The 51,860-nt window shown below is 36.4% G+C and carries 47 protein-coding genes; 21 read left to right on the top strand and 26 right to left on the bottom strand.

What is annotated here, in order from left to right:
- Positions 1–478 precede the first annotated feature (478 nt).
- Positions 479–1,369: a cyanophycinase gene (locus tag NK356_RS15755; RefSeq protein ID WP_253317425.1), complete on the bottom strand. Its 891-nt coding sequence runs from the start codon at positions 1,367–1,369 to the stop codon at positions 479–481.
- A 197-nt stretch (positions 1,370–1,566) separates the two neighbouring features.
- Here NK356_RS15755 and cphA point away from each other — a divergent pair, with 197 nt between their 5' ends.
- From cphA to NK356_RS15740, 3 genes are all read left to right on the top strand, one after another.
- Positions 1,567–4,197: a cyanophycin synthetase gene (gene cphA / locus NK356_RS15750; RefSeq protein WP_253317424.1), complete on the top strand. Its 2,631-nt coding sequence runs from the start codon at positions 1,567–1,569 to the stop codon at positions 4,195–4,197.
- Positions 4,198–4,595: 398 nt separating this feature from the next.
- A complete protein-coding gene (locus NK356_RS15745) occupies positions 4,596–4,745 on the top strand; it encodes a hypothetical protein (protein WP_156106441.1) in 150 nt (49 codons plus the stop codon).
- Between the two features lie 242 nt (positions 4,746–4,987).
- Positions 4,988–5,401: an N-acetylmuramoyl-L-alanine amidase gene (locus NK356_RS15740; RefSeq protein WP_253317423.1), complete on the top strand. Its 414-nt coding sequence runs from the start codon at positions 4,988–4,990 to the stop codon at positions 5,399–5,401.
- A gap of 61 nt (positions 5,402–5,462) precedes the next feature.
- Here NK356_RS15740 and NK356_RS15735 read toward each other — a convergent pair whose 3' ends face one another.
- From NK356_RS15735 to NK356_RS15680, 12 genes are all read right to left on the bottom strand, one after another.
- On the bottom strand, positions 5,463–5,726 hold the full coding sequence (locus tag NK356_RS15735) for a hypothetical protein (protein ID WP_253317422.1): 264 nt from the start codon (positions 5,724–5,726) through the stop codon (positions 5,463–5,465).
- Positions 5,727–5,828: 102 nt separating this feature from the next.
- Positions 5,829–6,038: a hypothetical protein gene (locus NK356_RS15730; RefSeq protein WP_253317421.1), complete on the bottom strand. Its 210-nt coding sequence runs from the start codon at positions 6,036–6,038 to the stop codon at positions 5,829–5,831.
- Positions 6,039–6,066: 28 nt separating this feature from the next.
- Positions 6,067–7,161: a hypothetical protein gene (locus tag NK356_RS15725; RefSeq protein WP_253317420.1), complete on the bottom strand. Its 1,095-nt coding sequence runs from the start codon at positions 7,159–7,161 to the stop codon at positions 6,067–6,069.
- A gap of 271 nt (positions 7,162–7,432) precedes the next feature.
- Positions 7,433–7,891 carry a hypothetical protein gene (locus NK356_RS15720; protein WP_253317419.1) on the bottom strand — a complete coding sequence of 153 codons (459 nt, stop codon included), beginning with the start codon at positions 7,889–7,891 and terminating at the stop codon, positions 7,433–7,435.
- A 23-nt stretch (positions 7,892–7,914) separates the two neighbouring features.
- Positions 7,915–9,093, bottom strand: a complete 1,179-nt coding sequence (locus tag NK356_RS15715) for a hypothetical protein (protein ID WP_253317418.1) — start codon at positions 9,091–9,093, stop codon at positions 7,915–7,917.
- A 180-nt stretch (positions 9,094–9,273) separates the two neighbouring features.
- Entirely contained in the window at positions 9,274–10,107 is an 834-nt protein-coding gene (locus tag NK356_RS15710) for a type 1 glutamine amidotransferase (protein ID WP_034695494.1), read from the bottom strand.
- 32 nt (positions 10,108–10,139) lie between these two features.
- Positions 10,140–11,261 carry a carboxylate-amine ligase gene (locus NK356_RS15705; protein ID WP_034695493.1) on the bottom strand — a complete coding sequence of 374 codons (1,122 nt, stop codon included), beginning with the start codon at positions 11,259–11,261 and terminating at the stop codon, positions 10,140–10,142.
- A 32-nt stretch (positions 11,262–11,293) separates the two neighbouring features.
- A complete protein-coding gene (locus NK356_RS15700; protein WP_034695492.1) occupies positions 11,294–12,247 on the bottom strand; it encodes a RimK family alpha-L-glutamate ligase in 954 nt (317 codons plus the stop codon).
- Between the two features lie 53 nt (positions 12,248–12,300).
- Positions 12,301–13,014, bottom strand: a complete 714-nt coding sequence (locus NK356_RS15695) for an alpha/beta hydrolase-fold protein (protein WP_253317417.1) — start codon at positions 13,012–13,014, stop codon at positions 12,301–12,303.
- 112 nt (positions 13,015–13,126) lie between these two features.
- The gene (locus NK356_RS15690; RefSeq protein WP_253317416.1) at positions 13,127–14,341 is read right to left on the bottom strand and encodes an acetyl-CoA carboxylase biotin carboxylase subunit family protein; all 1,215 of its coding nucleotides are present in this window, start codon (positions 14,339–14,341) and stop codon (positions 13,127–13,129) included.
- Between the two features lie 141 nt (positions 14,342–14,482).
- Complete coding sequence (locus NK356_RS15685; protein WP_253317415.1) at positions 14,483–15,898, bottom strand: leucyl aminopeptidase family protein; 1,416 nt, start codon at positions 15,896–15,898, stop codon at positions 14,483–14,485.
- A gap of 87 nt (positions 15,899–15,985) precedes the next feature.
- Positions 15,986–17,107 (bottom strand): alpha/beta hydrolase, encoded by a 1,122-nt coding sequence (locus tag NK356_RS15680; RefSeq protein WP_253317414.1) that lies wholly within the window; start codon positions 17,105–17,107, stop codon positions 15,986–15,988.
- A 199-nt stretch (positions 17,108–17,306) separates the two neighbouring features.
- On the opposite strand from NK356_RS15680, the gene glgB reads away from it, so the two are divergent.
- From glgB to apaG, 8 genes are all read left to right on the top strand, one after another.
- Positions 17,307–19,253 (top strand): 1,4-alpha-glucan branching protein GlgB, encoded by a 1,947-nt coding sequence (gene glgB / locus NK356_RS15675; RefSeq protein ID WP_253317413.1) that lies wholly within the window; start codon positions 17,307–17,309, stop codon positions 19,251–19,253.
- 3 nt (positions 19,254–19,256) lie between these two features.
- The gene (locus NK356_RS15670; RefSeq protein WP_253317412.1) at positions 19,257–20,663 is read left to right on the top strand and encodes a glycogen synthase; all 1,407 of its coding nucleotides are present in this window, start codon (positions 19,257–19,259) and stop codon (positions 20,661–20,663) included.
- A 34-nt stretch (positions 20,664–20,697) separates the two neighbouring features.
- Positions 20,698–21,201, top strand: a complete 504-nt coding sequence (locus NK356_RS15665) for a hypothetical protein (RefSeq protein WP_156106439.1) — start codon at positions 20,698–20,700, stop codon at positions 21,199–21,201.
- A gap of 16 nt (positions 21,202–21,217) precedes the next feature.
- Positions 21,218–22,486: a glucose-1-phosphate adenylyltransferase gene (locus NK356_RS15660; RefSeq protein ID WP_253317411.1), complete on the top strand. Its 1,269-nt coding sequence runs from the start codon at positions 21,218–21,220 to the stop codon at positions 22,484–22,486.
- A 255-nt stretch (positions 22,487–22,741) separates the two neighbouring features.
- Positions 22,742–23,782 carry a polyketide cyclase gene (locus NK356_RS15655; protein WP_253317410.1) on the top strand — a complete coding sequence of 347 codons (1,041 nt, stop codon included), beginning with the start codon at positions 22,742–22,744 and terminating at the stop codon, positions 23,780–23,782.
- A 125-nt stretch (positions 23,783–23,907) separates the two neighbouring features.
- On the top strand, positions 23,908–26,724 hold the full coding sequence (locus NK356_RS15650; protein ID WP_034695471.1) for a 2-oxoglutarate dehydrogenase E1 component: 2,817 nt from the start codon (positions 23,908–23,910) through the stop codon (positions 26,722–26,724).
- A 39-nt stretch (positions 26,725–26,763) separates the two neighbouring features.
- Positions 26,764–28,017 carry a 2-oxoglutarate dehydrogenase complex dihydrolipoyllysine-residue succinyltransferase gene (gene odhB, locus NK356_RS15645; RefSeq protein WP_034695469.1) on the top strand — a complete coding sequence of 418 codons (1,254 nt, stop codon included), beginning with the start codon at positions 26,764–26,766 and terminating at the stop codon, positions 28,015–28,017.
- A gap of 80 nt (positions 28,018–28,097) precedes the next feature.
- Complete coding sequence (gene apaG / locus NK356_RS15640; protein WP_034695467.1) at positions 28,098–28,487, top strand: Co2+/Mg2+ efflux protein ApaG; 390 nt, start codon at positions 28,098–28,100, stop codon at positions 28,485–28,487.
- A gap of 72 nt (positions 28,488–28,559) precedes the next feature.
- Here the strand turns inward: apaG and NK356_RS15635 are convergent, their stop codons facing one another.
- The 3 genes from NK356_RS15635 to NK356_RS15625 all read right to left on the bottom strand — a co-directional run bounded on the left by NK356_RS15635 (position 28,560) and on the right by NK356_RS15625 (position 31,127).
- The gene (locus tag NK356_RS15635; protein ID WP_034695465.1) at positions 28,560–29,114 is read right to left on the bottom strand and encodes a 3'-5' exonuclease; all 555 of its coding nucleotides are present in this window, start codon (positions 29,112–29,114) and stop codon (positions 28,560–28,562) included.
- Between the two features lie 144 nt (positions 29,115–29,258).
- The gene (locus NK356_RS15630) at positions 29,259–30,236 is read right to left on the bottom strand and encodes a glycosyltransferase family 2 protein (RefSeq protein WP_253317409.1); all 978 of its coding nucleotides are present in this window, start codon (positions 30,234–30,236) and stop codon (positions 29,259–29,261) included.
- A 6-nt stretch (positions 30,237–30,242) separates the two neighbouring features.
- Positions 30,243–31,127 carry a lysophospholipid acyltransferase family protein gene (locus NK356_RS15625; protein ID WP_034695463.1) on the bottom strand — a complete coding sequence of 295 codons (885 nt, stop codon included), beginning with the start codon at positions 31,125–31,127 and terminating at the stop codon, positions 30,243–30,245.
- 81 nt (positions 31,128–31,208) lie between these two features.
- On the opposite strand from NK356_RS15625, the gene NK356_RS15620 reads away from it, so the two are divergent.
- A complete protein-coding gene (locus NK356_RS15620) occupies positions 31,209–31,781 on the top strand; it encodes a thioredoxin family protein (RefSeq protein WP_034695460.1) in 573 nt (190 codons plus the stop codon).
- 156 nt (positions 31,782–31,937) lie between these two features.
- Here the strand turns inward: NK356_RS15620 and NK356_RS15615 are convergent, their stop codons facing one another.
- Complete coding sequence (locus NK356_RS15615) at positions 31,938–33,299, bottom strand: aldehyde dehydrogenase (protein WP_253317408.1); 1,362 nt, start codon at positions 33,297–33,299, stop codon at positions 31,938–31,940.
- A 191-nt stretch (positions 33,300–33,490) separates the two neighbouring features.
- Between NK356_RS15615 and NK356_RS15610 the strand changes: the two genes are divergently transcribed.
- Positions 33,491–35,170, top strand: a complete 1,680-nt coding sequence (locus NK356_RS15610; protein ID WP_253317407.1) for a hypothetical protein — start codon at positions 33,491–33,493, stop codon at positions 35,168–35,170.
- A gap of 17 nt (positions 35,171–35,187) precedes the next feature.
- Positions 35,188–35,697 (top strand): hypothetical protein, encoded by a 510-nt coding sequence (locus NK356_RS15605; RefSeq protein WP_034695454.1) that lies wholly within the window; start codon positions 35,188–35,190, stop codon positions 35,695–35,697.
- Between the two features lies 1 nt (position 35,698).
- On the opposite strand, the gene NK356_RS15600 is transcribed toward NK356_RS15605, so the two are convergent.
- From NK356_RS15600 to NK356_RS15590, 3 genes are all read right to left on the bottom strand, one after another.
- Entirely contained in the window at positions 35,699–37,261 is a 1,563-nt protein-coding gene (locus tag NK356_RS15600) for a hypothetical protein (RefSeq protein WP_253317406.1), read from the bottom strand.
- A gap of 279 nt (positions 37,262–37,540) precedes the next feature.
- Positions 37,541–38,587, bottom strand: coding sequence for an HlyD family secretion protein (locus tag NK356_RS15595; protein ID WP_253317405.1), 1,047 nt, complete (start codon positions 38,585–38,587; stop codon positions 37,541–37,543).
- A gap of 5 nt (positions 38,588–38,592) precedes the next feature.
- Entirely contained in the window at positions 38,593–39,849 is a 1,257-nt protein-coding gene (locus NK356_RS15590; protein ID WP_034695449.1) for a TolC family protein, read from the bottom strand.
- Positions 39,850–40,063: 214 nt separating this feature from the next.
- On the opposite strand from NK356_RS15590, the gene NK356_RS15585 reads away from it, so the two are divergent.
- The gene (locus NK356_RS15585; protein ID WP_034695447.1) at positions 40,064–40,867 is read left to right on the top strand and encodes an AraC family transcriptional regulator; all 804 of its coding nucleotides are present in this window, start codon (positions 40,064–40,066) and stop codon (positions 40,865–40,867) included.
- A gap of 287 nt (positions 40,868–41,154) precedes the next feature.
- Here the strand turns inward: NK356_RS15585 and rplI are convergent, their stop codons facing one another.
- The 6 genes from rplI to NK356_RS15555 form a co-directional block, all read right to left on the bottom strand.
- Positions 41,155–41,658, bottom strand: coding sequence for a 50S ribosomal protein L9 (rplI, locus tag NK356_RS15580; protein ID WP_034695445.1), 504 nt, complete (start codon positions 41,656–41,658; stop codon positions 41,155–41,157).
- Positions 41,659–41,768: 110 nt separating this feature from the next.
- Positions 41,769–42,071, bottom strand: coding sequence for a 30S ribosomal protein S18 (rpsR, locus tag NK356_RS15575; RefSeq protein ID WP_002979091.1), 303 nt, complete (start codon positions 42,069–42,071; stop codon positions 41,769–41,771).
- Positions 42,072–42,103: 32 nt separating this feature from the next.
- On the bottom strand, positions 42,104–42,445 hold the full coding sequence (gene rpsF, locus NK356_RS15570; protein WP_034695444.1) for a 30S ribosomal protein S6: 342 nt from the start codon (positions 42,443–42,445) through the stop codon (positions 42,104–42,106).
- 114 nt (positions 42,446–42,559) lie between these two features.
- Complete coding sequence (locus NK356_RS15565) at positions 42,560–43,933, bottom strand: chloride channel protein (protein WP_253317404.1); 1,374 nt, start codon at positions 43,931–43,933, stop codon at positions 42,560–42,562.
- Between the two features lie 472 nt (positions 43,934–44,405).
- Complete coding sequence (locus tag NK356_RS15560; RefSeq protein WP_034695441.1) at positions 44,406–45,713, bottom strand: dihydrolipoamide acetyltransferase family protein; 1,308 nt, start codon at positions 45,711–45,713, stop codon at positions 44,406–44,408.
- A gap of 63 nt (positions 45,714–45,776) precedes the next feature.
- Entirely contained in the window at positions 45,777–46,604 is an 828-nt protein-coding gene (locus NK356_RS15555) for an S-adenosyl-l-methionine hydroxide adenosyltransferase family protein (RefSeq protein WP_034695439.1), read from the bottom strand.
- 133 nt (positions 46,605–46,737) lie between these two features.
- On the opposite strand from NK356_RS15555, the gene NK356_RS15550 reads away from it, so the two are divergent.
- From NK356_RS15550 to NK356_RS15525, 6 genes are all read left to right on the top strand, one after another.
- Positions 46,738–47,697, top strand: coding sequence for a PhoH family protein (locus tag NK356_RS15550; protein ID WP_002979097.1), 960 nt, complete (start codon positions 46,738–46,740; stop codon positions 47,695–47,697).
- A 120-nt stretch (positions 47,698–47,817) separates the two neighbouring features.
- Positions 47,818–48,480, top strand: coding sequence for a porin family protein (locus NK356_RS15545; protein ID WP_034695437.1), 663 nt, complete (start codon positions 47,818–47,820; stop codon positions 48,478–48,480).
- A 133-nt stretch (positions 48,481–48,613) separates the two neighbouring features.
- On the top strand, positions 48,614–49,114 hold the full coding sequence (locus tag NK356_RS15540; protein WP_253317403.1) for a hypothetical protein: 501 nt from the start codon (positions 48,614–48,616) through the stop codon (positions 49,112–49,114).
- A 460-nt stretch (positions 49,115–49,574) separates the two neighbouring features.
- The gene (locus tag NK356_RS15535) at positions 49,575–50,231 is read left to right on the top strand and encodes an outer membrane beta-barrel protein (RefSeq protein ID WP_034695435.1); all 657 of its coding nucleotides are present in this window, start codon (positions 49,575–49,577) and stop codon (positions 50,229–50,231) included.
- A 75-nt stretch (positions 50,232–50,306) separates the two neighbouring features.
- Positions 50,307–50,969: an outer membrane beta-barrel protein gene (locus NK356_RS15530; RefSeq protein WP_253317402.1), complete on the top strand. Its 663-nt coding sequence runs from the start codon at positions 50,307–50,309 to the stop codon at positions 50,967–50,969.
- 75 nt (positions 50,970–51,044) lie between these two features.
- On the top strand, positions 51,045–51,707 hold the full coding sequence (locus NK356_RS15525; protein WP_253317401.1) for a porin family protein: 663 nt from the start codon (positions 51,045–51,047) through the stop codon (positions 51,705–51,707).
- Positions 51,708–51,860: the final 153 nt, after the last annotated feature.

Here is a 51,860-nt window from a genome sequence, read left to right as displayed (position 1 = left end):
TGTGGTATCGGATTAAACTGAGAGTTTTCAATTGTTAATGTCTTTGTTATAAGGTCATAATGATCATTCATCGACATTACACCGCTTTCAGAGAAAAAACCGCCATGGATAATTATTTTCATAAAATTATAGATGATGATTGATAAATGATATTCTTTTACGAAGTTAATTTATAAATTCTAATTAAACATTCAACCTTAAACTTTAAAAAAAAATGAAACCGAAGTTCCATTTTATACTAATAATGAAGTTGTTTCATGTTAAAACACTTTAGCCCACTTCAGTAAGTTTAAAATGTTTCCGGATAGAAGTTCACATAAGATGAAAATCAAAGATTTTCAGAATACTTAAGTGTACTTATTATACATGAAGCTTAACTAAACAAAACTTAAGTGTTTACAATATTATGAATTGTATGGTCAAAAAATAATCATTGCAAAAAGTTTATCCGCTTTTAATATTTTTTGATTATAGTCAGCTACTTATCCTGTGGTATCGGATTAAACTGAGAGTTTTCAATTGTTAATGTCTTTGTTATAAGGTCATAATGATCATTCATCGACATGACGTGTACCGTTAAATTATCAATAGAAATAGGTTCTCCAAGGTTGATATTGGTAAGGTTGGTATCTTTGATAAATCTTCCGTCAACTAAGATCACAAGACCTGAGCCCACAGCAGTCATGACATCGTTATGAATGAAAAGACCTGTATCTTCACCCAGACCGATTCCCAGAGTTCTTGGATTGTTGACTACTGCCTGGAAAAGACGTCCGATTCTTCCTCGCTGTACAAAATGCGTATCAATAATAACATTATCAATCAGACCTAATCCCTGAGTGGTTTTAATTTCTCCTTTTAATAGAGCTTCAGAACTGCTTCCCTGGTAGATCATATTTTCAGAAGCTGCAGCAGCTCCCGCAGAAGTTCCGGAATAAATAAAATCCTGCTCCTGATATTTTAATAAAACGGTATCATGAAATCTTGTGCCTCCAAGAATAGAAGTCAGTCTCAGCTGATCTCCTCCGGTGAACATCATGACATCAGCAGCATTTGCTCTGGCTACCATGGCGTCAGAATTGGCTTCCTCACGATTATGGATGTCAAGAACATTTACATTTTTAGCCCCAAGAAATTCAAATGCTTTTTTATATTCAGAACCTACGATCTGGGGAATTTGAGATGCAGTGGTAACGATTTCAATCACAGAATTTTCTTTCAGTTTTGATTCGTTAATGATCTTTCTTAAGATCCCACGTTCAAAAAAATTAAGATTCTTTTCGATATTCTGATCATAATCGGTTTCAGCAAAACTTCCTTTGTTTACAGCGCCTCCAATAACTATTAATTTTCCAACAGGTTTCGTCATGGTACAAAATTAAAAAATAATTAACATTCTTTGGCGAAATTCGTGCCATCTTTAGTTGATTTTTAATGTTTTAGGAATGTTAATTAAAATTAATTTTTTTTAACGAATCTTTAAATGTGGTATAGTTTCGTTTAGGGTTTTACATTATCTTTGGTTTTGAAAGGAGTTATTGTTAACTGTTAAAATGCCAATAGACTATGAAAATCGAAAAGATTCAGGCACTAAGAGGTCCTAACATCTGGAGCATCAGAAGAAAGAAGCTGATACAGATGAGGTTGGACTTAGAAGAAATGGAGAATTATCCTACCAATAAAATCGAAGGATTCCGGGAAAGGATTGAAAAATTAATCCCATCATTGATTACGCACCGATGCTCGGAAGGAGTGGAAGGAGGCTTTTTCCATAGAGTGGAAACGGGAACATGGATGGGACATGTCATTGAGCATATTGCTTTGGAAATACAGACCCTGGCAGGAATGGATGTAGGGTTTGGAAGAACCCGTGAAACAAAAACTCCGGGAGTATATAATGTGGTATTTAATTATATTGAAGAAAATGCCGGAATTTATGCTGCAGAAGAGTCTGTAAAGATTGCAGAAGCATTGATTGAAAGCAAAGACTATGATTTGAATGCATGTATTCACCGATTAAAAGAAATCAGGGAGCGTGTCCGTTTGGGTCCTTCTACCGGAAGTATTGTGGAAGAAGCTGCTTCCAGAAGAATCCCGTGGATCAGATTGGGAACGAACTCATTGGTACAGCTTGGTTATGGAGTGAATCAGCAAAGATTTCAAGCCACCATTACCGGAAAAACAAGTTCTATTGCGGTAGATATTGCCTGTAATAAAGAATTGACCAAAAGAATGCTTCATGATGCAGCTATTCCCGTACCTATTGGAGACTTGGTAGTAGATGAAGAAGATTTAACCGCAGTCATCAGAAAAATTGGGTATCCGATTGTTTTAAAACCTTTGGATGGAAACCATGGAAAAGGATCATCCATTAATGTCAATGATTGGGATGCTGCTAAGATAGGTCTTGAACATGCTCAGAAATATTCAAGAAAAGTAATTGTTGAGAAATATATTACTGGCTACGACTTCCGTATACTGGTGATCAATAATAAAATGGTAGCTGCAGCCAGAAGAGTTCCTGCCCATGTGGTGGGTGATGGAGAACTGAATCTTCAGCAGCTGATTGAAAAAGAAAATAAAGATCCAAGAAGAGGCTATGGCCATGAAAATGTCCTTACTGAAATTGAAGTTGATAAAGACACTTTAGAACTGCTTGATAAGCTTCAGTACACGCTGGAGACTATTCCTCAAAGAGGAGAAGTGGTTTATCTGAAATCAACGGCTAATCTTTCAACCGGAGGAACTTCCATTGATGTAACAGATATGGTGCATCCGGAAAATATCACGATGGCTGAAAGGATTTCCAAAATTATCGGTTTGGATGTCTGCGGAATTGATGTGATGGCAGAAAACCTTACCCAGCCTTTAAAAGAAAGTGGCGGAGCTATTATTGAAGTGAATGCAGCACCTGGTTTCAGAATGCATCTTGCACCAAGTGAAGGACTGCCAAGAAACGTTGCTGCGCCAGTGGTTGATATGCTTTATCCTCAGGGGAAACCTTTTACTATTCCAATTATTGCGGTAACAGGAACCAATGGAAAAACAACAACGACCAGACTTATTTCCCATATAGTAAAAAGCAATGGGTACCGGGTAGGGTTTACCACTTCGGATGGAATTTACATTCAAAATACCATGCTGTCAAAAGGAGATACTACAGGGCCGCTTTCTGCAGAATTTATCTTAAAAGATCCTACGGTAGAGTTTGCCGTTCTGGAAACAGCCAGAGGCGGAATTTTACGTTCCGGTCTTGGTTTTTCTCAATGCGATATCGGAGTTTTGACCAATATTGAAGAAGATCATCTGGGGATGAATGATATTCACAGTTTGAAAGATCTTACCAAAGTAAAGCGTGTTGTACTGGATAGCGTGAAAAAGAGTGGCTGGAGTGTTTTGAATGCCGACAACGAATATTCCATGAAGATTGTGAGTGATCTCGATTCTAATGTGGCTATTTTCAGTATGGATGAAAACAACCCTCATATTGTAAAATTTGCCAAAGAAGGAAAAATTACCTGCGTGTACGAAGAAGGTTTTGTAACCATCAAAAAAGGAGACTGGAAAATCAGAATAGGAAAAGCCAAAGACTTTCCGATTACGATGGAAGGAAAGGCCAGGTTTATGATTGAAAACGTATTGGCAGCCAGTTTGGCAAGTTATCTTTATGGATTCGGGATTGAGGATATTTCTAACTCTTTGAGAACGTTTATTCCGAGTGCTCAGCTTACTCCTGGAAGACTGAATGTTTTTAAATTCAAAAACTTTAAGGTGCTGATTGACTTTGCCCATAATCCTTCTGGATACGAAGCCATTGAAGATTATCTGAAAAACGTAGAGTCTACGAAGAAAATCGGTATTATTTCCGGTGTCGGAGACCGAAGAGATAATGATATCAGAGAATGCGGAAAAATTGCCGGAAGAATGTTCGATTATATTATCATCCGAAATGAGAAACATCTTCGCGGAAGAACGGAAGAGGAAATCAACGGATTGATTATTGACGGGATTAATTCTGCAGGCAGAGACGTTAGTTATGAGATCATTCCTAAAGAGATTGAAGCCTTGAAACATGCAATAGGAATGGCAGAAGAAGGAACGTTTATTACTGCTTTAAGTGATGTTATTTCCAATGCCATTGATCTGGTTCAGGAATATCAGGCCAAGGAATTGCTGGAAGACGATAAAAACGTGTAATACCTCTTTATAAAACTTATTAAAATTGCAATACGGAACAAAAAACGTATTGCAATTTTTATATCTATTGTGTTGTAGCAGATTGAAGTTTGTTTGATTAAAAACAGATGATATATCTGTGATGACTGTTGTACAAACAATTAAAAGTTAATCCTTACGGTTTCCCGTAGAGTATACCAACAACCTCTCCGTATATTTACAGCGTTTGTATAAACTAAAAGTACAAGTCAAGTTTTTTTAATGTCCTCCTTTTTTTGGGAGGATTTTTTATTGGGTGTATTCAATCATTATTTTTAAACCTTCTTTGTTTACGGAAACCCGTAACAATTAATTTTTTATGTTAAATCTCTAATTGGAGAATAGTTTTTATATTTGACTTCTAAACTAAAATCAAAACCATGAAAAATTTAAAGAAAATCTCTAAGGAGAAATTAAGAAGTATCAACGGAAAAGGAGGATGTCCTCCGGGCTGGCATGATTGCCCGGTGCCATGGAATGATAAGGTATGCATTCCGCATGATAATGAAATGGCATGTCCTGATTTATAAAAAACGATCCCTCGCTAAGAGGGATTTTTTGTTCTTATATTTCAAGTTTAAACATTTTCGCCCAGAGTTTATAAACTTCTTCCGGAGATATACTCTTTTCTAAATAGTTTTTATCAGGTTTTCCAGGTTTTCAGGCAGGAATATATATAGTTCTGCCTGTCAATTTAAAATAGGGTGTTTTTCCTTCACTATTTTGGGAGTTACAGGTTTAATTTTGCTCAACAATAAATAAAATTAAATCCATGAGAACAATCAATTACATCGTTATACATTGTACAGCAACACAACCAGATGTTAAAATAGAGAGCATTAAAAGGTATTGGAGGGAAAACCTGAAATGGAAAAATCCAGGGTATCATTATATGATAAAAGCTGATGGAAAAACAGTGAACACTTTGCCCATCGATCAGGTATCCAATGGAGTTGCAGGATGGAATTCTCAAATTATCAATATATCATATATTGGCGGTATTGATAAAAGCGGAAATCCAGAAGATACAAGAACGGAAGAGCAAAAAAAATCTATTGTAAAGCTGTTAAGAGAATTAAAATCAACATTTCCTAAAGCTAAAATTCAAGGACATAGAGATTTTCCCAATGTCTATAAAGCTTGTCCTAGTTTTGATGCTAAGACAGAGTATTCTGGTTTATCATAAGATGAAGTACTGCAAGATCGTTTTTAAATAAAAATTCCCCACTGTTAGGTGGGGATATTTGTTATTGAAAAGAATTAATTTGCTCTTTTACTTGCTCTAAAGTCAATTCATTTACCGCTCTACAAAAAGTTTCTAAATAAGATTTTTGTCCGTCATTTAAAGAAGATCCCTTGTGTGTTGGTAATACGAGTCCTGATCCATCAACATCAATAGTATAAGAATTTGTAAGGTCTATTTCTTCGTTGAATTGAGAGTTCATTTTTAATTGAAGCCATTCATTTACAGCATTCATATCATTAGATCTATTTTTAAAAAGATTATTCATTATTTCTATTTTGTATACTACAAAGATACGAAGAAAATCGGCTGGTCCATTTTGGTAAAATATGGATATGAAAAAACCCACTTTGTAGTGGGGTGGTATAATTTAATAAGGTTTATAAAAATCAAAAATACTAAGTAAAAGTACTGCAGAAAATAATATAAAGACTAGATCTTTATATTGCATTCCATTCCATTCCTTTTCGGAATGTAAAAATTTCAATTTGCCTATAGTAGCATCCATTATCCAATACAAAAGCCCTACACCAAAAATGAATGCACTTGCGACTGAGATTAAATTAAATACTGTTGACATTGAATTATTTATTTTACAAATTTACAAATTATTTTGGTTTGTCTTGATTGTCATCGACTTGTTTCATTATTTTTAACATATCATCAACTTCTTTAACATTAAGTTTGTCTTTATATTGATCAAAAATCGCTTTCTGCATCGCTCTGTCTTGTTCTCGATCTTTATATTCATTTATGGCTTCTGTAATTGCTTTAATTAGCCCAGGTAGACCATCAGATTTTAAAGTATAGCCTTTACTTTCATATCCGCCCCCGAAAACTGCTAATGTAAGAAATGCCAAAACAGTACCTTTCTTAATTCTAGATTTTAAATCAATTTTTCCAGGGCTATTAATGTTAACTTCTACTTCGAAATCATTTGATGATACATTTTTAATATCTAAAGCATAAATAACGTCCTCTAATATCTCTAAAAAATTATAACCCAAACCAAACAAACTACGTGCATTTATTCCATCTTCTTTTTGTACATTAATTATTAAGTGTGCTTCATTCTCTAAAACAAAAAAATCTTGTAGAGTTCGTTCAATAACATCTGCATATTTTCCTACTTCCGTTATTGCCTGATGGGCAGTAAACATTTTATAGATATTTGGATCTAATGAAACCCTGTCAAAATCCTCAATCCATTCTACACGTTTGTTTAGAAATTGTTCTGCAACATCAATTCTATCAAGTTCCTCTTCACTAAACTCTGCTATATAAGTTTCTTTAACAATACCAAAAGCTACCTTTGAACTACTATAAGATGGTATTATTACAAGATCACCTTTTTTAACTTGTGTATAAAATTTGAAAATCTGATTTGCAATTAGTGAAATTGATCTATCATTTTTAGTTCTTTCTCCTGTTTCTAGATCAGGAGTATAAAAATCAGCAACGCTTTCTTTAATTGCAGATAAAAATAAAAAGTCATCGTGAAAACGAGCACGTAACCTCGAAAGATCTCTCAAACTTATTTGTGAATGATCGAGGCCAACAAAATTATTTTCTTTAAAAGTATCATAAAATGTTCCTGAGTTAGTTCGTATAAGCCAATATCTTTTTCTAAATGGTATTGTTTGTACATTTTCAACAATTGTATCTAAGATACTATTATAATCAATGGGTAGGTCTATCATCATATAAATTTTAACTATTAGTTTAAGTGAAAGTATATTATATATACGACATATATAGTCGTATTATTAAATATTTGTGAAACTACAGAATAAAAATTGACGCTCATTACGGTTTCCCGTAGTGTATGCCTACACTATATCCGTATATTTACAATGTTTGTGAAAACACAGCATACATGTCAATTTTTTATCCTCCTTTGTAGGGGGATTTTTTATGATTGGAGAGGCCTTCAGGAATAAAAAATAAAACCTCCAAAATATCGGAGGTTTGTTTCTATAAGTTTTCCCAGGTTGTCTTTATACTCTGCATTTTTTTAAGATAAAAATACAAAGGAATAAGTTCTAATCGGAGTGTAAAGCTAATTGTTGGGTACACAAACGGAATAATGGCCATCATCACAAGACAAATAGCAATTCCTATTATTGCATCAATGATTGCTGCCTGTGGAGCCCAATCTTGTTCAAACCAAAGTCCGTAGGCCACAATCCCTTTAAATAAAAACAAGACACAGATTAAAAGTCCGGTCATTGAATAAGGATGGTTGGCATCCATCCCATATAAAGATAAAGAGACATGAGTCATCAGTGAGCCTGCCATCAAAAAAATAGTGGCTAGTGCACCTGCGATTAAAAAGATCCATAAGAAAACTTTAATCCAGGTGGGTAATAAGTTTCTTCTTCGTGTTAAAGTGTGGTTTTCAAATTCTGCAAAAGCGGTTGGCTTTTCTTCCATGGAGTATTAGTTTTATCAGTTTTTTATCCGAAAAAAGCATTCGAACTACCGATCCAGATGGCATCTTTTTTATTGAAATCTACATTTACCATGGCGGCTTTTGTCATTCTTCCAAGATTTTCCAGTAGGATAGGACGTTCGTCATTTTCCCGCCAAATATACAACAAACGGATCTCTGCTTTTGAAAAATCTCCGTTGATATCTTCAAAAATAGGTTCATAGTACACTTTTCTCTGCAAAATATAGTTTTCTTTATCCTGAATAGCCTCTGTGATTTCCTTTGTAGGATTTAAATTAACGCCACTTCCCGCAAATGAAAATAAAGGTTTCAATACAAAGTCATCCAGATTTTCAGTTTCCGGAAATTCATGCAGGAAATAACTCTTTGGAACAAACTCATGCTTCAGTAAAGGCAAAAGGAATTTTGAGATTTTAAAGAACCAATTCGGGTGAGTGATCCATTTGACATCCACTTCTTCACGGAAATCAAATTCTGTAGTAAGATCAGGAATATTATCCAGTTCGTCAAATATCACACGGTTGTAGATCCTTTTGATTTCGGTTAGCTTCCCATTATTTTCATAATAGAGCTTTCGTCCTTCTTTCTTTACTTTCGTCAGACATACGGTTTTAATGCCAATTAATTTTTCTGTCAGAGCAAAATCAATAGCTGTTTTCTGTCTTTCGGGAAAAATTTCGAGTAAGATGACATTTTCAGGATTTTCATCTCCTACAATCAGTTCTTTTAAATAGTTTTTAAAAGTTTCATGGGGCATAGGATTTCTGATCTCTGAAAGAAAAGGGTAGACTTCACAATACGTTTCCTCATATACTTTCTGGAAAGCATACAAAGAAGGAAAAGCCTGCAGCTCTATCAGCTGAGGTTCTATTGCTCCGTTTTCACTTTTGCAGACTCCAAAATCTATGGTGAAAAAGTGAGGCTGATGGGTATCATTGGGAACTCTACAGTTTTCAGGAATCGCTTTTTGAAGAAGCTCTGCCGGCATTGCCTTTATCTGGCTGATAATACTTTCGCTGGCATCTATAAGTTTAGCCTCAAATTCTTTGGTCAAAAAAATAGGACTTTCCGAAACTCTGAACGTAGGTTTTGTTCCTCCTTTTTCTGCCAATATACTTTTGAGTTGACTGTATTTTTCATCCGAAAACTCCTGATTGTACTGTTTTCTGTATTTTGGGATCATATTTTTTTTCTTTTGTGATGTTAAAAAATCGGACGTTTCTGCCCGATTGTTATAGGTAGCTGGAAGAGGGAAGTTCTTATAAACATGAAAATATTTACAAGATCAGTTCATGAATAAAAGGATATCTAGTAGTCCCAACTCATAATAACTTCCGGCATCCTTCTTCCAGCCTCCAACCTTCTAAACCAAAGTCTCTGCCTCTTTCAAAATGTTTTTTTTTGCAAATTGAAGGAACCTCGGAAGAATCTGATGTCTGGTCAGAATGATTTTATCTTCATCGTCTATTCTATCGATCGTTTCAAGATATTTTTCCATTCCGAAGCTTTCAATCATGGCTTCTTTGTTCTTTTCATCCTTTAGGTTTTCGATCAGCGATTCAGGATTGGCTTCCGGGTGAAACTGTGTTCCGAATATTTCCTCCGAAAAGCGAACGGCCATTACCGCTCTTTCAAGATTGATATGAGGACGGAATTTTTCAATCGCCATAACAGTCATTCCCAGTTCTTCGAAACGAGCATGATCCGGTTCAATAAACTGGTAGGCTCTCGAATCTACCGCATAAAAAGGATCCTGAAGATTTTTGAACAAGAATTCTTCTTTACCTTCCTCTGTTTTATGAACAGGCATTACTCCGAAAGAGTAAGACTTTCTTTTGCAGATATTTCCCAGATTCCAGTGAATACTTGCCAGCTGGAATGAATGACAGATCAGGAAAAGGTATTTTTTTTCTTCATGGTGTTGATTATGTTCAAAAACAGAGTCTAAAAAATTTGCAAATCGGTCTTCCCATGCAAAACCTTCACGATGTGGGTTTCCCGGACCACCGGAAGAGATGAAGATATCAAAATCTCCGATCTCCGGCATTTCATCTTTAAACCTCACGTCAAATGTCTTGATCACCACATTTTCTTCAGAGTTCTGCTGAAATGTTTCAGAAATTTCTTTAATGTTTCTAAAACCCTGGTTCACATGATTGTTGTTCATGTCCAGCAGAGCAATTCGAATATCTTTCATTACATCATATTTTTTGCAAAGTTACCAAAATATTATGAAGCAGGTTCACCATGGGTGATGCCATATTCGGTTTCAGAGATCATATAATCAACTACTTTCGTCAGATCGCCTGTTTCCTTAAAGATCTGAAGCTGTCGGTCTGCACCCGTTCCGTTTTCAAGAATTTTCCATGCGTATTCCACTTCATGACGGCACCCCAAATCATCTACCACATCATCAATAAACTCTAGAAGTTCTTTCAACAAATGAGGATAAGGAACAGATTCTTCTTTTCCAAAATCGATGAGATGGGCTTCGATACCGCTTTTGGAGGCGCGCCATTTATTTTCGTTCAATAATAATCTTCTGTAGCTTCTGAAACTCAGATTTTGCTGATGAAGTTTATAAATTTTAGCCACTAAACTCTGCATAATCGCTGCAAGACATACCGTTTCATCAATTCTCAACGGCATATCACAGATTCTGAATTCAATTGTAGGGTAGAACGGATGTACTCGTAGATCCCACCAGATTTTCTTGGCATTGTCGATAGTTCCTGTTTTTACCAGAAGATCTACATAGCTGTCGAACTCTGCCAGAGAGTTGAAATAACTCGGAATACCGGTTCTTGGGAATTTTACGAAGATTTCCTGTCTGTAGGATTTAAAACCTGTATACCTTCCAATCCAGAAAGGCGAATTGGTAGAAAGGGCATACACGTGAGGAAGGAAATACCTCATCACATTCTGAATTCTTACACCTTCTTCACGATTGGGAATTCCAATATGAACATGCAGTCCGAAAATAAGATTTTCACGGGCCACATCTCCCATATCATCTACGATTTTAATGTATCTTTCTCCCTGAGTGATATTGTTGTCTGACCAATGCGAAAAAGGGTGAGTACCACCTCCGGAAACACGAAGTCCCTGCTCATGGGCGATATTGATAAGGTGACGCCTTAAATTCGTTAATTCTGCTCTGGCTTCCTGTATATTCTGACAGATTCCCGTTTCCATTTCAATCATGGATTCGTGCATTTCGTGCTTTAAATTTTCACTTAAAACTGCTTTGCCGCCTTCAATGATTTTTGAAACGTGAGAAACCAGATCTCTGCTTTCAACATCGATGATCTGATATTCTTCTTCAATTCCAATAGTAAACTGATGATGCATGTATTTTTGTGTTTTTTAATTCTTTTTCAATGTTATTTAATGGAATCCTTCACGAATGTTCCCCAGGCAATATTCGGTTTCCCCGGAACATATTCTTTAGCTTTTTCAATAGCCAGTTTGGCAGCGTGTTCTATAATCCAAGCAAAGTTTTCTTCTCCTACAGAATTGCGATCTGCATCAGGAGCGGGATTACAGAAGTCGATAGCATAAGGAATACCATCTCTTACCGCAAATTCTACCGTATTGAAATCATATCCTAACGCTTTATTCATTTTAATGGTATAATCATGAATGGTTTTCAATAATTTTTCAAGCTCTGCACCTTGTGTCTGATGGGTGGTGGCATATCTTAAATGAGGTGCATTTCTTGGCTCATAAGGCATAATGTGGACATATTTTTGGCCCAGACAGTACACTCTGTAATAATCATCAAAGATAATTTCCTCCTGTACCATCATCACCAGCTGTTCCGTTTCTCCCAATTTGTTCCAGAGATCATCCGGATTTTCTACTCTGTATACGTTTTTCCAGCCGCCACCGTCGTGAGGTTTCATGTATGCCGGAAACCCTACATAATTGAAGATATATTCCCAGTCATGAGGGAATTTCAGGTTTCTGAATGAAGTTTCTGAAGTATTGTCCGGTCTTTCGTGCGATGGAAGCAGAACTGTTTTAGGAAGTGGAATTCCCAGTTTTGACATCAGTGCATTGTTGAAAAATTTCTCATCAGCACTCCACCAGAATGGATTGTTGATAACATAAGTGCCGTTAAGTGCGGCATTTTTTAAATAAGCTCTGTAAAAGGGAACGTCCTGCGAAATTCTGTCGATAATCACTGCATAACCATAATCTGCTCCCTGTTCTAATTTATCAATAGTAACGGGTTCAGCAATGATATCTCCACCTCCCAGTTCATTTACTTTTTCTATAAATGCCCAGGGAAAAGTGTCTTCCATACCGAAAAGAATTCCTACTTTTTTTGTCATAATTTTTGTTTTTAAGGTGGGTGTATATTTTTTCTATTTGTCTTTTTATTATTTTAAGAGAAAAAAGCTCCTATGAAAGTAGGGAAAACCATTCTCCATAACGGCCAGTCGTGGCCAATCCATTTTCTTTCATCATACCAGAAGTCAATGCCTTTTATCCTGAGGATTTCAGCCATTTCAACATTTTTATCTTTGCAGATATCCTGATCAGAAGTGCCGAGCACAATATGCATATGTTTGTATTTCCAGGCTTCATCATTTCTTACAAATTCCCTCGGGCAGTTGAAGTATACCAGCTCATCAGAATAACCATCCATAAAATTCCTTATGCTGAATGCTCCTGAAAGACAGAACAGGTGAGAAACCACATCCGGAAATCTGAAAGCAAAATTAGCAGCATGATATCCTCCGAAACTAGCGCCTGCTACAGCCACACGATGGGTCTTGTGAAGCTTTTGAATATAAGGAACAAATTCTTTGATCAGAAACTGTACATATCTTTCGTAGTTTCTTATTCTTTGCTGAGGAGATATGTTGTCATCATAAAAACTCCAGCTGTCGATGGTCTGTACATTGTAAAGCTTTACTTTTCCCTGTTCTATAAACCAGTTGATACTTCCGTTGAGATGAAAATCATGATTCTGGGTATACTGTCCCTGGGAAGTTGGAAACATGATGACAGGATGGCCGTAATGTCCGGTCACTTCTACTTTGAGGCTTGTTCCCAATATATTTGAATAATACTCTGTATGTTCTATGTGAGGCATTTTTCCTTATTTGGTTTTATCTTTTCTAAATTACATTTTAGTAGGGAATCCTGGAGCAGATTGTATATTATGAATTCAATAACATTTTGAATATCAATGTCAAGCTTCATTATTAAGAACTCAATTTATTGCTTTTCGGAGGCAGGATGTTCAGCATATCTGCATGAATCATTTCAGCAGCAGAATCCAGTCTGTCCTGTACAACGGAGGCATCTCCGGATTTATATACAATTCCGACATGATAGTCTATGGGAAGAAATTTGACAACTTCTTCGCATTCAAAACTGCTGTAATTCGGTTCTTTATCTTTAATGAGTGCCACAATTAAGCCTGAATAATAGCCTGTAGGAGGAGAAACACTGTAATCATGACCTCTCAGAAGAGCATCTTCAATTTTTGCCCATTCTCTCCAAATATTAATGCCACTCGATGCTTCAACCAGGTCCGGAATATGAGCACCGCCAACCCTTGATGAAGTTTCCAGGAAATACCATTTTCCGTCTTCTTTTCCACGGATAAATTCTGTATGGGTTGCTCCGTTGATCAGTCCGAAATTGGACAGTACTTTAGCATTTATTTCTTCAAGTGCTTTAAAATCTTCAGAATATCTTCCTAAAGTTTTGGAGCGGAATACTCCGCCTTCATGAGATACCTGCATAGGAGGAGCTAGGTATTTTGAAGCAGAAGTAAAAACAATTTTTTTATTAAAAGTAAGGCTGTCTACATGGTAAACGTCTCCAGGTTTAAAGCTTTCCAGTAAGAAAAGATGGCGTTCCTCTCCCAGAGTTTCCAGTGCTTCAAGAAGCTGTTCTTTGGAGCTTATTTTCTTGATTCCGGATGCGGATGCTTCGGATCTGGGTTTCAGTACCCATGGTGCAGGAATACGGTCTGTAAATTCATCTACTTCATGATCATTGAATACAGCGGTGAATTCAGGAACACTGATCCCGGAATCTTTTGCTTTTTGGCGCATCGCCAGTTTATCTCTGAAATAGCGGTGGGTAGTCTGTCCCATCCCTGGAATACGGAATGTCTCCCTGATTAATGCAGCTTTTTCTACGTCATAATCATCCAAAGCCACTACAGCATCTACTTTTCTGGTTTTCATCAGGTGGGAAAATCCCTGAATTAAATGTTCCAGATTCCATACAGACGGCTTTAGTTCCAGCATGTAAAATGCCTCATCAATAGCATGCCAGGGCCAGTTTTTTTCTTTGAGGTTTTCGGAGGTTACCAGGATGATTTTATTGCCGAGCTTCTTCATTTCGTCCATAAAATCGTAGCCTTTGTAATAGCACGAAATACACACAATGGTTTTCTTCTCCATATAATGTTTTTTAAGATTTAGTGGATTTTCAAAAATAAAAGCATTTATTTATTATTTTATTAATAGTAAAAAATGCAATATCGTGAGTTTTTGAAAATCCACTAATCAATTATACAGAGTTTTTTTGTAAAAAACTAATTTTTAGTGATAATTTTCAATTAAATTCACGAGGAGCTGAACACCAAAACCTGTAGCTGCTTTTTCTTTAGCATATCCTACACTTCCAAAGGCTACTCCGGCAATGTCCAGATGAGCCCATTTAGGGTGATTTTCAATGAATTGCTCCAGGAATTTAGCAGCAATAATACAGTCTCCTACAGGTTTGAGAGAGATGTTTTTCATATCGGCTACATCAGACTGAATATCGTCTTTCCAGACATCCCATAAAGGAAGATTCCATACTCTCTGATTGGTCTGATCTCCGGTTTTGATCAGGTTATTTTTCAGTTCCTCATTATTGGAGAACATGGCAGCGCAAGTGTCACCGAACATTCTTACCGAGCTTCCCGTTAACGTCGCCAGATCAATCAGGAAATCTGTTTTATAGTTCTTGGAAAGATAGGATAAACCATCTGCAAGAATCAGTCTGCCTTCTGCATCTGTGTCAAGTACTTCAATAGTTTTTCCGTTGTAGGCAGTGATTACGTCACTTGGAAGGAGAGCCTTTTCTGAAACGGCATTATCTGTGATGGGTAGCACAGCGACAATATTTACCGGAAGCTGCATTTCAGCGGCATAGATTAACGTTCCCAAAACCGCAGTAGCACCTCCCATATCAGATTTCATATAATGCAGATTGGCAGAGCTTTTTATTGATATTCCTCCTGTGTCAAATAATATACATTTTCCTACCAGTCCGAAAGTTTTGGCGTTTTTTGCTGTAGTTTTATATTCTAAAATAGTGAAAGCAGCATCGTAAGCACTTCCTTGGTTCACAGAGAGATAAGCGCCTAATCCAAGTTCTTCACATTTCTTTCTGTTGAAAGCAGTGTATTTTAAATCATATTTTTTAGCCAGATTTTTAAGATATGCACTTAAAATATCCGGTTTTTTCAGATTGGCTGGTTTGTTAAGCCAGTCCTGGCAGGCGGTTTGTCCATTAACCAGTGCTTCAGCTTTCTGGCTGATATGGTCTAGTTTTTTCTGGCTTAAATTTTCAAAATGCAACTCAAATTTTGTATTCCAGAACGCATGTTTTTTATCAAAAGGATAGTTGTAAGTTCCAATCAAAAGTCCTTTTACAAATTCTTCGAACTGTTTTTCGTTCATGAAATCGGCAAGGGCCAACGTAGGAACTGCCTGCAGTTTTTCTTTCTGTGTCTGTGAAAACTTGGCTGCTACCTGCTGAATTTCGAAATTTTGTAAAGTAGATTTCCCTAATCCAATGAAATAAGTAATTCCTTCTTCATGAGCATTGACAAAAACTTCATGTTTCTTTCCTGTAAAAAAAGTGGAAATATTTTTATTGAAATTTTTACTGGTTTTTGTCCATTCTTCCTCGGTAAACAGGTGAAAAACCTGAGTGTAATTTTTGTTTTTTTTATTGATTAGTTTCATAAATAGATGTTATATTTTCTAAATTCATAAAGATTGCTGTCTTCATTGGGTTCTGTCTGACTGAAATTTTTTACAGCAATTTTATATTTAGTTCTTTATGCTTTGTTGTTGTGGTTTTACTTCTACAGGATTTTCCGTATTATCATAGAAGAGCCATTCAATAGCCCTTGGAAACTCCTGAGACCAGTAAAACTCATTGTGAGTGCCTTCAGGATTGATATTGGTTTTAAATTCAAAATCAAAAAGTTTTTTCTCTTCCCATCGTTTCAGATATTCTTCAAAAATATGAATTCTTTTGACCATTTTTGATCCTTCCTGACCTCCGCCATAAAGATAAATTTTGGTTTTAAAAGGAACTCTGAAATTCATCATCGGGAAATTGTTATTCGGTTCTACCCAAAGAGAAGGAGAGAAGATCAATAACTTGGAATATACTTCAGGATAAAGAAATCCACTGTATATACTGATGAGCGCTCCCAGTGAACTGCCCCCGATTCCTGTATTGTCGCGGTCCTTTTTCGTTCTGTAATTTTCGTCCACAAAAGGTTTTAAAGTATCTGCAATAAAGCGGATGTATTTTTTTCCTTCAGAACCGTTGGCTACATGGTCATTATCAAAAATATATTCTTTGATTCTTTCCTCACTGCCATGTTCTATTGCTATGATGATAAGATCACCACGTCCGTACTCTGCAAGAATAGACAGCTTTTTGTCTATTTCCCAATTTCCGAAGCCGCTTCCTTCATTGAATAAATTCTGTGCATCCTGAAGGTATAAAACGGGATATCGTTTATCGGTTGTGTGATAATCGTAGGGAAGAAGAGCCCAGACTTTGCGGTAACGATCCAGCTGTGGAATGTAAAAATTTTCGGAAATAACTTCTGCTATAGGATAATATTCTTCTTTGAACGGTCCCCAGTTCAGTCTCCATTTTTCTACAGAATCTGAAATTTTACCAGCAGATTTTTTCACTTTCCTGTTGGGCGTTATGTTTCCATACTGATCCAGTTCTACATTCTCCCAGCCGCCTTTTGTGAATTTATATTCAATTTCATCAGGAAGTACCTGATCTTCGATTTCTATGAAATAATTGGATGTATCAGTCTGTTTAAGCTGGAAATTATAATCTTTAGGATTCCATGTATTGAAATTTCCGGTAATAAATACCGGTCTGTCGTCTTTTTCTGCTGTATAAAGTTCAAACCTCATCGTTGTGTTTAATAAAATGTTGATGTTAAATTTATAAAAAAAGATTGTTTTGAAATCATAAAAATGTGAGGTAAAAAATGATATATTTGATAGATAGACAAAACACGGAGTGATGTTGACAATTATTTGATGAATAATTCATCGCTGTTGTCAGTATTTTTCGTAGTTTCAGGGAAAATATAAATACAAACTGATCTTGATGAATTCTGTTAAGACCTACACACTTTTCACCGATCATGATGTGTATCTTTTCAAAGAAGGTAGGCATTATAAGCTGTATGGCAAATTTGGAGCGCATTCTGCGGAAAAAGATGGTGTAAAAGGTGTCTATTTTTCAGTTTGGGCGCCCAATGCAAAGAAGGTTTCCGTGATTGGAAATTTTAATAACTGGAATCACAAAGATCATATTCTGTTTCCAAGATGGGACGAATCCGGAATTTGGGAAGGATTTATTGAAGGATTAACCTGGGGAACATTATACAAATATGCTGTAGAAACGCAAGGAGGTGAAATTCTGGAAAAAAGTGATCCTTATGCGGTAAGCTGGGAACAGAATATTCAGGCAGCTTCTCTGGTTTCTACCACATGGTATGAATGGAATGATCAGAAGTGGATGGATAACCGCTGGGAAAAAAACAGGCTGGAAGCTCCGATCTCTGTCTATGAACTGCATTTGGGTTCATGGGTAAGAGAAGAAGATCAGCCCCAACGTTTTTTAAACTACAGAGATATTGCCAAAAAACTGGTTCCTTATATCAAAGAAATGGGGTTTACCCATGTAGAATTGATGCCCGTGATGGAATATCCTTACGAACCCAGCTGGGGATATCAGATTACCGGTTTTTATGCCGCAACTTCACGCTTTGGCTCGCCACAGGATCTGATGTTTCTTATTGATGAACTTCATAACAATGAAATAGGCGTTATTCTGGACTGGGTTCCGTCCCATTTTCCGGGAGATGCTAACGGGCTTCACCGCTTTGATGGATCCTATCTGTATGAACACGAAGACCCGAGAAAAGGCTTTCATCCCGATTGGAAATCACATATTTTCAATTATGGAAGAAATGAAGTTAAATCTTTTCTGATCTCAAATGCCATGTTCTGGCTGGATCGTTATCATGCGGATGGTTTGCGTGTGGATGCCGTAACCTCAATGCTTCATCTTGATTATTCAAGAAATGAAGGCGAATGGGAACCGAATATCTATGGTGATAATGTCAATCTGGAAGCTAAAGCTTTTCTTCAGGAGTTCAATACGGCTGTTTATAAAGAATTTGGGAATAATATCATGACCATAGCGGAAGAAAGTTCAGATTTTCCTATGCTTACAAAACCTGTTCATGACGGAGGTGTAGGATTTGGAATGAAATGGATGATGGGCTGGATGCATGATACACTGGATTACTTCAAAGAAGATTTTGTTAACCGTAAATTTCATCATCATAAACTGACCTTTGCTTCTATGTACATGTATAATGAAAATTATATGATGCCTTTGTCGCACGACGAAGTGGTACACGGAAAAGCAAGCCTTATTTATAAAATGAAAGGAGATGAATGGCAGAAATTTGCCAATCTCCGTACCTTATATGTATATATGTATACCCATCCCGGAGCGAAACTGCTTTTTATGGGCGATGAATTCGGGCAGACCAGTGAATGGAATTTTACCCGAAGTCTCGACTGGCATTTGCTGAAATATCCTGTTCACAAAGGAATGCAGGATATAGTGAAGGAACTGAACCATCTGTACAAGTCAGAAACTGCCTTTTATGAAAATCAATTTGATAAACACGGCTTTGAATGGGTAGAGGCTGATGATCTGGAAAACTCGGTGTATGTATACCTCCGAAAAGGAAAAAGAAAAGATGATGTCCTGATGGTGGCTTTAAATCTGGCACCAAAAGTATTGGATTATAAAATCGGGATTCCTGCAGGAACACACTGGGAAGTTGTTTTAAACTCTGATGATGAAAAATACAGCGGAAGCGGAGTAGAACCCGAAATCCTGGAAGAGAAGTATGAAGAATGGAGAGGATATCCGAAAACAATGACAATTAAGTTGCCTCCATTGGCTGGAATTATTTTACGACAGAAGAAAGATAAAAAGTATAAATTACATAGAATTAAACACAAGAGATAAAGAATGGTTGTTTATCATTTAAGTACAGAATGTTATCCTGTAGCAAAAGTAGGAGGTCTTGCAGATGTGGTGGGGGCGTTACCAAAGTATCAGAATAAAATAAAAGGAATAGAGGCTAAGGTAGTAATGCCATGGTACAATAAACCCTTTATCCATGATCACGAATTTGAAATTGTTTTTGATGGTTTTATTCATCAGGGAACGAATATGCTTCAGGTTCAGGTATTGAAGGAAAAGAGCAATGTGTTGGGATTTGAACTGTATATGGTAAGAATTCCCGGGTTGCTAGACAGGGACAATCCTTACGGGTATCAGGACGAAAGCTTCCAGTTTCTGGCTTTTCAGCATGGAGTGCTGCATTGGCTATGCGCTATGGAAATTCGTCCGGATGTACTTCATTGCCATGATTACCATACCGGATTGGTTCCTTTTATGGTACAAAACTGTCCGGAATTCGGATTCCTAAAAGGAGTAAAGACAATAGGAACTATTCATAACGGAGAATATCAGGGAATGATGAGCTGGGGCATGGCCAATTATATGCCTGCTTTTGATAATTACAAATGGGGACTGATGGATTGGAACGGATTCATGAATCCTCTGGCAAGTATGATTAAATGTGCCGATGCTTTTACCACTGTTTCCGAAGGTTATCTTGAAGAACTTTTTATCAGCTTTCGTGGGCTGGAAAGTCTCGTTCGTCAGGAATTCGGAAAAGCTTACGGAATCATCAACGGAATTGATACGGAAGTCTGGAATCCTGAAACTGATCCGATGCTGGATTTTAATTTTAACAGCAAAAATGCAATAGCTCAGAAAAAGAAAAACAAAGAAAAGCTTTGCAAAGAATATGGATTGAAACCTGAACTTCCTTTGTTTGCCTTTATCGGAAGATTTGCCACGGAAAAAGGTGCAGATCTGCTGCCCGATGTTGTGTGGCGAAGTATTAAACAGAGCTATGGTGCTTTAAATATTATGATTCTCGGGTCAGGAAATACCTACATTGAAAATAAACTGAAAGAATACGATTATACCTACACCAATTTTGCTCTCGATCTTGGATATAAAGAACATCTTTCCCATAAGATTTATGCTTCAGCAGATTTCCTTCTGATGCCTTCAAGAGTAGAGCCTTGCGGACTGAATCAGATGTATTCCATGAGATATGGAACCGTTCCGGTGGTAAGATATACTGGAGGACTCAGAGATACCGTAGAAGATATTTCAACAGGTGGAGCAGGACTTAATTTTACTTATCCCGGGGTAGATGATGTTGTACATGCGATGAACAGGGCAATGGCGATTTATAATCAAAAAGGAGTCATGGATGATCTTATTCATGCCAACATGAATTTTGACTTTGCATGGGAGAAATCTGCAGAAAAATACATAGCTTTATATAATAGCTGATACAATGAAAATTTTCGGATTTCTTTCTTTAATAATGATACTGTTTTCTTGTAAAGAAGACAGGGGAAGTTATCACGGAGGTTATTATTGGATCTATGTATATGGCCTTCCTGCTATAGAAAGATATGAAGCAATGGATGGGATTTCTGAAAAGTGGAAAATCAAACATTCCTCTGTTGGCGGCTGTCTGATAGAACCCAATGAGATGAAGAAAGTAGATGCTATTAATAAAAGAACATATGCCGCAATAGAAAGACAATATGGAAAAGGATGGAGAGAAGCGTATCGTAAGGATGTTGAAAGTTTTGTAATGAAGAGAGCAGATGTGATGGACGTTCTTATTACCAATCAGTTTTTCAGAAATGAGCTTAAAAAATATAATATTGAAATCTATAATCTGGATAAAGAGGTTTTAGAATTAAATGATAAAGAAGATTTTCAGGTGGTTGTTTTTAATAATGAACTACAATATGAAAATAAAGAATGCTTTAAAGTAGCAGTAAACACTAAGAACCGAACAGTAAACTTAATACAATAAAAAACGCAAGATATTTATGAATCGAAATGTAATCTCCATTGTTTTAGGAGGAGGCAGAGGAACAAGATTATTCCCGTTAACGTATACCAGATCAAAACCGGCTGTTCCTATTGCAGGAAAATACAGACTGGTGGATATTCCTATTTCAAACTGTTTGAATTCAGGACTGAATAAAATTCTGGTTTTAACGCAGTTTAATTCTGCTTCCCTCAATTCGCATATTAAAAACTCTTATCACTTTGATATCTTCAGTAAAGGCTTCGTTGATATTCTGGCAGCTGAACAGAATGTAGAAAACGACAGCTGGTATCAGGGAACTGCAGATGCCGTACGCCAGTCTATGAAACATCTTGAAAAATATGACTATGATTATATCCTGATTCTTTCAGGAGATCAGTTGTATCAGATGGATTTCAGGGAAATGCTCGATTTTCATATTGAAAACGGAGGTGATCTTACCATTGCTACCATTCCGGTGAATGCAAAAGATGCTACAGGGTTTGGAATTTTAAAATCCGATGATGAAGGAAATATCACTTCATTTTATGAAAAGCCTGATTATGATATGCTGTCCGGACTGAAATCTGAAGTTTCAGAAGAAAATAAACACTCCGGAAAAGAGTTTCTGGCTTCCATGGGAATCTATATTTTCACCAAGAATATCCTTAAAAAGATGTTTGAGGAAGGTGCTGGCGATGATTTCGGAAAAGATATCATTCCAAGCTCTATCGGAAAATATAAGACATTAAGCTATCAGTATGAAGGCTATTGGACGGATATCGGAACCATAGAGTCTTTCTACGAAGCCAATCTGGACCTTTGTCTGGATCTGCCACAGTTTAACCTTTTCTCTTCTTCTCCTATCTATACCAGAGCAAGAATGCTTCCGCCATCAAAAATCAACGGTTCATATGTAAGTAAGGCTGTTTTTGGAGATGGATGTATCATCATGGCAGATAAAATTGAAAATTCCGTGATCGGAAACAGAACAAGAATTGATAAAGGAAGTACCATTGTAAATTCCTACGTCATGGGAGCTGATTTCTATCAAAACACAACGGAAATTGTTTTGAACGACAGAGGTGGCCGTCCTAATATGGGAATCGGAAAATACTGCTATATAGAAAAAGCAATCCTTGATAAAAACTGTTACATTGGTGATAATGTAAAAATCATCGGTGGAAAACATATTCCCGATGGTGATTATGGGACTTATTCCGTACAGGATGGGATTGTCGTAGTGAAGAAAGGAGCTGTGATTGCTCCGGGAACACATATCGGGTAAGAGAAAGGAAGATGGATGCTGGAAGATTGAAGTTATGAAAGCCGGAGTAGAGACAAAAATTTTTATATAAAATTCCGGTTTATACAATTATTTCAATAATTTTCAATCAGAAGTTCACGAGTGATTTCTGGCTAACAGTATCCTCCAGCTTCCCTCACCCCGCTTCCTGCCTTTCACCAGGTTAATTATTGTTAAACATACAACTAGAGTGATCAGCATATTGTTCACTCTTTTTATTTGTATTATTTTTGTGCGATGCGTATTTTTAAAATCTTAGCGGTAATCATTATTCTTTTGGGAGGAGCTTATGCTGCTTCCATGTATTATTTTGTAGATGAAAGTAAAAACTTTACGATTGAAAAAGAGATCGATTATCCCGTGGATAAGGTTTTTTCCCAGTTTAATAACCTTCAGAATTTTACAAGATGGAACAATTTTTTCACCAGTTCACAATCTATAGATATTGATTATTATACGCCTTATGAAGGACAGGGAAGTGCCATCAGTTATGTAGATCCTAAAAATGATACCGATGGAGAAATGTTTATCAGGTATGAAAATATCAATAAGACACTGAAATATCAGCTTTTTGAGGACGAAAACGAAAATCCTACATTAGTTGATGTTAAATTCAAGCCCGTTTCAGCTGAAAAAACAAAGATTATCTGGTATGTTCATACCCCAAAATTAGCGGTCTGGAGAAGAGTAGAGAACTTCTGGACTGAAGATCGTTTTGCAGAAAATATCAACAAAAGTATGGTGAATCTTAAAAACTCTTTAGGAAATAAAGTAGAAAAAGATAACCAGATGGCAGCCATCAAATATGACAGTCTGATGGTAGAAAATGAAGAAGACAAACTGTTGTTGGGAATCAATGTAAGTACTTCGAATAAGAAAGACGCTCTTTACAAAAATATCGTGATGAATTATAACAAAGTGTATAATTTTGTGACGATGGATCTTGGAAAAAGAGATGATGAATTCGGATATCCGGTCTTGATTACTGATGCAGATAATTACAAAGACAAGGAGGTTTCTTATTTCCTCGGAATTCCGCTTTCTAAGAAAATCGGAGTATCTGATAATAATTTCAATTTTAGGTCCGTAAATCCGTCTCAAAATTACGTAATGTACTACAAAGGGAACTATGAGGGACGAATTCGGGCAATCCAGCAGCTCATTCAGAAAGCCAAAAAAGACGAGATGCGCTTCGGAGATATCCGTCAGACCTTTATTGAACGTCCGATGGAAGGTCAGGAGGTAAACGTTAAGCTCTCATTATCAGTGTATAAGTAATTTTTTTTTATTTTATTTTTTCTTAAGTTTTTTTAACGGTTTCAGACTGTTCTAACTCGGTTTTTTTTATTAAATTTGAAGATTAATTCTACAAATAAATTTTAATAAATAGATAAACTGTAATAATGGACAGATTTTCATTCCTAAACGCAGCTCATTCTCAGTTAATTGAGGATTTATACCAACAGTACTTAAAATTCCCGGACTCTCTAGAACCATCATGGAAAGCTTTCTTTCAAGGCTTCGATTTTGCTTTGGAGAACTACGGAGATGACGATAACATCCAGTTTATTCAGGCTTCGGCCAGCGCTGCCCCGGCAGTTCAACAACAGATTTCTCAGGCAGTATCAAACGGAGAAGTTCCTGAGCATATCAAGAAAGAATTTAAAGTAGTAAACCTTATCGAGGCTTACAGAACAAGAGGACACCTTTTTACAAAGACTAACCCTGTTAGAGAAAGAAGACACTATACACCTACTTTAGACATCGAAAATTTCGGCCTTTCTAAAGAAGATTTAAATACAAAATTCAACTGTGCTGTTGAAACAGGAATGAAAGAGCCTGCTACTTTAGCAGACCTTATCAAGCACCTTGAAAGCATTTACTGTGATTCTATCGGAGTAGAATACATGCACATCAACAATGTTGAAGAAAAAGATTTCATCAAAAGATGGCTTCAGGTAAACGAAAACCATCCAAGTCTTTCTGCAAATGAAAAAACAGAAATCTTATTAAAATTAAACCAGGCGGTTGCTTTTGAAAACTACCTTCATACAAAATTTGTAGGACAAAAAAGATTCTCATTAGAAGGAGGGGAAACATTAATCCCTGCTTTAGACCAGCTGATCTCAAGATCTTCTCAACTAGGAGTAGATGAAGTAGTACTAGGGATGGCTCACAGAGGTAGACTGAATGTTCTTACGAATATTTTCGGAAAATCTTACAAGCAGATCTTCTCAGAATTTGAAGGAAAAGAATTTGAAGAAGATGTATTCTCTGGTGACGTTAAATATCACTTAGGTTCTTCTAAAAAGATCAAAACTGCTTCAGGAGAAGAAGTTTGTATCAACCTTACGCCAAACCCGTCTCACCTTGAAACAGTAGCTGCTTTGGTAGAAGGTATCTGCCGTGCAAAAGTAGACGACAAATACAAAGATTATTCTAAAGTATTGCCAATTATCATCCACGGTGATGGAGCTATTGCTGGGCAGGGTATCGCTTATGAAGTTGCTCAGATGATGACTTTGGAAGGATACAGAACAGGAGGTACAGTTCATATCGTTGTTAATAACCAGGTTTCATTTACAACGAACTATATGGATGCAAGATCTTCAACATATTGTACAGACATTGCAAAAGTTACAGAATCTCCTGTAATGCACGTAAATGCTGACGATGCTGAAGCGGTTGTTCATGCTATCCACTTTGCGGCTGACTTCAGAGCGAAATTCGGAAAAGACGTTTATATCGATCTTTTAGGATATAGAAAATATGGTCACAACGAAGGTGATGAGCCAAGATTCACTCAGCCTAACTTGTATAAATCTATTTCAAAACACCCGAATCCAAGAGAAATTTATAAAGATAAATTGCTTAAAGACAGCATTACTTCAAACGACGTAATTGCTAAAATGGAAACGGAATTCAAAGCCCTTTTAGATAAAGATTTCGACGCTTCTAAAGAGATTGAGAAAAACGTAATGGATGTGTTCATGGCTGAAGATTGGGTAAACTATCCAATTGGTAAGAGAGGAGCAGTTCAGTTGCCGGTAGATACAAAATATGACTTAGCGAAGCTGAAAGAATTGGCGCTTAAAATGTCAACACTTCCTGCAGACAAAAAGTTCATCAATAAAATTACAAGACTTTTCGATAACCGTATCAAAGCGATTGAAGGAAACTCATTAGACTGGGCACTAGGAGAGTGGTTAGCATATGCAACCCTACTTGTAGAAGGGCACAATGTAAGAATTTCCGGAGAAGATGTGGAAAGAGGAACATTCTCTCACAGACATGCTGTGGTAAAAACTGAAGATACAGAAGAAGAATATATCCCATTAAGACATGTTTCTGAAAACAGATTTGATGTATTCAACTCTCACCTTTCAGAATATGGTGTTCTAGGTTTCGACTATGGATACGCAATGGCTTCTCCAAATACATTAACAATCTGGGAAGCTCAGTTCGGAGATTTCGTGAACGGTGCTCAGATTATTGTTGACCAGTATTTAGCTGCTGCAGAAGAAAAATGGAAAATTCAGGACGGATTGGTAATGTTATTGCCTCACGGTTCAGAAGGTCAGGGAGCAGAGCACTCTTCAGCAAGATTGGAGAGATTCCTTACTCTTTGTGCTAACGAAAATATGGTAGTAGCCAATATTACTTCACCTGCCAACTACTTCCACTTATTGAGAAGACAGTTGAAATGGGCGTTCAGAAAACCATTAATTGTAATGAGCCCTAAATCTTTATTGAGACACCCTAAAGTAGTTTCTCCACTTGAAGATTTTGCAACAGGTTCATTCCAGCCAATCTTAGACGATCCTACAGCAGATCCTAAAAAAGTAGAAAAAGTAGTTCTTTGTTCAGGTAAACTGTACTTCGAATTATTAGCGAAGAAAGAAGAACTGAACTGTGAAAACATTGCTTTAGTAAGATTCGAGCAGTTATATCCGCTTCAGGCAGATGCTATCGAAGCGATCTTCAATAAGTATGAAAATAGAAAACAACTAGTGTGGGCTCAGGAAGAACCTGAAAACATGGGAGCTTGGTCTTATATCCTGAGAAACTTCAGAGATACAGGAATCCAGGTAGTTGCTCCGGTACCAAGCGGTGCTCCGGCTCCAGGTAGCCACAAGATGTTTGAGAAAAACCAAAATGCAGTGATCAACAGAGTTTTCGACAGAGATGATGCTCCTGCAAAAAGACCAGTTACAGCTTAATTTAAATAATAATCAATTAAAAAATAAAAAATACTCGATATGTCAGTTTTAGAAATGAAAGTTCCTTCACCAGGCGAATCAATTACAGAAGTTGAAATTGCAACTTGGCTTGTAAAAGATGGTGATTATGTAGAAAAAGATCAACCTATCGCCGAAGTGGATTCAGATAAAGCAACTCTTGAATTGCCTGCAGAACAAAGTGGTGTTATCACTTTAAAGGCAGAAGAAGGTGATGTAGTACAAGTAGGTCAGGTAGTTTGTTTAATTGATATGGACGCTGCAAGACCAGAAGGTGCTGCACCTGCTGCTGAAGCTCCAAAACAGGAAGAAGCTCCGAAAGCTGCTGAGCCTGCTAAACAAGAAGCTCCAAAACCAGCTGCTCCGGTAGCTGCTCCACAAACTTATGCAACAGGAGCTCCATCTCCGGCTGCTAAGAAAATCCTTGACGAAAAAGGAATGGATGCTGCTCAGGTTTCAGGAACAGGAAGAGATGGAAGAATCACTAAAACTGATGCTGAATTAGCGGCAGTTCCTGCATTAGGAGGAAGCCCTATGACTGCTACAGGTGCTAGAACTACCACTACAACTAAACTTTCAGTTTTAAGAAGAAAAATCGCTCAGAGATTGGTTTCTGTGAAGAACGAAACAGCAATGTTGACGACTTTCAACGAAGTGGATATGTCTGAAATCTTCAGATTAAGAAAGCAATATAAAGAAGAATTTGCTCAAAAACATGGAGTAGGACTTGGTTTCATGTCTTTCTTTACAAAAGCAGTAACAAGAGCATTACAAATGTATCCGGATGTAAACGCATCTATCGACGGAGACTTCAAAGTAAACTATGATTTCTGCGATATTTCAATTGCCGTTTCAGGTCCTAAAGGATTAATGGTTCCGGTATTGAGAAATGCTGAAAATATGTCTTTTGCAGGTGTTGAAGCCAACATTAAAGATCTTGCTGTAAAAGTAAGAGATGGTAAAATTACTGTTGACGAAATGACTGGTGGTACTTTCACAATTACAAACGGTGGTACTTTTGGATCTATGATGTCTACACCAATCATCAACCCTCCACAATCTGCTATCTTAGGAATGCACAACATTATCCAGAGACCAGTAGCGGTTGACGGACAGGTAGTAATCAGACCAATGATGTATGTTGCAATGTCTTATGACCACAGAATTATCGACGGTAAAGAATCTGTAGGATTCCTTGTAGCGGTAAAAGAAGGTATTGACAACCCTGTTGAAATTCTAATGGGAGGTGACGAAAGAAAAGGCCTTGGATTATAGTTTTTAATGAAATTATAACATAATATATAATCTCGCCTCAAAAAAGGCGAGATTTTTGTATTTATTAAGAAAATGCTACAATGATGTTTTCAAAAATGACTTCCAATATCAAAGTTTCAGTTATACCTGAATATGATAGTAAAAACAGTTATCCTTCCGAAAACCGTTACGTTTTTAAATACAATATCACGATAGAAAATGACGGAAGCTTTCCTATCAAAGTATTGAAAAGAAAATGGTTAATCTTCGATGTCGGATTCGGATACACAGAAATTATAGGCGACGGGGTGATCGGACTGACCCCTGAGATAGGAACTGGTGAAAATTTTGCTTATTTCTCCAATGTTATGCTTCGTTCCGGAGTAGGAAATATGAGCGGAAAATACCTGGTTAAAAACATGGAGACACAGGAAACTTTTGAGATTGATATTCCAAAGTTCAATCTGTTGTCTGAAGTGTTGAGTAATTAATAACTTATGCCCTGTAAAAAGTACAGGTTTTACAGATCAATAAAAACCCGGGTTTATTTGTTTATAAAATTACTAAAGCCTTTTAATTTTTGCTTTCATATACTCGTTTACTTCATCATTACTGGTGAGGAAGAGTTTCTCAAATGCCAGTAAAGAAATCTTGGCACATACTTCAGCATCTGCACCCGCTCTGTGGTGGGTGAAATCAATTTTATGATATTCAGCTAATGGTTTCAGACCATATTTCGGAAGATAATTCCATGATTTCTTAGCCAACTGAATACTGCAGAGATAGTTCAATTTGGGGGTAAACATTCCGTAATGCTCCAGACATCCTCTTAAAACAGAAGCGTCAAACCCTGCATTGTGAGCAATCATAAGACTTCCATACATCATATCCTGAGCTTCATACCATACTTCATCAAAGGTCGGTGCATCTTTTACATCTTCAGGATGAATACCGTGTACAGCAATATTGAATTTACTGAAATAAGGAAAACTTGGTGGTTTTATCAGCCAGGTCTTTGTTTCTACAATTTTAGAATCCTGTACGACACAAATTCCCATCTCACAAGCTGAACTTTTCTCGTGAGTAGCCGTTTCAAAATCTATTGCACAGAAATCCATTGTTTTTAAATTGTATGTTGTTGATAGTTCTCTAGTTTAGAGTTTAAGGTTTAAGGTTTTAATTGAAGTGATGAAATTTACTCTAATAATCTTAGTTCAAAATAAGTAAGAGAGTCTTAATTTTCAACTAATCCCTGCAACCTGTTACCTTCCTCCCAAAAAGTGCTTAAAAATTAACCATTTCGATTGGTAAAACTGATTCTTCTGATGTTTATGGCGAAGTTTCCATGTTCCGGGAAGCTGAGCATAAAACCCAAAATGAGCTCTTACTACAGCCCACAGATGGGGAAAGCCTTGTTTTAAACCAAAATAAATTCCGGCAACACCATCCAGACATAATCTGAAAAATATCAAGAAGATCAATTGAGGAAAAGGAAGGTTTTTAAACATCATAGAAAGGTTATTTCTGATGTTTAAATACGTTTTCTGTGCACTCTGTTTGTTGAGCGTTCCACCACCTACATGGTAAACTTTGGATTTCCCGGTATAATAAATCTTTTTTCCGGAATTAATAAGCCTCCAGCAAAGGTCAATCTCCTCCTGATGAGCAAAAAATCTTGCATCAAAACCATTCTGCTCCCAGAAGTCTTTTGAACGGATAAAAAAGCAGCATCCTGATGCCCAGAAGATCTCTGTTTCATCATTATACTGACCTTTATCTTCTTCCAGATCATCAAAAACTCTTCCTCTGCAGTAAGGATATCCAAGATTGTCTATCAATCCACCGGCAGCGCCTGCAAATTCAAAATAATTTCTGTTGTGATAAGACAAAATTTTGGGTTGTACTGCAGATATAATAGGGTTGTTCTCTAATAATTCTAACGCAGGTACTGTCCAGTTCTCCGTAACTTCTACATCAGAATTGAGAAGACAGTAATATTCATTTTTGATGGATTTTAATCCTTCATTATAACCACCTGCAAACCCATAGTTTTTATCATTTTTAATAATACATACTGTGGGAAAATTCTTTTGTAAAAACGCAATGGAATCATCCGTAGAAAGATTGTCAATCACATAAATATCCGCATTCTGAGAAAATTGTACCACACCCGGAAGAAATTTCTCAAGCCAATTTCTGCCATTCCAGTTTAAGATGGCAATTGCCAGTTTTTTCTGCATGTCAATCTATTTTTTATCAGAATCAAAATTCTTAATGGAGTCCTGATACTTCCATTTTCTATGTGACCAAAGGTAGTTGTCAGGATATTTGTGTAAAGTGTTTTCCAATAATTTATGAAATTTTCTCACAACTTCATTTTCTGTAAACTTTTCACCATCCGGATATATTCTGTGATAATTAACCTGATAATAACCGCGTTTTACCTTTTTCATTTCACAATAGATGAAGACAAGATCCATCCTTGTGGCAAGCCTGTCATAGCCTATAAAGGCAGGCGTACGCTGATTCAGAAATTCTAATCCGTAAGTGACATGAGCGTGGTGAGGCGTTTGATCAGCTACAAACATATAAGCTGAATCTCCATTATTTTTAGATCTGAAAATATTCAGAATAACTTCATTGGCTTCCAGTGCTTCGTTTCCAAATTTGTTTCGGACTTTCTTCATCTGATTCTCCCAAAAGTCATTATTTACCTTTCTGTAAACGGGATGGCAGTGCGCCTGAGGAATAATTCTTGCCAGTGCATTGATCCATTCCCAATTGAAAACGTGACCAGCCAAAAGAATAATATTTTTACCTTCTTCTTTAGCTTCGTGAAATAAATGCTGATTGATATGCTGCATCCTCACTCGGGATTCTGTTTCCGAAATGCTGAAAGATTTGATAGTTTCTACCAGGTAATCTGAAAAATTAAGGTAGAATTTTTTTCGTATCTCCTTGATTTCTTCTTCAGATTTGTTGGGAAAAGAGTTTCTAAGGTTTTGAGTAATAACCTCTTTTCTGTATCCTACAATATAATAATTCAGGAAGAAGATGACGTCCGAAAAAACATATAATATTTTCAGCGGAAGCTTGGAGATCAGATATAATATTTTGATTAGAAAATTCATAAAACACGCAAATTTAGTGATAATAAAATTATGGTTCTATTTTTGCAGAAGGATATGTATTATTTTTTTTACTTTTATATTATGAAAAGATTGATAATATTCGCTTTCCTGGGATTAAGTACTTTCGCTTTTTCGCAAGATGTAAAGAATTCCCCCGATAAAGGAAAACAAAAAACAGCTCTTATAGTTCCTGCAGAGCAGGCTAAATTAGAGGCTCAGAAAAAGGCAGCTGAAGAAAAGGCTAAGCTTCCTAAGCCTTATGACCCCAAAGCTGATGCTCAGGCTGATATTAATAAACTTGTTGCCCAGGCTAAAAAGGAAGGCAAAAATATAATGATCCAGGCAGGTGGAAACTGGTGTATCTGGTGTCTTCGTTTTAACGATTATGTACAGACTACTCCTGAACTGAAGGAAATTGTAGACAAGAATTATCTGTATTACCACCTGAACTATTCTCCGGATAATAAAAATGAAAAAGTTTTTGCTCAATATGGCAATCCGGGAGATAAATTCGGATATCCGGTTTTTATTATTCTAGATAAAGATGGAAAATTGATCAAAGTTCAGCAGAGCGATGTATTGGAAGAAGGAAAGGGCTACAGTAAAGAAAAAGTAAAAGAATTCTTTACTACATGGGCTCCTAAAAAAGGATAAAATAAAAACTGCTTCAGCAATGAGGCAGTTTTTTTATTTTAAAAATCTGTTTTATTAGAAACTGTAACACTTTCTATTTAAAATAAAGTTTCTCACAATTATACCTGTATTTATAAGAGGTCTGCAAAATCAGCGAGAGAATAATATATATTGAATTTACAGTAACTTTTTAATCCAGCTTAATTTTTTATCAGAATAAGGTGGATATTTGATATTCGGTTCACCCCAGGTTGCTTTTTCAAGAATGGCTTTCTGGTGTGAAAAGGTTTCGAAACCATATTTCCCGTGATAATTTCCTATTCCTGAGTTTCCCACTCCTCCAAACGGAAGATTGTCATTACTTAAATGCATCACCGTATCATTAATACATCCTCCTCCAAAAGAAAGCTTTCGGGTAAATTGATCTTTTTCTTCAGAATTATTGGTGAAAAGATAGGCGGCCAGAGGTTTTTCAAGTTCTACAATGGAGTGGAGTGCTGCATTATAATTTTTAAAGCTGATGACCGGCAGGAGAGGTCCAAAAATTTCTTCCTGCATGATTTCGTCATTCCAGTCTATATGATTCAGAATAGTGGGCTCGATATAGAGCTTTTCTTCGTCAAAATAACCTCCGGAAAAGATTTTTTCTTTATCGATAAGACGTATCAGGCGTTGAAAATTCCTTTGGTTGATGATTCTTGTATACTGAACAGAATCCTGATCATATTTAAATTCTTTGATGTATTTCCTAAGCATTTCCAGAAACTGCTCCTGAATGGTTTCTTCCACCAAAAGATAATCGGGAGCTACGCAGGTTTGTCCGGCATTAAGGAATTTTCCCCACACAATTCTTTTGGCTGCCATTTCGAGATTGGCATTTTTCGTGACAATAGCCGGAGATTTTCCACCTAATTCAAGGGTGACAGGAGTGAGATGTTCTGCAGCTGCCTTGTACACAATCTTTCCGACTTTTGTACTTCCTGTAAAGAATATCTTGTCAAATTTTAATGTTAAAAGAGCTGTGGTTTCATCAATACCTCCTTCATATGCATAAAGATATTCAGGTGGGAAGTTATCATTGATGATTGCTGCCATAGCTTTCATAGTATTTTCAGCGATTTCGCTGGGCTTAAGAATACAACAGTTTCCTGCAGCCATGGCCGCAATGATGGGAGAAAGAGATAATTGGTAAGGATAATTCCAGGCTCCTATGACCAGGATACAGCCCAATGGCTCCGGGTAAATTCTGCTGTTTCCCAGCTGATTGACAATGTTGGTACTTACTTTTTTAGGCTTTGAAAGGGATTTTAGGTTCTTGAGATAATAATTGATATCATTCAGAATAAAAGATAATTCTGTAGTGAAAGTATCAAATTTTGATTTTCCAAAATCTTTGTTGATCGCCTCACACAGCATATTCTCATTAGAAATAATAAGATTTTTAAGTTTTTCAAGATACATTTTTCGAAAAGCAATGCTTTTGGTTTGCTGTGTTTTGAAAAAATCTCTTTGCTTCAGTAGAATACTCTCAATTTCCATCGGTGATTTTTTATAATATTAAACGTTCTTATTTTCAGGATCGTATAGGTTGGAAATTTATTAATAATAATTAAATATTGATTTAAATAAAATCAGTTTATATTATTTTTTAATTAATATAGTGATAAATATTGTAAAATTCATTGTTTGGTGATAAAAATATTGTAGTTTTATTTGTATAAAATTTGCGGATGAGAAAATTGCTCTATTTATTTCCTTTATTCTTTTGTTATTTCAGTTACGCACAATGTACAAATTGTGACATTCAAAATCCTACAGACCCTAACTATCATTTTCCGGATAATACAACGGTTTGTTTTACTTCGAATACTACATTCAATAATCCGACTTTTGGAACCAATTCTAAGATTTGTATTGCTTCAGGTGTGACCTTACAGTTTCAGAACAATATCAGTGGCGTTACAAATGCTTCGGTAAGTTTTGATGTTCACGGAACGCTTAATTTTAATCAGACAATAACAAGTGTTGCTGATCTTGATGTACATGTTTACAATACCGGGAATATAACTGTAGGAGGAGGAAATGGAAACCTGACAATGAACGGACAGATTAATAAAATTGTCAATGAAGGACTTATTGAGCTTGGTGTTTTACAATTAGGTGACAATACCTCCAATATGATTGATAATTTTGGAAACCTGAATATTAACGGAAACCTGAATATGAGCAATTCGGCAGTTACTTTTTTCAGAAACGAAGGAGGAGGGCTGATATTACTCAGTGGAAACTATGGAAATAGTGAACAAAGTGTCTATGTGAATTGTGGAACCATTATTTCTCAGAACGGATTTAATATCAACGGGGGGAAAATTATCAATACAGGATTTTTTACTGTGGGAGGAGATATTAATTTATCGGGAAGCAGCAGTGAAATTTACAATTTTGGACTTTTTACGTCCACAGGGAATATGAATAATGCGCCAGCTGATGCTGTGATTTATAATGAAGGAGAACTAGCGCTGAACCAGTATCAGGGAGGGAATGCTGCCATTCAGGGGCCTGCTTCATCCACCAAAAAAGGATATATCGTTTTGCAAAACCCTATTCAGGTGGGAAATGTTGTGATTGGCCCTAATCTCGATTTTAGAAGAACGACAGGTGTTTCTGATCCAGGTACAGTTTTCATGAACAGTACTCCAAGTTTTTTGGCTAATGTTACCTATGATTGTGCTTCTACCAACAGCTGTAGTGCGCCTTTGATTATCAATCCGGGATTTTGCCCTGCCATTAACGGAGATCTGCCTCCAATGGCAGTAGATGATACCTACACCATTGTTGCAGGAGGATCTTCTGCAGGAATTGTTCTGGATAACGACTTTGAAACGTATGGCGGAGCACAGGCAACTCTTTCCAACGTTATTTTATCTCAAATATCAACCTCAAACCCCAATATTTCATTGAATACAACTGACGGACATATTCTGGTAGCTCCTGGAACTCCTCCGGGAACATATACTTTGGTGTATCAGATCTGCCAGACCGCTTCTCCGTCAAATTGTGATACAGCAACGGTGACTGTTACGATTCAAGGGAACGTACCTTGTTATAAACCTGCAGTGACAACAGGAACCGTACTTTCATCAGATTTCGGAATTACTTCATTAAGCAGAGCAGATAAAGGCGGAAGCAACTGGCCGGGAGCAAGAAAAGGAGCGTGGGCTGTTTTAGAATCAAAGAATAAAGGTTTTGTACTTAACAGACTTACCGATGCTCAGGTAGCTGCTATCCCACAGGCAGACCTTAAAGAAGGAATGATTGTTTATAATACAACGCAGAATTGTCTGCAGGTTAATATTGATGGAACGTCTACAGGCTGGAAATGTTTCAATACCCAAACCTGTCCGGATTAACAAAAAACTGAATAGTTATGAAAAAAATAATCTTACTCATTATAATAACAGCTTCCGGTAGTTTTAATGCTCAGGTTGCTTTGGGGAAAACGACGTTAGAATCAGCTTCATCATCTATTGAGTTTGGAAATGAAAACCGAGGGCTTGTTCTTCCATGGGCGACAAACACTGCCAGCATTCAAAATGTGGTGAATGGTACACTGATATTTGATATCTCAGATATGAAGGTGAAAGTGTATCAGAACAACCTTTGGAAAGACCTTTCAGTGGATGCAACCGGTAGTGCTGATACCAGTCTTCAGGATAGTTTAACAGATCAGTCTGATGCAAAGGTTTCTGTAGGAACACCGTCATCTGTCTCTGGAATTCTGGTGTTGGAAGATACCAATAAAGCCATGATTTTACCAAAAGTAGCTTCTCCCCACCTCAATATTATCTCTCCTGCTGCCGGTATGATGGTTTATGATACCCAAAAAAAGCAACTGGCAGTTTTCAACGGAACAGTCTGGTCCTTTTGGGGAGAGTAGTTTACATGATATTCCTTACTGCTATTTTTACAGGGTGATAAAGAAGCAGACCAATTGCCGTAATAAGTGCCAGCCAGAATAATCCTGTGAAAATTTCCATGTTGGAAAGAAGGATAGACTGAGCCGTTATTTTAGCTTTAAAAGCTCCAGCTGTCATGGATAAAGAATCATTCACTGACAGTCTGGAAATATTAGCTCCGAAAATCTGGCTCCATTGATTGTAAAAAACAGGATTGGTATCTGTAAAATTAGCACTGAGAGTATCGGAATGTTTTAATGTTAAAAATAACATCAAATTCTGCATCAATGCATATCCGATAGCTGTTGTCCAGAAACGGGTTGTGGTTCCTAACGCTGTAGCATTGGAGACGTATTCTTCCGGAGTTCCTGAAATCAAAAAGAAAACAAGCGGCGTAAATAATAATCCCTGAGCTACTCCCTGCAGAAATAAAGGCGGACAGATGGTGGAAAGGGTAGTGTCAGGATAAAAAGTATAGGTAAACCAGGCACAATCTATGGCCAGTAACAGAAATCCGGTAAAGAAAACAATCCTTGAAGATATTCCACGGACCAGACAGATTCCTGATAATAGTATTCCCAAAAGAGTTCCTGCGACATTCCAGTACTGGATGTTCACAATATAATCCCAGGGCCATTTCCATACCATAGCCATAATGCTGTAGACGTTATTTAGCCCGGAACGGATCAGATAAAAAATAAAAAACAGAATCATTCCTGCAATCACATTTTTGGAGCTGAAAACTTCAAAATGGAACAGTGGTCTTTTAGAATTTCTTTGTTTAAGCATAAATAAACCTCCTGAAAGAAGGAATATAAAAAGACACATGATAATGGTGTCAGATTCAAACCACATCAATCTTTTACCATAAATAATAGCGTAACCGCCAGCCTGCAGACATACCCAAAGCAAAAACCAGCTGGTAATATCCAATTGGTATAAAGGTTTTTTAGGAAAGAATCTGTTTCTGTTGAATAATGCAATGCCAATGATCAGTACAAATACATGAAAATACACCATCATCAGAATCATATGCTGAAAATCGTAATCTTCAATACTTGATTTTAAAAGGGAAGTGGTAATGGTTCCTCCGGTCAGCATGATAGTATACATGAAGAGGTATGCTAAAACTTTGGCGTGTTTTGTCTTTAATTCAGCAATAATTAAAGGCAGAAAAATAGCGCCTTCCAGCAACCCGAAAATTCCTTCTAAAAACCGGATCACCAATATCACATGATAATCATGGGTAACTGATAAAACGTAAAGAATAATCACGGAAATGGAAGCCATCAGCAGCACATAATATTTGACGCTGAAATACGCCATAAATCTTTGTAAAACTAAAAGGGTAACCACAAATGTCCCGTACATCAAAATCATTAAATACTGGATGTCATCTGAATCTACATCCATAAAAGAAGAGGTGAAGGCGCTGTTCGAATGTAAAAGCGACAACAACATCAGGTGGGGAAACAATGCCAGTATAAGAAGAGGCAGTTTCAGCCATTGTGGTACCCATTTATGATAAACTGTATTGTGTTGCATAATTTTTATGGTGGACAAAAAGCAAAAAATCATTTTTCTGCTTTTTAATCTGAATGAAAAATGCGAAAAGACAAAGGGCAAAGGTGTAAATAAGTAAAAGGTAAAATGGCAAATATGCGTAAGAAAAAATTTGCAGATTCGCTATTTTGCGGTTTGCCTTTTCGCTAAAAAAATAATTTAATTTGAAAATTTGAAAATGAGAGAATTTGAAAATTAAATTAAAACCGAATATTTTATACTCTAATACTCTAATACTCTAAAACCCTCCCACACTCAAACTCATATCTTCTTCGCACTCACCAGAACATTCATTCCGGAAAGCAGTTTTTCGTTGTCTTTATTATTATCTAGAATAATTTTCACAGGAAATCTCTGTTCAATTTTTACAAAATTTCCGGTTGCATTATCTGGTTTTACTAAGGAAAACTGAGATCCTGAAGCAGGGGAAACGGAAAGGATTTTTCCTTTAAACTCAACGTCGGGATAAGCATCTGCAGTAATAATTACTTCCTGTCTCTGGTCAATCTGCCCCAGTTGCGTTTCCTTGTAATTAGCAATGATCCATTTTTCTTTGCTGACGATCTGAACCAAAGCCTGACCTTCCTTAATCAACTGTCCTTCCTGAATGGTCTTTTTTCCTACCCATCCGTCATAAGGAGCCGTTATTACCGTATAAGAAAGATACAGCTTAGCATTATTAAGACTTGCAGAACTCTGCTGGATCTGGCTTTTTACAGGAGCAACTTTGGTTTGTTGTTCGTTTGCTCCGGCTTTTACTGCGTTTTTCTGCTGTTCCAATGCCAGAAGATTGGCTTTTGACTGTTCATAAGAAGCTTTTACATTTTCAAATTCCTGCTCTGTAGCTGCATCTTCTGTCAAAAGGTTTTTATATCTTTTGTAATCCTGTTCTGTTCTCCAGATATCAATTTTTGCGGAAGCAATTTTAGCATCAATGATTTTAGTATCGCTTTCTTTAGTGTTTACGCCACTTTCAATAGTGCTTATGGTTGCTGTATTGGCATGAAGATTAGCTTCAGCTATGTGTACCTGGTTCACAAACTCTCGGTTGTCAATGACAATTAAAGTGTCGCCTTTATGTACAAACTGATTTTCGTTAAAACGTATCGTTTTGATGAAACCTGATACCTTACTGGATACAGGCGTGATATATTGCTCGATCTGCGCATCATTCGTCGTCACATTTTTTCTCGAAAAAAGATAAAAGCTTACCATTCCTGTGATTCCACTGATAATAAGGATCCAGGCCAGTAAAGTAATGGACTTGTTGATTCTTTTTTCCTTTTGTGTCAATTGTTTCTGTGCCATAGTTTTTATAAGTTCCCAATCGTATATTGGAGTTGGTAATATTTAAGTTGTCTGTTAATTTTTACGGAAATAAGATTAGATTCAGCTTCCAGATACGTGTTGTCTGCATCTATCAGTTCAGTGATAAGGCTTAATTTATTGGCATATTTAGTTCTTACAATACGATAGTTTTCTTTAGCCTGATTAATCGCTTCCTCAGCAATTTTTACCTTCTGGTCTGTCTCTTCAAACTTTTTATACGCTTCATACACATTATGTCTTACATTTTCCTCGTTTTCTTCAATCTGCAGTTTGGCAAGATCAATATTTTCCCGTGCTTCCTGCATTCGGTATTTATTTTTGTACAGATTTTCGATAGGATAGGTAAGATTTACACCTACCATTCCCAAACGATACGCATAGGGTTCAGGAGGAAAGAACATCATATTCGGATATTTTAAAAAATATTCTCCGCCAGCCGTAATTTTTGGTAAATAATTCGCTTTGGTAATCTTTTGATCCAGTTCCTTCAGAGAGAGATTTTTATGGGTGATTTCAACAGATTCATTCTTGTTTAAAGCAGTTTCTGTCAGTTCATCAACATAGGGAATTGTTGCATTGTCTGAAATCAAATCTTCTGTATTTACGTGCATTTCCTGACTTTCTGGAAGCGAAAGAATTGTTTTCAGTTTATGTTCTGCAATCTGAATATCATTATCCAGTTCCGTCCAGCTCATTTTATGGTTCGACAGCTGCAGTGAAGTTCTTAAGACTTCATTTACCGTTACAACACCATTAGCTTTCAAAGCTTTTACCTGCTTGATGTTTACAGAATCCTCTTTCATTTTATCATTAATAAGACTCTGTTGCTCTTTTAAATGATGGATTTGTAGAAAAGCAGTAATGATTGACATTTTAAGCTGTCTTTCGTCCAGATGGGTTTTTAAAGCTGAAATTTCAGTATCTATAGCTGCTTTCTTCTCTGTATTTTTAATTTTTCCTCCCATGTAAACCGGGATTGAAGCAGATAATGTAAAATCATACATTCCATTAATCACATCGTACTTGGTGGCTTTATTAAATACGCCATTCTGATGCTGAAACAGGTTTGTTACCTGATTGTAGCTTGTATGGAATTCAATGTCCGGAAGCTTTTCCATTTTGAGATCTTTCTCTTTGGTAACAGACATTTCCTGTTTAAGATGACTGATCTGTATGTTTTTGTTGTTTTTAAGACCAATCTCTACCGCTTGTTGTAAGCCGAGATGCTGGTAATCGATCATCTGTGAGTGTAAAAAGTTGCTCAATAATAAGCACAACGCTATGCACAGATACCGGCATGCGTTAAATATGATATTCATAAATTAATTAAAGGATTTTTGCTAAAATGATTTTGATTCAGCAAAGTTACGATGAGAAGCTACAGACCCTATTTGTGAAAACAGAAAAAGATTTGCTCATTTACGCCAATTTGGAAATTCTTCTTACCTTTATGGGATGAACAACAGCCATTTTAAAGAAGTAGAAGAAGATGATACCGAATTTTATGTTTATCATGTCCTTACCGGAAATGTAACCACGGAGATTCATTATCACAGTTCTGCACAGTTAGTCTATGCAGAAGGCGGTATTGTACATGTTTTTACAGATCAGAAACACTGGTATCTTCCTGCCAGATGTTTTATGTGGATTCCAGCCGGAACTCCCCACTATATTTTTTCTACCAGTCCAAAGGTTGATTTATATAACTTTTATTTTAAGAAAGAAGAAAATGAAAGTGGCTTTTTTGATGAAATTAATATTTATTCAGTAAATAATTTACTGCGGGAGATGATTTTGTATACTAAAGAATGGGATGGGAAAATCACAAAAAATGATACCTCTAAATACTTTTTCCTCAAAGCACTTAAAGGCGTTTTGCAGGAGAAAAAACACAAACACCTTGCCTTTCCCATACAACATCCGTTTCCTAAAGATGAAACCTTACTGAAGATTGCAAGATATATCCATGCTAACCTTGAGAAGCCCCTTACGATCGAATCTACCGCAAAAGAATTTGGAATGAGTACAAGAACCCTTTCCAGGAAATTTAAAGAGATTCTGGGCATGAATTACATTCGCTTTCTAAGAGCGTTGAGAATTACCCGCTCTCTTGAGCTGATGCTGGAAGGAAAATACAATATGTACGAAATTGCTATGATGGTAGGGTACAACAGCCTGTCGTCTTTCAGTAATATTTTCAAAAAGGTAATCGGTACTGCCCCTACGGAGTATCAGCATAAATTGAGAGGGGATAGGTAGTGAGTAGGAGTGTTTGAGTGTTTGAGTGTTTGAGGGTTTGAGGGTTTGAGGTTCGGGGTGCGTGTTACGAGGTAATGGGTCTTATAGTGTGGGATAAACTTTCTTGCCTGTTCTTAGTAAGGTTGTTAAAAAGCTAATTTAACGAGTAATAGCAGTTAAGCTTTCCTACATTCCCCTTCCCTGAAGGGGTGGATTTTTGCACAGCAAAAAGACGGGGTAGTTCAATAAAAAAACCACCTCAATAAATTGAAGTGGTTTTGTATTGTGAGAAAATCTCAGTTGCTTAATTAAGCTTCTTCAGATTTAACTTCTTCTTTCTTAGCAGCAGGAGCAGCTACAACTGGAGCGTCAGATACGATATCAAACTCATAGTTGTACTCTACATTTCTGTGAAGTCTGATAAGAGCTGCGAATTTACCAGTTCTCTTGATAGTGTTACCAGGAATTTTGATATATTTTTTCTCTACAGAAACACCAGCTTTTTCTAAAGCAGCAGATAGATCAGCATTGTTGATAGATCCGAATAATTTGTCACCAGTACCTACTTTTGCAGGGATCGTGATAGAAGTTTTCTTCAATTGCTCAACTACAGCGTTAGCAGCAGCGATTAATTTAGCTTCTTCTTCTTTTCTAGCTTCTAATGTAGCTTCTAAAGCAGCTTTGTTTTTAGGGGTAGCTAAAAGAGCAATTCCTTGAGGAATTAAGAAGTTTCTAGCATAACCTGGCTTTACGTTTACTGTATCAAACTCAAGTCCTAAGTTTTCTACGTCTTTTTTTAGGATAATTTCCATTGTTGTTGTCCTTTTTAAGATTTTAGTTTTATATCTAAAATCAAGTTAGAATTAATGATGTATTCAGCAACAAAAGAAGAGGAGACCTCTTCTTTTATTTATTTTTTGTCTTATTTCAATAAGTCAGCTACGTATGGTAGTAAAGCAAGGTGTCTTGCTCTTTTGATAGCAGCAGAAACTTTTCTTTGGTATTTTAAAGAAGTTCCAGTGTATCTTCTTGGTAAAATTTTACCTTGCTCGTTTACAAATTGTAATAAGAAATCAGCATCTTTGTAATCAACGTGCTTAATTCCGTATTTTTTGAATCTACAATATTTCTTTTCAGATTTTGTATTGATATCAAGTGGAGTAAGGAATTTTACTTCTGATTCTCCTCCTGCTGAGGCTTGTTTAGCCATTTCATCTATTGCCATGTCTTGTCTTTTTTAAAAAATAAGGTTAATAATTAAGCTTTAGCTGCTTTTACTTTAGCTCTTCTTGTTACAGCGTACTCTACAGCGTGCTTGTCAAGTTTTGTAGTAAGGTAACGGATTACTCTTTCGTCACGCTTAAATGCTAATTCTAAATCAGCAACTACAGTACCTTCTCCTTTAAATTCGATTAAAGTATAGAACCCATTCTTTTTCAATTGAATTGGGTAAGCTAATTTTTTTAATCCCCAGTTTTCTTTAGCAACGATTTCGCAGTTCTTTTCTTTGATTAGATCTACATACTTGTTCACTGCTTCCTCTACCTGTGCCTCAGATAGAACGGGAGTTAAAATGAAAACAGTTTCGTAATTGTTCATAATGTTAAAAAATTTGTTAATTATTTCGAGGTGCAAAAGTAGAAAATATATTTCTTATATGCAAGGGGATTGGTGAAATAGTTAGCGTTTCCTGAGAATATTTATTCATCTTTGTTATTGATTCTTGGATTCAGTTTCATCTGTGGACCTGATTTCCGTTAGAAAATTCACCTTCAAAACATCATACAAAGAATGTCTGCTTACCAGGATAGAAGCAATAGAAGATACCATTCCGGCAAGCATCAGATGGAATATCAGGGAATGTCTGTCTGTCATTTCCAGTACAATAATGGCCGAAGTAAACGGAGCTCTCGTGATACCGGTAAGAAAAGCGACCATTCCCGCCAGAATCACCACATTGGTTTCGTTAGGTGTTAAATGAATAATTCCTGAAATTACAGAACCTATACTTGCTCCCGCAGTAAGAGCCGGAGCAAAAATTCCGCCAGCACCTCCTGAGGTAAAGGAAAGTGCAGGGCCAAGCATTCTGAGAATGGGAACGTACCAGTCTTCATGTTTATCTTTAGTAAAAAGGACGCGTTCCATGATTTCTTTTCCTGATCCCAGAACTTCTCTGTTGATGAAATAAGCGATGGAAGCAATAATTAAAGCACAAGCAATAAGAAAAACTACATTGGCTCTATCCGTTTTCAGTTTTTTCTTTTTCCAGCTATTGATTTTAAGCATGGTAACTGATAACTGGCTGGCAAGAATACCGGCAGTGGCAGCCACCAGTATAATCGGAAACATGACCATTAAAGAAACATCATTGGTTTTCGGATATCCCAGATATAAATAAGATCCTGCCAATGTTTGAGCGGTAAGACCTGCAATGATTACTGCTGTAAATAAAGCCGTTTTAAAGTAATTGATATGGGTTTTTGACAACTCTTCAACCGCAAAAACAATTCCTCCAAGCGGAGTATTAAATGCTGCCGCAAGACCAGCCGCTGCTCCCGTCATAATCATGTTTTTCTTGGAAATCTTTGGCCACCATTCCGGAAGGTATTCATTCACTTTTCTGAAAACTGAACCTGCAATCTGAATGGTAGGGCCTTCACGTCCTACTGCACCTCCTCCGATTACGAGGATCACGGAAGACAGTATTTTGAAAAAAATAATTTTAATACTTAACAGATTCCTGATTTTCCTATGTTCTTTCGGATTAGCCAGTTCTACAGCTGCCATCACTTGAGGAATACCGCTTCCCTTGGCATTGGGCGCAAATTCTTTCACCAGCCACCATGATAATACAAACCCTACGGGAGCAATAATGAAAATCATCCATGCATGCCAGTCGAAAATAAAATTCATGAGATGTTCACCCCATGCAAATACCTGTGCATACATTACAGCAAAAAAACCTGTAATTACAGATCCTATCCAAAAGGGAATAGCCTGAAGCAGGTTGTGTTTCAGCTGTTCATTCCGGATATTATCGAAGGAATTTTTGAGAGATCTTTTTATGAGGGCGAAAATTTTCAGCATTTGCAGGTTTTGAGGGATGAAATTACGGTAAAATTTTGGAAATTATGTTTCGTTTAAAAACTTTGAAATGATTTCAGCGTTTCCGTCCGTCAGTATTTTCAATGATAATCACCGAAATATTATCCTAAAGAAAGTTGATGTATATCTCGATAATGAGCTTTTCATTCAATTTCGTCAAACCAAAAAACTTTCTTTAATCCGGATCCAAATTATTATGATTGTTTCTGTTTAAATTTAATGCTTGTAAATGTAATGGCTAAAAAAGCGATTATAATGTAAAGTGATAAATGATTGATTGTTGATTTTGTTTTTAAATTAGTATTTTATTGGGTATTTAATAATTTTAATTAATACTGTTTGATGTTTTAAAACTTCAAAAGAATTGATTTGAAAAAAGAAAAACCTCCGAAATAACTCGAAGGTTTTTTTATTTGAAATCGGTAACAATTACTTATTACCCATTGCTTATTACTTATATTTCTGTGTTCAGATCCCAGTTTTCAAGGTAGTCGTGAACGTGCTTCAGCATCATTCCTCCCAGAGAACCGTCTACCACTCTGTGGTCATAAGAGTGAGACATGAACATTAAGTTTCTGATTGCGATTACATCTCCATCAGCTGTTTCAAGAACTGCAGGCTTCTTAACGATCGCTCCGATTGCTAAAATAGCTACCTGAGGCTGAGGAATGATCGGTGTTCCCATAAGGTTTCCGAAACTTCCTACGTTAGAAATTGTATAAGTTGCCCCTTGAGTATCTTCTGGTCTCAATTTCTTGTTTCTTGCTCTGTAAGCTAAGTCATTGATTGCTTTTGCAAGACCTGAAAGAGATAACTGATCTGCATTTTTGATAACAGGAACAATAAGGTTTCCGTCCGGAAGGGCAGTAGCCATACCGATATTGATGTTTTTCTTTTTAATGATGTTTTCACCATTTACAGAAACATTGATCATTGGGAAATCCTGGATTGCTTTCACTACAGCTTTTACGAAAATAGGCATGAAAGTCAGTTTTTCACCTTCACGTTTTTCGAATACTGCTTTGTTTTTATTTCTCCATTTTACAACATTGGTAACGTCTGTTTCAATGAATGAAGTAACGTGTGGAGCAATTTGTTTTGCTTTTACCATGTTTTCAGCGATGATCTTTCTCATTCTGTCCATTGGAATGATCTCATCACCTGCACTTACCGGAATGGTAGCTGCAGGAGCAGATACTGCCGGTTGTGGAGTAGAAGCTGCCTGTACCGGAGCCGCCTGCTGAGCTGGCTTGCTTCCTCTGTTAGCAACATACGCTAATATATCTTCTTTGGTAATTCTTCCTTCTAAACCGCTTCCTTTGATAGATTTCAGTTCAGTTTCAGAAATATTTTCCTGTTGTGCGATAGATTTTACGAGTGGAGATAAATAAAGGTCTCCTGAGAATTCTACGTTTGAAGCAGCTACTGTTTGTAGAGGCTCTTCAATCGCTTTTAAAGTTTCAGCATCCGGAGTCGCCGCAGGAGTTTCAGTTTTTACTTCTTCTGAAGCTGAACCTTCTCCTTCAATTTCTAAAATAGCAATGGCTTCACCTACTTTTGCAACTTCATCTTTTTGCTTTAAAATTTTTACAATTTTCCCCGAAACTGGTGTCGGTACGTCTGAATCTACTTTATCTGTTGCAATTTCTACTACGGAGTCATCCTCCTTTACGTTATCACCTTCATTGAATAACCAAGTGATAATTGTCGCTTCCATAACCCCTTCTCCCATGGATGGAAGCAATAATTTGTATTCTGCCATTTTTGATTTTTAGATTTTGACAAATATATAAAAAAAATCGGTTTTTTTAAGAAATATATAATCTTAGCTGAATTCGATATAAATATTTTCGCCTACATTCAGCCCAAACAGGCTTTTAGCACCGTTTTTCTTGCTTCCTTTGTAGATGGTAAGCTCCAATAACTGGCTATCATTGAAGATAGCAGCAGACTGTCCGTGGAATTCAGTCTCCCTTTTCCAGTCTGAAACGACCTCTGTATGGCTGGAAAATATTCTTGAAAGACTTAAATTTCTGAATTTTATGGTAAAACTGCTGTAGCCTTTACTGATGTTTTCAAAAAAATCTTTATTGATATTTGATATTATATTTCCGAAATTGTCAATATACGTCACTTCACCAATAATCATCCCTTCCGATTCATTATAAACCGCTCGTGGAAACATCAGCTGTTTTGCGGTGTTTATTTTCCTTCCTATGACTTCAGGAAGTCCGCCATTGGCAAGATGTACTGCTGCAGGAACAAAAATATCTGTAGAAGTGAAGTTGATAACGTCGTCAAAACGATTGTTCAGCGTAAGTTCGTAGATCGCTTCCGGTTTAATATCAAAAAATATAAGGCTTAAAAGGCCGTTATCTGCTGCCAGGAAATAAGATCCGTCTGCTTTATAGATGAGATTCTTTCTCGATTTGTTGTAAAAACTGTCTACGGAAAGAATGTGAATGCTTCCTTTAGGAAAATATTTATAGGCATTCCTTACAATATACGAAGTCTGTATAAGGTTGAATGCCTGGATATCGTGGGTTATATCAATAATATTAACCTCAGGGTTTAGAGACAGAATTTTGCCTTTCACAGCGGCAACTCTGTAATCTAAATTTCCGAAATCCGAAGTAAGGGTAATAATTGACATGAGCAATTTATAGAATAGTGTAGTATTGCAAAGTTATTTAAAATAAAAAGAAAGCCCGAAAGATTGTTGAAAAGAATTTGATATAAATTTGAAAAAAAGCTTTAATTTTAAAATCTAAAAATAAAAATACTGCATGTTTGAATTAACATATGATTTGGAAGATATCGATGCGAAAATCTTCTATGGAGTTAATAACCAATATTTCAACTTAATAAAATCAAGCTTTCCAACCATTAAAATTACAGGAAGAGATCATTTTATCTTTGCCATGGGAAATCAGGAAGCTTTAGACATACTGAAACAAAAACTGGATGATATTGTCAGTTTTATCTCCAAAAACAATTCAATAGGGCTGAAAGATGTTGAAAACATATTGAATATTAAAGACGAAAATGAGAAACAACTGGTATTCGATCAGGATATCATTGTAAAAGGAGTTAACGGAAAAGTAATTAAAGCTAAGACGACCAATCTTAAAAAGCTGGTAAAAGAGACGGAGAAAAAGGACATGGTTTTTGCCATTGGACCTGCAGGTACCGGAAAAACATATACCAGTGTGGCATTGGCGGCAAGAGCTTTGAGAGATAAAGAGGTGAAAAGAATTATCCTGACAAGGCCAGCTGTAGAAGCAGGGGAGAGTCTGGGATTCCTTCCTGGTGATCTTAAAGAAAAGCTTGATCCGTATTTACAACCTTTATATGATGCACTTCGTGATATGATTCCACATGAGAAACTGGAAGGTTTCATGGAGAAGAAAGTGATTGAAGTAGCACCATTGGCTTTCATGAGAGGGCGTACTTTGGATGATGCTTTTGTAATTCTTGATGAAGCACAGAACACCACTCATGCTCAGATGAAAATGTTCCTTACCAGAATGGGGATGAATGCCAAGTTCATTATCACAGGAGATCCGAGCCAGATTGACCTTCCGAAAAACCAGCAGTCCGGACTGAAAGAAGCGATGAGAATTTTAAATGGAGTAAAAGAAATCGGATTTGTACATCTTACAGAAGAAGATGTGGTAAGACACCCGGTGGTAAGAAAGATTATCCTGGCTTATAACGATGAGGAAAAAAGACTAAGAAACGACTAGTTCTGAATTTGTAAAAGTTTTCATTAACCTTTCATTAACCTTAAATTGGTTAGTTTAAATTTGTTAATTTGAAAAAAATAATTAGTTTTGCAGACCTTTAAATGTAAAAACTAATTAAACATGAAAAAACTTTTACTTGTTGCAGCGGTCGCTGCTATGGGAATTTGTGCCAACGCACAAGAATTTCGATTTGGTCCAAAAGCTGGTTTCGCAATGTCTACCATTAAACTAGACGATAAGCAAGATGATCTTGACGGAAGAAAAATGTCTCCTAAATATACCTTCTATATCGGTGGAATGGCTGAGTACAAATTCAATGATAACTTTGCTGTTCAGGGAGAGGTTTTGTATTCACCACTTGGAGCTAAAGAAAAAATTGATGGAGTAAACGCTGGAGGGATGTATTTTGGGGAATCAACTAAAGTGACTTTCGGGACTCTTTTGGTTCCTGTTTCTGCAAAATACTTTATTACAGAAGGTTTCTCTGTAGCTGCAGGTCTTAACGTGGGAATTATCCTTACCGCTAAGCAGAAGACTGTCATCGGTTCAGATTTCCTTGATGTAGAAATGGAAGGTGAAGGCGGTGATGTAGATATCAAAAAAGATATCAAATCATTGAACCTTGCTCCGTTCTTAGGTGTTGAATATATGCTGGAAAACGGACTTTTCTTTGATGCAAGATACAGCTTAGGAGTGTCCAACCTATCTAATGACAACAGCGGAGGTTCTGTAAAGAACAGCTTTGCTCAGGTGGGTGTAGGTTTCAAATTCGGAGGAAACTAATTCTGAAATTTTAGTTATCAAATAATAATATAATGCAGGACAACATTTGTCCTGCTTTTCCTGTTATAGGTAGTTTATTCTGATGATAAAAATAATTAGTACTTTTGCACAGTAATTCAAAGCTACTAAAAAAATGAAAAAACTATTATTACTAGGTGCTTTTGCACTTTTAGGAGGTGCTGCTCAAGCGCAGGAAGGTTTTAAAATCGGTGGACATATTGGTGTTCCCGTATCAGATGCAAGTGATGTATCTTCGTTTACATTAGGAGTAGATGCAGCTTATATGTGGAATATTGCTAAAGGTCTTGACCTTGGGGTAACCACAGGATATTCTCATTTCTTCGGAAAAGATCACTTTGATGATTTCGGATTTGTTCCTGTAGCTGTTTCCGGGAAATATAGATTTAAAGGAGCTCCTATCTTTGTAGGATTAGACCTTGGATACGGTATTTCTACAAAAGATGGAGTAGATGGTGGTTTCTATGCACAGCCTAAATTTGGATATCAAATGTCTAAAGGGGAGTTGTACATCGGTTACCAATCTATCAGCAACAAGCGTGACCTGCCAGGATGGGGAAGCTATAGCTGGAATGTAGGAGCTGTTAACCTTGGTTATAATTTCTTCTTGAAATAAGAAAAAGCAATTGCATATGAAAACTCCGGCCGAAGGCCGGAGTTTTTTGATTACTTATATATAGACTGTACGGATTTCTGATCAGGAATTTTTAATAGAGTGGATGTATATCGATTAGAAATAAGGAAAAACAGCTTTAAATAATAAACATTTGTTTAAATTTTAAGAGTTAATAACTTTAAAATTAATAGTTTAGGTTAATTAATTTTAGCATTTCCCCAGGATTGGTGGGGTTTTGCAAAAAATTGCGAAATTTAAAAAGTTAAATATATTTGTCTCTTGTTGAAAAAAAGTGATTTTTTTATTCATAATATTGTGAAAAACTTAATAAGTTCTCTTAACTAGGATTTATTTTTATAAAACTCCAAATTTTAACAATGATATTAATCACATTAACAAATTTTAATATTAGTGGGGACCACTGTAAATTTGCCCTCAGAAAGTATTAAAATTTTTTAAAATGAAAAAAATATTATTAGCGGGTGCTGTTGCACTTTTCGGTTTATCAAACGCTCAGATTGCTAAAGGAACTACATATTTATCAGGATCTGTTGGTTATTCTCAAGTAGAAACTAACAATGGAAACCTTAAAAAAGAAAACTTCAACGTATTACCTACAGTTGGATATTTCGTTAACACTAACTTAGCAATCGGATTAGGTGTAGGATACCAAACTGAAAAAACTACAGCTACTACGACTACTACTATCGGAAACGCTACAACTGTAAGCGAAAACGTAATTAAGCAACCAGCTTTCGTTGTTGCTCCATTCGTAAGAAAATACTGGACTTTATCTGAGAAGTTATACATCTTCGGACAGTTAGCAGTACCAATGCAGTTTGGAAAAACTGAAACTGAAAACAGCTCTGTAACTACAGCTGGAAACACTACAATTTCTAACTCTACTTCTACTGAAGCTAAATACACTCAAATCGGTGTAACTGTTAAACCAGGTTTAGATTATTTCTTAAACAAAAACTGGTCTATCGAAGCTACTATCGGTGAGTTCGGTTATAGCAACTACAAGCCAAAAGATGGTGATGCTACAAACAACTACAACTTCGGATTGAATTTATCTTCTGTAACTTTCGGAGTTAAATATGTATTTGCAAAATAATAAACAAAGCATATAGCAAGAAAGCCCTGAGAAACTCTTAGGGCTTTTTTTCTATATAAAACTAATATAATAATCATGAAAAAAATCGTATTGATGGGCGCTGTGGCGCTTTTCGGTTTATCGAATGCACAGATTGCAAAAGGAACTTCTTATCTTTCAGGTCAGGTAGGATATTATCACAGTGAAAAGGACGAATTCAACACTCAAAGAAAGGATGATGTGATCAGAATCCTTCCTACAGCAGGGTATTTCGTTACTAATAATCTGGCTGTGGGACTTGGTATAGGCTATAAAAGTGCTGTTACAAAATACAAATTGGGCAATCCTGCCATCAGTAATGTATTTGAAGTTAAATATACAGATAATGCTTTTGTGGTAGCTCCATTCGTGAGAAAATACTGGACTTTATCTGATAAATTATACATCTTCGGACAGTTACAGGTTCCATTGGAGTTTGGTAAGGAAAAAATGAATGCAAACAGTAATATTAACGATGCGGATCCTTTGCTTACAGCTGCCTTGAATAAAGAAAATAACTATACTAATATTGGGGTGAATATCAAGCCAGGTCTGGACTATTTCCTGACTAAGAACTGGTCAATTGAAGCTACAATAGGAGAATTCGGGTACAATACTTACAAAAGAGATATTGACGGGGCAAAAAGAACTGATGATTACAAATTGGGGATCAGTTTAACTTCCGTGACTTTTGGAGTTAAATATGTATTTGCAAAATAAAGGATAAAATAGATATATTAGCCCTGAGATACCTATCTTAGGGCTTCTTTAATATAAAACTAATTAATAATAATCATGAAAAAAATCTTATTAGCATCAGCGATTGCTTTATTTGCAGGTTTAAATGCGCAGACTACATTCGGGGTAAAGGCTGGTTATGCCTTATCAAAACTGAATTCCAATGAAAATGATTTTGAAATGGGAGGAATAGAAGGAGGTTTGAAATCCAAATCAGGCTTTTATATCGGAGGTTTGGTTGAGCATAAATTCAACAACAAATTTGCCATTCAGGGAGAGGTAGAATATGCTAACCTTGGAGGAAAAGCAGAGGTTTCAATGCCTGGTATTACCGTTACTGAAAAGATGAATCTTAACAGAATCGTAATTCCTGTATCTGCAAGATATTATGCAACTCCTGAATTGGGTATTTATGCAGGTCCATACGTAAGTTTTAAGACCAATAATAAAGTGAAATTCGAAATGAGCGGCCCAAATGCAGGTATGGCAGATCCTTCGGGAATCAGAGAAGGTGAGCGTTATGTAGAAAGATTCCTGAATGATAGTTTAAAATCTACAGATTTTGGTTTGTTCCTGGGAGCTGATTATAATCTATACAAAGGATTATTCGTGGATGCCCGTTACAGTTTTGGTCTTACCAATATGATTAAAAATCCTGTAGATGGAGAAAAACTAAAAATGAATTTCTTCCAGTTAGGAGTGGGGTACAAGTTTAAATAAGTTCATATTCAAGAAATAGAATTTAGGAGAGTTTGAGAGTCATATAAATGTCTTGAATCAACTTTAGATCTGACACTTTATATAAAACCATTCTTGTTCGATAAAATTTAAATAGAATTAACAGGTCGCTCCTCCGGAGCTCTAATTTTAAAA

This window comes from Chryseobacterium sp. S0630 (assembly GCF_024158915.1).
Taxonomy (GTDB): Bacteria; Bacteroidota; Bacteroidia; order Flavobacteriales; family Weeksellaceae; genus Chryseobacterium.
Note: the sequence above shows the minus strand (reverse complement) of the source record. Positions and strands in the feature narration are given on the sequence as shown.

Bases quoted from the DNA above. Each gene is read 5' to 3' on its own strand.
- NK356_RS15755 (WP_253317425.1), bottom strand. From the start codon at position 1,369: ATGACGAAACCTGTTGGAAAATTAATAGTTATTGGAGGCGCTGTAAAC.
- cphA (WP_253317424.1), top strand. From the start codon at position 1,567: ATGAAAATCGAAAAGATTCAGGCACTAAGAGGTCCTAACATCTGGAGC.
- NK356_RS15745 (WP_156106441.1), top strand. From the start codon at position 4,596: ATGAAAAATTTAAAGAAAATCTCTAAGGAGAAATTAAGAAGTATCAAC.
- NK356_RS15740 (WP_253317423.1), top strand. From the start codon at position 4,988: ATGAGAACAATCAATTACATCGTTATACATTGTACAGCAACACAACCA.
- NK356_RS15735 (WP_253317422.1), bottom strand. From the start codon at position 5,726: ATGAATAATCTTTTTAAAAATAGATCTAATGATATGAATGCTGTAAAT.
- NK356_RS15730 (WP_253317421.1), bottom strand. From the start codon at position 6,038: ATGTCAACAGTATTTAATTTAATCTCAGTCGCAAGTGCATTCATTTTT.
- NK356_RS15725 (WP_253317420.1), bottom strand. From the start codon at position 7,161: ATGATGATAGACCTACCCATTGATTATAATAGTATCTTAGATACAATT.
- NK356_RS15720 (WP_253317419.1), bottom strand. From the start codon at position 7,891: ATGGAAGAAAAGCCAACCGCTTTTGCAGAATTTGAAAACCACACTTTA.
- NK356_RS15715 (WP_253317418.1), bottom strand. From the start codon at position 9,093: ATGATCCCAAAATACAGAAAACAGTACAATCAGGAGTTTTCGGATGAA.
- NK356_RS15710 (WP_034695494.1), bottom strand. From the start codon at position 10,107: ATGAAAGATATTCGAATTGCTCTGCTGGACATGAACAACAATCATGTG.
- NK356_RS15705 (WP_034695493.1), bottom strand. From the start codon at position 11,261: ATGCATCATCAGTTTACTATTGGAATTGAAGAAGAATATCAGATCATC.
- NK356_RS15700 (WP_034695492.1), bottom strand. From the start codon at position 12,247: ATGACAAAAAAAGTAGGAATTCTTTTCGGTATGGAAGACACTTTTCCC.
- NK356_RS15695 (WP_253317417.1), bottom strand. From the start codon at position 13,014: ATGCCTCACATAGAACATACAGAGTATTATTCAAATATATTGGGAACA.
- NK356_RS15690 (WP_253317416.1), bottom strand. From the start codon at position 14,341: ATGGAGAAGAAAACCATTGTGTGTATTTCGTGCTATTACAAAGGCTAC.
- NK356_RS15685 (WP_253317415.1), bottom strand. From the start codon at position 15,898: ATGAAACTAATCAATAAAAAAAACAAAAATTACACTCAGGTTTTTCAC.
- NK356_RS15680 (WP_253317414.1), bottom strand. From the start codon at position 17,107: ATGAGGTTTGAACTTTATACAGCAGAAAAAGACGACAGACCGGTATTT.
- glgB (WP_253317413.1), top strand. From the start codon at position 17,307: ATGAATTCTGTTAAGACCTACACACTTTTCACCGATCATGATGTGTAT.
- NK356_RS15670 (WP_253317412.1), top strand. From the start codon at position 19,257: ATGGTTGTTTATCATTTAAGTACAGAATGTTATCCTGTAGCAAAAGTA.
- NK356_RS15665 (WP_156106439.1), top strand. From the start codon at position 20,698: ATGATACTGTTTTCTTGTAAAGAAGACAGGGGAAGTTATCACGGAGGT.
- NK356_RS15660 (WP_253317411.1), top strand. From the start codon at position 21,218: ATGAATCGAAATGTAATCTCCATTGTTTTAGGAGGAGGCAGAGGAACA.
- NK356_RS15655 (WP_253317410.1), top strand. From the start codon at position 22,742: ATGCGTATTTTTAAAATCTTAGCGGTAATCATTATTCTTTTGGGAGGA.
- NK356_RS15650 (WP_034695471.1), top strand. From the start codon at position 23,908: ATGGACAGATTTTCATTCCTAAACGCAGCTCATTCTCAGTTAATTGAG.
- odhB (WP_034695469.1), top strand. From the start codon at position 26,764: ATGTCAGTTTTAGAAATGAAAGTTCCTTCACCAGGCGAATCAATTACA.
- apaG (WP_034695467.1), top strand. From the start codon at position 28,098: ATGATGTTTTCAAAAATGACTTCCAATATCAAAGTTTCAGTTATACCT.
- NK356_RS15635 (WP_034695465.1), bottom strand. From the start codon at position 29,114: ATGGATTTCTGTGCAATAGATTTTGAAACGGCTACTCACGAGAAAAGT.
- NK356_RS15630 (WP_253317409.1), bottom strand. From the start codon at position 30,236: ATGCAGAAAAAACTGGCAATTGCCATCTTAAACTGGAATGGCAGAAAT.
- NK356_RS15625 (WP_034695463.1), bottom strand. From the start codon at position 31,127: ATGAATTTTCTAATCAAAATATTATATCTGATCTCCAAGCTTCCGCTG.
- NK356_RS15620 (WP_034695460.1), top strand. From the start codon at position 31,209: ATGAAAAGATTGATAATATTCGCTTTCCTGGGATTAAGTACTTTCGCT.
- NK356_RS15615 (WP_253317408.1), bottom strand. From the start codon at position 33,299: ATGGAAATTGAGAGTATTCTACTGAAGCAAAGAGATTTTTTCAAAACA.
- NK356_RS15610 (WP_253317407.1), top strand. From the start codon at position 33,491: ATGAGAAAATTGCTCTATTTATTTCCTTTATTCTTTTGTTATTTCAGT.
- NK356_RS15605 (WP_034695454.1), top strand. From the start codon at position 35,188: ATGAAAAAAATAATCTTACTCATTATAATAACAGCTTCCGGTAGTTTT.
- NK356_RS15600 (WP_253317406.1), bottom strand. From the start codon at position 37,261: ATGCAACACAATACAGTTTATCATAAATGGGTACCACAATGGCTGAAA.
- NK356_RS15595 (WP_253317405.1), bottom strand. From the start codon at position 38,587: ATGGCACAGAAACAATTGACACAAAAGGAAAAAAGAATCAACAAGTCC.
- NK356_RS15590 (WP_034695449.1), bottom strand. From the start codon at position 39,849: ATGATCGATTACCAGCATCTCGGCTTACAACAAGCGGTAGAGATTGGT.
- NK356_RS15585 (WP_034695447.1), top strand. From the start codon at position 40,064: ATGAACAACAGCCATTTTAAAGAAGTAGAAGAAGATGATACCGAATTT.
- rplI (WP_034695445.1), bottom strand. From the start codon at position 41,658: ATGGAAATTATCCTAAAAAAAGACGTAGAAAACTTAGGACTTGAGTTT.
- rpsR (WP_002979091.1), bottom strand. From the start codon at position 42,071: ATGGCAATAGATGAAATGGCTAAACAAGCCTCAGCAGGAGGAGAATCA.
- rpsF (WP_034695444.1), bottom strand. From the start codon at position 42,445: ATGAACAATTACGAAACTGTTTTCATTTTAACTCCCGTTCTATCTGAG.
- NK356_RS15565 (WP_253317404.1), bottom strand. From the start codon at position 43,933: ATGCTGAAAATTTTCGCCCTCATAAAAAGATCTCTCAAAAATTCCTTC.
- NK356_RS15560 (WP_034695441.1), bottom strand. From the start codon at position 45,713: ATGGCAGAATACAAATTATTGCTTCCATCCATGGGAGAAGGGGTTATG.
- NK356_RS15555 (WP_034695439.1), bottom strand. From the start codon at position 46,604: ATGTCAATTATTACCCTTACTTCGGATTTCGGAAATTTAGATTACAGA.
- NK356_RS15550 (WP_002979097.1), top strand. From the start codon at position 46,738: ATGTTTGAATTAACATATGATTTGGAAGATATCGATGCGAAAATCTTC.
- NK356_RS15545 (WP_034695437.1), top strand. From the start codon at position 47,818: ATGAAAAAACTTTTACTTGTTGCAGCGGTCGCTGCTATGGGAATTTGT.
- NK356_RS15540 (WP_253317403.1), top strand. From the start codon at position 48,614: ATGAAAAAACTATTATTACTAGGTGCTTTTGCACTTTTAGGAGGTGCT.
- NK356_RS15535 (WP_034695435.1), top strand. From the start codon at position 49,575: ATGAAAAAAATATTATTAGCGGGTGCTGTTGCACTTTTCGGTTTATCA.
- NK356_RS15530 (WP_253317402.1), top strand. From the start codon at position 50,307: ATGAAAAAAATCGTATTGATGGGCGCTGTGGCGCTTTTCGGTTTATCG.
- NK356_RS15525 (WP_253317401.1), top strand. From the start codon at position 51,045: ATGAAAAAAATCTTATTAGCATCAGCGATTGCTTTATTTGCAGGTTTA.